Annotated in this window: 57 protein-coding genes and 1 tRNA gene (2 of these 58 running past the window's edge); 22 read left to right on the top strand and 36 right to left on the bottom strand. The window is 67.6% G+C overall.

The genetic code is table 11. From position 1 onward, the window contains the following. Positions 1 to 570, top strand: the 3' portion of a protein-coding gene (locus KBY97_RS05070; RefSeq protein WP_255145591.1) for a riboflavin synthase. 99 nt of this gene lie to the left of the window's left edge; only the last 570 of its 669 coding nucleotides appear in the window; its start codon lies off the left edge, out of view; it ends in the stop codon at positions 568 to 570. A 229-nt stretch (positions 571 to 799) separates the two neighbouring features. Continuing rightward, complete coding sequence (locus KBY97_RS05065; RefSeq protein ID WP_255145729.1) at positions 800 to 1,324, top strand: DUF308 domain-containing protein; 525 nt, start codon at positions 800 to 802, stop codon at positions 1,322 to 1,324. A gap of 15 nt (positions 1,325 to 1,339) precedes the next feature. On the opposite strand, the gene KBY97_RS05060 is transcribed toward KBY97_RS05065, so the two are convergent. From KBY97_RS05060 to KBY97_RS05045, 4 genes are all read right to left on the bottom strand, one after another. Further along, entirely contained in the window at positions 1,340 to 1,699 is a 360-nt protein-coding gene (locus KBY97_RS05060; protein WP_255145590.1) for an AbrB family transcriptional regulator, read from the bottom strand. Positions 1,700 to 1,808: 109 nt separating this feature from the next. Beyond that, entirely contained in the window at positions 1,809 to 2,423 is a 615-nt protein-coding gene (locus KBY97_RS05055) for a heme-copper oxidase subunit III (RefSeq protein ID WP_399217314.1), read from the bottom strand. Between the two features lie 114 nt (positions 2,424 to 2,537). After that, a complete protein-coding gene (gene ctaD, locus KBY97_RS05050; RefSeq protein ID WP_255145589.1) occupies positions 2,538 to 4,208 on the bottom strand; it encodes a cytochrome c oxidase subunit I in 1,671 nt (556 codons plus the stop codon). Positions 4,209 to 4,263: 55 nt separating this feature from the next. After that, entirely contained in the window at positions 4,264 to 5,181 is a 918-nt protein-coding gene (locus KBY97_RS05045; protein WP_255145588.1) for a cytochrome c oxidase subunit II, read from the bottom strand. 172 nt (positions 5,182 to 5,353) lie between these two features. On the opposite strand from KBY97_RS05045, the gene KBY97_RS05040 reads away from it, so the two are divergent. The 6 genes from KBY97_RS05040 (at position 5,354) to KBY97_RS05015 (ending at position 11,850) form a co-directional block, all read left to right on the top strand. Next, a complete protein-coding gene (locus tag KBY97_RS05040; RefSeq protein WP_255145587.1) occupies positions 5,354 to 6,313 on the top strand; it encodes a heme A synthase in 960 nt (319 codons plus the stop codon). Then, positions 6,306 to 7,394 carry a heme o synthase gene (locus KBY97_RS05035; RefSeq protein ID WP_255145586.1) on the top strand — a complete coding sequence of 363 codons (1,089 nt, stop codon included), beginning with the start codon at positions 6,306 to 6,308 and terminating at the stop codon, positions 7,392 to 7,394. Before KBY97_RS05040 ends, KBY97_RS05035 begins: the two co-directional genes overlap by 8 nt. 75 nt (positions 7,395 to 7,469) lie before the next feature. Next, positions 7,470 to 8,489, top strand: a complete 1,020-nt coding sequence (locus KBY97_RS05030) for an ABC transporter ATP-binding protein (protein ID WP_255145585.1) — start codon at positions 7,470 to 7,472, stop codon at positions 8,487 to 8,489. 40 nt (positions 8,490 to 8,529) lie between these two features. Then, positions 8,530 to 9,402 (top strand): ABC transporter permease, encoded by an 873-nt coding sequence (locus tag KBY97_RS05025; protein WP_255145584.1) that lies wholly within the window; start codon positions 8,530 to 8,532, stop codon positions 9,400 to 9,402. 83 nt (positions 9,403 to 9,485) lie between these two features. Then, complete coding sequence (locus KBY97_RS05020) at positions 9,486 to 11,036, top strand: hypothetical protein (protein WP_255145583.1); 1,551 nt, start codon at positions 9,486 to 9,488, stop codon at positions 11,034 to 11,036. 64 nt (positions 11,037 to 11,100) lie between these two features. Beyond that, positions 11,101 to 11,850, top strand: coding sequence for an N-acetylmannosamine-6-phosphate 2-epimerase (locus KBY97_RS05015; protein ID WP_255145582.1), 750 nt, complete (start codon positions 11,101 to 11,103; stop codon positions 11,848 to 11,850). Positions 11,851 to 11,892: 42 nt separating this feature from the next. On the opposite strand, the gene groL is transcribed toward KBY97_RS05015, so the two are convergent. Continuing rightward, positions 11,893 to 13,557 carry a chaperonin GroEL gene (gene groL, locus KBY97_RS05010; protein ID WP_255145581.1) on the bottom strand — a complete coding sequence of 555 codons (1,665 nt, stop codon included), beginning with the start codon at positions 13,555 to 13,557 and terminating at the stop codon, positions 11,893 to 11,895. Positions 13,558 to 13,716: 159 nt separating this feature from the next. Here groL and KBY97_RS05005 point away from each other — a divergent pair, with 159 nt between their 5' ends. Then, positions 13,717 to 13,956: a hypothetical protein gene (locus KBY97_RS05005; RefSeq protein WP_255145580.1), complete on the top strand. Its 240-nt coding sequence runs from the start codon at positions 13,717 to 13,719 to the stop codon at positions 13,954 to 13,956. A gap of 15 nt (positions 13,957 to 13,971) precedes the next feature. Here the strand turns inward: KBY97_RS05005 and fabG are convergent, their stop codons facing one another. From fabG to KBY97_RS04990, 3 genes are read right to left on the bottom strand one after another with little or no spacing between them, the layout of a single operon-like run. Continuing rightward, complete coding sequence (fabG, locus tag KBY97_RS05000) at positions 13,972 to 14,730, bottom strand: 3-oxoacyl-[acyl-carrier-protein] reductase (protein WP_255145579.1); 759 nt, start codon at positions 14,728 to 14,730, stop codon at positions 13,972 to 13,974. 46 nt (positions 14,731 to 14,776) lie between these two features. Continuing rightward, on the bottom strand, positions 14,777 to 15,910 hold the full coding sequence (locus tag KBY97_RS04995; protein ID WP_255145578.1) for a TrkA family potassium uptake protein: 1,134 nt from the start codon (positions 15,908 to 15,910) through the stop codon (positions 14,777 to 14,779). 39 nt (positions 15,911 to 15,949) lie between these two features. Further along, positions 15,950 to 16,840, bottom strand: coding sequence for a glycosyltransferase family 9 protein (locus KBY97_RS04990; RefSeq protein WP_255145577.1), 891 nt, complete (start codon positions 16,838 to 16,840; stop codon positions 15,950 to 15,952). Positions 16,841 to 16,916: 76 nt separating this feature from the next. Between KBY97_RS04990 and ispD the strand changes: the two genes are divergently transcribed. Continuing rightward, a complete protein-coding gene (ispD, locus tag KBY97_RS04985) occupies positions 16,917 to 17,603 on the top strand; it encodes a 2-C-methyl-D-erythritol 4-phosphate cytidylyltransferase (protein ID WP_255145576.1) in 687 nt (228 codons plus the stop codon). Here ispD and KBY97_RS04980 read toward each other — a convergent pair. Both KBY97_RS04980 and KBY97_RS04975 read right to left on the bottom strand, forming a co-directional pair. Next, positions 17,587 to 18,600 carry an LD-carboxypeptidase gene (locus tag KBY97_RS04980; protein WP_255145727.1) on the bottom strand — a complete coding sequence of 338 codons (1,014 nt, stop codon included), beginning with the start codon at positions 18,598 to 18,600 and terminating at the stop codon, positions 17,587 to 17,589. The genes ispD and KBY97_RS04980 overlap by 17 nt on opposite strands. A 2-nt stretch (positions 18,601 to 18,602) precedes the next feature. Beyond that, the gene (locus KBY97_RS04975) at positions 18,603 to 19,484 is read right to left on the bottom strand and encodes a 4-hydroxybenzoate polyprenyltransferase (RefSeq protein ID WP_255145575.1); all 882 of its coding nucleotides are present in this window, start codon (positions 19,482 to 19,484) and stop codon (positions 18,603 to 18,605) included. 75 nt (positions 19,485 to 19,559) lie between these two features. On the opposite strand from KBY97_RS04975, the gene KBY97_RS04970 reads away from it, so the two are divergent. Next, positions 19,560 to 21,260: a Ppx/GppA phosphatase family protein gene (locus tag KBY97_RS04970; RefSeq protein ID WP_399217307.1), complete on the top strand. Its 1,701-nt coding sequence runs from the start codon at positions 19,560 to 19,562 to the stop codon at positions 21,258 to 21,260. Between the two features lie 182 nt (positions 21,261 to 21,442). Further along, a complete protein-coding gene (locus KBY97_RS04965) occupies positions 21,443 to 21,862 on the top strand; it encodes a tellurite resistance TerB family protein (RefSeq protein WP_255145574.1) in 420 nt (139 codons plus the stop codon). A gap of 4 nt (positions 21,863 to 21,866) precedes the next feature. Here KBY97_RS04965 and KBY97_RS04960 read toward each other — a convergent pair whose 3' ends face one another. From KBY97_RS04960 to KBY97_RS04945, 4 genes are all read right to left on the bottom strand, one after another. Beyond that, a complete protein-coding gene (locus tag KBY97_RS04960; protein WP_255145573.1) occupies positions 21,867 to 22,802 on the bottom strand; it encodes an HlyD family efflux transporter periplasmic adaptor subunit in 936 nt (311 codons plus the stop codon). Positions 22,803 to 23,045: 243 nt separating this feature from the next. Further along, entirely contained in the window at positions 23,046 to 25,997 is a 2,952-nt protein-coding gene (locus KBY97_RS04955; protein ID WP_255145572.1) for a peptidase domain-containing ABC transporter, read from the bottom strand. Further along, on the bottom strand, positions 25,994 to 26,689 hold the full coding sequence (locus KBY97_RS04950) for a peptidylprolyl isomerase (RefSeq protein ID WP_255145571.1): 696 nt from the start codon (positions 26,687 to 26,689) through the stop codon (positions 25,994 to 25,996). The genes KBY97_RS04955 and KBY97_RS04950 overlap by 4 nt, the downstream gene beginning before the upstream one ends. A gap of 519 nt (positions 26,690 to 27,208) precedes the next feature. Next, positions 27,209 to 27,280 (bottom strand) — tRNA-Val (locus KBY97_RS04945). A 74-nt stretch (positions 27,281 to 27,354) separates the two neighbouring features. Here KBY97_RS04945 and KBY97_RS04940 point away from each other — a divergent pair. Together KBY97_RS04940 and KBY97_RS04935 are read left to right on the top strand one after the other, a co-directional pair. Beyond that, complete coding sequence (locus KBY97_RS04940; protein ID WP_255145570.1) at positions 27,355 to 28,242, top strand: DMT family transporter; 888 nt, start codon at positions 27,355 to 27,357, stop codon at positions 28,240 to 28,242. Positions 28,243 to 28,321: 79 nt separating this feature from the next. Further along, entirely contained in the window at positions 28,322 to 29,770 is a 1,449-nt protein-coding gene (locus KBY97_RS04935; protein WP_255145569.1) for an FAD-dependent oxidoreductase, read from the top strand. On the opposite strand, the gene cobM is transcribed toward KBY97_RS04935, so the two are convergent. The 4 genes from cobM to petC form a co-directional block, all read right to left on the bottom strand. Next, positions 29,713 to 30,612, bottom strand: a complete 900-nt coding sequence (gene cobM, locus KBY97_RS04930; RefSeq protein ID WP_399217348.1) for a precorrin-4 C(11)-methyltransferase — start codon at positions 30,610 to 30,612, stop codon at positions 29,713 to 29,715. The genes KBY97_RS04935 and cobM overlap by 58 nt on opposite strands. After that, positions 30,612 to 31,475, bottom strand: a complete 864-nt coding sequence (lgt, locus tag KBY97_RS04925) for a prolipoprotein diacylglyceryl transferase (RefSeq protein ID WP_255145724.1) — start codon at positions 31,473 to 31,475, stop codon at positions 30,612 to 30,614. The genes cobM and lgt overlap by 1 nt, the downstream gene beginning before the upstream one ends. 85 nt (positions 31,476 to 31,560) lie before the next feature. Further along, positions 31,561 to 32,493 carry a cytochrome f gene (petA, locus tag KBY97_RS04920; protein ID WP_255145568.1) on the bottom strand — a complete coding sequence of 311 codons (933 nt, stop codon included), beginning with the start codon at positions 32,491 to 32,493 and terminating at the stop codon, positions 31,561 to 31,563. 44 nt (positions 32,494 to 32,537) lie between these two features. Further along, positions 32,538 to 33,074 carry a cytochrome b6-f complex iron-sulfur subunit gene (gene petC / locus KBY97_RS04915; protein ID WP_255145567.1) on the bottom strand — a complete coding sequence of 179 codons (537 nt, stop codon included), beginning with the start codon at positions 33,072 to 33,074 and terminating at the stop codon, positions 32,538 to 32,540. A gap of 131 nt (positions 33,075 to 33,205) precedes the next feature. Here petC and KBY97_RS04910 point away from each other — a divergent pair, with 131 nt between their 5' ends. Next, a complete protein-coding gene (locus KBY97_RS04910) occupies positions 33,206 to 33,574 on the top strand; it encodes a DUF3067 family protein (RefSeq protein WP_399217303.1) in 369 nt (122 codons plus the stop codon). Between the two features lie 8 nt (positions 33,575 to 33,582). Here KBY97_RS04910 and tatC read toward each other — a convergent pair whose 3' ends face one another. Together tatC and KBY97_RS04900 are read right to left on the bottom strand one after the other, a co-directional pair. Continuing rightward, positions 33,583 to 34,371 (bottom strand): twin-arginine translocase subunit TatC, encoded by a 789-nt coding sequence (tatC, locus tag KBY97_RS04905; RefSeq protein ID WP_255145566.1) that lies wholly within the window; start codon positions 34,369 to 34,371, stop codon positions 33,583 to 33,585. Further along, entirely contained in the window at positions 34,368 to 36,080 is a 1,713-nt protein-coding gene (locus tag KBY97_RS04900; RefSeq protein WP_255145565.1) for an NFACT family protein, read from the bottom strand. The genes tatC and KBY97_RS04900 overlap by 4 nt, the downstream gene beginning before the upstream one ends. 140 nt (positions 36,081 to 36,220) lie before the next feature. On the opposite strand from KBY97_RS04900, the gene gmk reads away from it, so the two are divergent. Further along, positions 36,221 to 36,793 (top strand): guanylate kinase, encoded by a 573-nt coding sequence (gene gmk / locus KBY97_RS04895; protein ID WP_255145722.1) that lies wholly within the window; start codon positions 36,221 to 36,223, stop codon positions 36,791 to 36,793. 76 nt (positions 36,794 to 36,869) lie between these two features. Here gmk and psaJ read toward each other — a convergent pair whose 3' ends face one another. Next, positions 36,870 to 36,986 (bottom strand): photosystem I reaction center subunit IX, encoded by a 117-nt coding sequence (psaJ, locus tag KBY97_RS04890; protein ID WP_011935127.1) that lies wholly within the window; start codon positions 36,984 to 36,986, stop codon positions 36,870 to 36,872. Between the two features lie 49 nt (positions 36,987 to 37,035). Further along, positions 37,036 to 37,515 (bottom strand): Photosystem I reaction center subunit III, encoded by a 480-nt coding sequence (locus tag KBY97_RS04885; protein ID WP_094510284.1) that lies wholly within the window; start codon positions 37,513 to 37,515, stop codon positions 37,036 to 37,038. A 76-nt stretch (positions 37,516 to 37,591) separates the two neighbouring features. Between KBY97_RS04885 and tsaD the strand changes: the two genes are divergently transcribed. Further along, positions 37,592 to 38,689: a tRNA (adenosine(37)-N6)-threonylcarbamoyltransferase complex transferase subunit TsaD gene (gene tsaD, locus KBY97_RS04880; RefSeq protein WP_255145564.1), complete on the top strand. Its 1,098-nt coding sequence runs from the start codon at positions 37,592 to 37,594 to the stop codon at positions 38,687 to 38,689. An 86-nt stretch (positions 38,690 to 38,775) separates the two neighbouring features. Then, positions 38,776 to 38,967, top strand: coding sequence for a high light inducible protein (locus tag KBY97_RS04875; protein ID WP_399217346.1), 192 nt, complete (start codon positions 38,776 to 38,778; stop codon positions 38,965 to 38,967). A 21-nt stretch (positions 38,968 to 38,988) separates the two neighbouring features. Here the strand turns inward: KBY97_RS04875 and KBY97_RS04870 are convergent, their stop codons facing one another. After that, positions 38,989 to 40,158: a type IV pilus twitching motility protein PilT gene (locus KBY97_RS04870; protein ID WP_315857142.1), complete on the bottom strand. Its 1,170-nt coding sequence runs from the start codon at positions 40,156 to 40,158 to the stop codon at positions 38,989 to 38,991. Between the two features lie 139 nt (positions 40,159 to 40,297). On the opposite strand from KBY97_RS04870, the gene wecB reads away from it, so the two are divergent. Beyond that, complete coding sequence (gene wecB / locus KBY97_RS04865) at positions 40,298 to 41,419, top strand: non-hydrolyzing UDP-N-acetylglucosamine 2-epimerase (RefSeq protein ID WP_261356305.1); 1,122 nt, start codon at positions 40,298 to 40,300, stop codon at positions 41,417 to 41,419. 110 nt (positions 41,420 to 41,529) lie between these two features. Here the strand turns inward: wecB and KBY97_RS04860 are convergent, their stop codons facing one another. Further along, entirely contained in the window at positions 41,530 to 42,693 is a 1,164-nt protein-coding gene (locus KBY97_RS04860; protein ID WP_399217300.1) for an efflux RND transporter periplasmic adaptor subunit, read from the bottom strand. A gap of 121 nt (positions 42,694 to 42,814) precedes the next feature. Here KBY97_RS04860 and ychF point away from each other — a divergent pair, with 121 nt between their 5' ends. After that, positions 42,815 to 43,906 carry a redox-regulated ATPase YchF gene (gene ychF, locus KBY97_RS04855; RefSeq protein WP_255145562.1) on the top strand — a complete coding sequence of 364 codons (1,092 nt, stop codon included), beginning with the start codon at positions 42,815 to 42,817 and terminating at the stop codon, positions 43,904 to 43,906. A 119-nt stretch (positions 43,907 to 44,025) separates the two neighbouring features. Next, the gene (locus KBY97_RS04850; protein ID WP_255145561.1) at positions 44,026 to 44,343 is read left to right on the top strand and encodes a hypothetical protein; all 318 of its coding nucleotides are present in this window, start codon (positions 44,026 to 44,028) and stop codon (positions 44,341 to 44,343) included. Here the strand turns inward: KBY97_RS04850 and KBY97_RS04845 are convergent. After that, complete coding sequence (locus KBY97_RS04845; protein ID WP_255145560.1) at positions 44,299 to 45,462, bottom strand: MFS transporter; 1,164 nt, start codon at positions 45,460 to 45,462, stop codon at positions 44,299 to 44,301. The genes KBY97_RS04850 and KBY97_RS04845 overlap by 45 nt on opposite strands. A 98-nt stretch (positions 45,463 to 45,560) precedes the next feature. Between KBY97_RS04845 and KBY97_RS04840 the strand changes: the two genes are divergently transcribed. Then, positions 45,561 to 47,111, top strand: a complete 1,551-nt coding sequence (locus KBY97_RS04840; protein ID WP_255145559.1) for an alpha/beta hydrolase — start codon at positions 45,561 to 45,563, stop codon at positions 47,109 to 47,111. Between the two features lie 47 nt (positions 47,112 to 47,158). Here KBY97_RS04840 and KBY97_RS04835 read toward each other — a convergent pair whose 3' ends face one another. From KBY97_RS04835 to KBY97_RS04785, 11 genes are all read right to left on the bottom strand, one after another. Then, complete coding sequence (locus KBY97_RS04835; RefSeq protein WP_255145558.1) at positions 47,159 to 48,178, bottom strand: ABC transporter permease; 1,020 nt, start codon at positions 48,176 to 48,178, stop codon at positions 47,159 to 47,161. Further along, the gene (locus KBY97_RS04830) at positions 48,175 to 49,815 is read right to left on the bottom strand and encodes an ABC transporter substrate-binding protein (protein ID WP_255145557.1); all 1,641 of its coding nucleotides are present in this window, start codon (positions 49,813 to 49,815) and stop codon (positions 48,175 to 48,177) included. The genes KBY97_RS04835 and KBY97_RS04830 overlap by 4 nt, the downstream gene beginning before the upstream one ends. Next, the gene (locus tag KBY97_RS04825) at positions 49,796 to 50,107 is read right to left on the bottom strand and encodes a hypothetical protein (protein ID WP_399217296.1); all 312 of its coding nucleotides are present in this window, start codon (positions 50,105 to 50,107) and stop codon (positions 49,796 to 49,798) included. Before KBY97_RS04825 ends, KBY97_RS04830 begins: the two co-directional genes overlap by 20 nt. A 146-nt stretch (positions 50,108 to 50,253) precedes the next feature. Beyond that, on the bottom strand, positions 50,254 to 51,558 hold the full coding sequence (locus KBY97_RS04820; RefSeq protein WP_255145556.1) for a homoserine dehydrogenase: 1,305 nt from the start codon (positions 51,556 to 51,558) through the stop codon (positions 50,254 to 50,256). 85 nt (positions 51,559 to 51,643) lie between these two features. Then, positions 51,644 to 52,099, bottom strand: coding sequence for a SufE family protein (locus KBY97_RS04815; RefSeq protein ID WP_255145555.1), 456 nt, complete (start codon positions 52,097 to 52,099; stop codon positions 51,644 to 51,646). Next, a complete protein-coding gene (locus tag KBY97_RS04810; protein WP_255145554.1) occupies positions 52,096 to 52,602 on the bottom strand; it encodes a hypothetical protein in 507 nt (168 codons plus the stop codon). Before KBY97_RS04810 ends, KBY97_RS04815 begins: the two co-directional genes overlap by 4 nt. Positions 52,603 to 52,673: 71 nt before the next feature. Then, positions 52,674 to 52,958, bottom strand: a complete 285-nt coding sequence (locus KBY97_RS04805; protein ID WP_255145553.1) for a hypothetical protein — start codon at positions 52,956 to 52,958, stop codon at positions 52,674 to 52,676. 63 nt (positions 52,959 to 53,021) lie between these two features. Then, positions 53,022 to 53,684, bottom strand: coding sequence for a 5-formyltetrahydrofolate cyclo-ligase (locus tag KBY97_RS04800; protein ID WP_255145552.1), 663 nt, complete (start codon positions 53,682 to 53,684; stop codon positions 53,022 to 53,024). Then, complete coding sequence (gene ruvC / locus KBY97_RS04795) at positions 53,681 to 54,142, bottom strand: crossover junction endodeoxyribonuclease RuvC (RefSeq protein WP_255145551.1); 462 nt, start codon at positions 54,140 to 54,142, stop codon at positions 53,681 to 53,683. Before ruvC ends, KBY97_RS04800 begins: the two co-directional genes overlap by 4 nt. A gap of 45 nt (positions 54,143 to 54,187) precedes the next feature. Beyond that, positions 54,188 to 55,276: a magnesium chelatase ATPase subunit I gene (bchI, locus tag KBY97_RS04790; RefSeq protein WP_255145550.1), complete on the bottom strand. Its 1,089-nt coding sequence runs from the start codon at positions 55,274 to 55,276 to the stop codon at positions 54,188 to 54,190. Continuing rightward, positions 55,273 to 55,856 carry the 3' portion of a DUF3370 domain-containing protein gene (locus KBY97_RS04785; protein WP_255145549.1) on the bottom strand. Its footprint extends 973 nt past the window's final position, so only the last 584 of its 1,557 coding nucleotides appear in the window; the start codon falls outside the window, past its right edge — the gene reads right to left on this strand; its stop codon occupies positions 55,273 to 55,275. Before KBY97_RS04785 ends, bchI begins: the two co-directional genes overlap by 4 nt.

The following is a 55,856-nucleotide window of genomic DNA, read 5'->3' as shown; positions in this document are numbered from 1 at the left end:
GACAGCATCGCCGTCGATGGGGTGTGCCTGACGATCTCCGGGCTGCACCCCGATGGCCGCAGCTTCCGCGCCGACGTCAGCGACGAGACCCTGAGCCGCAGCACCCTGGCGGCGAAGGCGGCAGTGGGCGCAGCCGTGAATCTGGAGCCGGCCCTGCGGTTGAGCGACCGGCTCGGCGGTCACCTGGTGAGCGGCCATGTGGACGGCCTGGGAGAGGTGGTGGGCGTGGCCCGGCAGGGGGAGTCCTGGCGGCTGGAGCTGCGCTGGCTCGACCCCAGCTACGGGCGCTATGTCTGCGACAAGGCGAGTGTGGGCATCGATGGCATCAGCCTCACCGTCGCGGGCTGCAGCCCCCAGGGGGACCGCTTCTGGATGGCGGTGATTCCCCATACCTGGGAGGTCACCACCTTGAAACTGCGCCGGGTGGGGGATCAGGTCAACCTTGAGGCCGATCTGCTTGCCAAGTACACCGAGCGGCTGCTGGCGGCCGGTGGAACGCCGCCTGCCGCTGCGCCCGGCCGGGCGCAGCGGCTGGAGCGCGACTGGCTGGCGCAGCACGGCTGGGGCTGACCCCAGCACGAGCCGTCCGGGTGAGCCGGCCACGGCCTGAGCGGGTCAGCCGGCCTAGGGTTCAAGAGATCGCGCCGAGGGCGGCGGCGTGGTTCTCCCCCGCACGCCCTTCCATGCCATGGCGCCCCAAGACACGCAACCCGCCGAAGCGCCTGTGGGCCTGACGCCCCGGCTCGATCCTCGCCGCATCGCCGCACTGCGCAGCTTCACGCTGGCGGAAGGCGTGCTGATGATCGTGCTGGGGGCGCTGGCGCTGATCTTTCCGGTGGTGGCCTCGTTGTGGGTCACCGCGATCGTGGCGGTGGCCTTCCTGGTGGGGGGAATCGTGAGCTTGATCGATAATCTGGCCCGGGCGCCACACCTGAGCCGCTGGCACACCTTCTGGCGGCTGGTGGTGTCCACGCTGTTCATGGTGACGGGCGCCTGGATGATCCAGCAGTTCCGTGCCGGTTTTCCCAGTGCCGCCGCCCAGGTGGCGGCCTTTGCGCTGGCGATCGGGGTGGTGTTCGTGGTTGAGGGCGTGGTGGCGATCCTGGTGGCGTTGGCCCACCGGGCCGCCCGCGGCTGGGGCTGGGGCCTCGCCAATGGGGTGGTGACGCTGCTCCTCGGTGTGCTGATCCTGACCATGAAGTTCTGGAATCAGCTCTCGGTGATCGGCCTGCTGGTGGGGGTGAGCTTCCTGTTCAGCGGCATCGATCTGATCGGCTTCAGCGCCAGCTTTCATGCCCACCCCGAAGACGGGGCGGAATCCTGAAGTGCCGCGCGCGCCTCAGGCGGGCTCCTCCTCCTGGAGGGGCAGCAGCCAGATCGAGCGCGTTTCCTGATGGATCTGAATCCTGAATTCCTGCCCGGGGGTGAGCCCCATTCGGCGTGTGTAGGCGTTGCCGATCAGCAGGTTGCCGTTGCCGTGTACGCGGGTGCGGAACTCGGCCTGACGGCCTCTGCTAGCCGCTTGGGCAGCGGAATCACCGGAGATCCTGTAGCCCTTCGCATCCACCAGCGCCTTGTAGAAGCTCTTCTTCAGCAACCGGCCGGCAGGGGAGACATAGCCGCAGCCACGGGCGATCTCGTCTTCGGAGCGGCTGCTGAGCGAACGGGCCTTTTCGAGCAGGGCATCGCCAACAAGCATGGGGGGTCTGCCGTTGGAGGTGAGGCTCGGCGTGACTTGATAGTTCAAGATGAACGGGCCTGACAGACAACAATTCTGCCGATCAGATTGGTGATCCGGCAAGGGCTGATCACAGCAGATAGAGAATTCCGAAGAGAATCAACCAGATCACGTCGACAAAGTGCCAGTAGAGCTCGGCGGCCGCCAGGCCGAAGTGCTCGCTTGGGGTGAAGCGGCCGGGCTGACGCGCCTGCCACCACACGATCATGATCATCAGGGCCCCCAGGCACACGTGCAGGCCATGGAAACCGGTGAGCGCATAGAAGGTGCTGGCGTAGAGGTTGTCGGTGAGCCCGAAGGGCAGAGAGAAATACTCCACCATCTGCCCGCCGAGGAAAGCGAAGCCGAGGCTCGCCGTGACCAGCAGCCACCAGCGGCAACGGCCCATACGCTCCTGCTTGAGCTCGGAAGCGGCACGGTGGAACGTGAAACTGCTCAGCACAAGCAGGGCCGTGTTGATGGTGGGGAGGATCAGCTCCAACTCGTAGATCGCACCGGCCGGCAGCGGGTTAACGGCGCGGAAGGTGAGGTAGGCGGCGAAGAAGCCGGCGAAGGTCATGCCATCGGCCAGCAGGAAGGTGGCCAACCCGAACATGCGGTAATCGCCGTGACCCTCTTCAAGAACCGGTGCGGCATCGCCAGCAACGGCCGGCAGCGAATCGGTGCTGGGGGAGAGGGTGGTCATCGGGGGAAAGGCGTGGGGGCGGCGGCTGGAACGGGTGGCAAGGGGAGAACCGGGAATCAGTGGGCGGGGAATCAGTGACTGGGGATTCAGTTGCTGGGCATCATTGGCTGGACATCAGCTGCCGGAGGTCCAGAGCTCCTTGCCGGAAGCTCCCTTCAGATCGATCTGCCCTTCAGGAACTCCATAGCCGTAGGGGTGGGTGACCAGGGGGGCAGGGCCCTTCCAGTTCTCCACCGGCGGCGGCGAGCTGGTGAGCCACTCCGGGGTGAGCGCATTCCAGGGATTGTCCCCGGCCATGGGTCCACGAAAAGCACTCCAGATCACGTTGATCAACAGGGGCAAGGTACTGATCGCCATCAGCAATGCCCCCACACTGCTGATCTGATTCACAAGGGTGAACTGGGGGTCGTACTCCGCAACGCGGCGGGGCATGCCATTGAGGCCCAGCCAGTGCTGCGGCGCGAAGCAGAGGTTGAAGCCGATGAAGGTCAGCGTGAAGTGCAGGCGGCCCATGTCTTCATTGAGCATGCGCCCGGTGAACTTCGGATACCAGTGATAGAGAGAGGCGAACACCACAAACACGGTGCCGCCATAGACGATGTAGTGGAAGTGGGCCACCACGAAATAAGTGTCGTGGACGTGGATATCGAAGGGAACTTGGGCCAATGCCACGCCGGTGATGCCACCGAACACGAAGTGAACGATGAAGGCACAGGAGAAAAGCATCGCGCTGTTGAGAGCGATCTTGCCTCCCCACAGCGTGGCCAGCCAGTTGAAAAATTTGATACCGGTTGGAACGGCGATGAAGGCCGTGGCGATCGTGAAGAACAGCCGCATCCACGGCGGTGTTGCACTGGTGAACATGTGGTGGGCCCACACGATCAGGCCCAGAAACACGATGCCGAGAATCGAATACACCATGGTGGTGTAGCCGAACAGGGGCTTGCGGGCATGGACAGGCAGGATCTCACTGACCAGGCCGAAGGCCGGCAGCACCATGATGTAAACGGCTGGATGGGAATAGAACCAGAACAAGTGCTGGTACACCACAGCATTGCCGCCCAGCGCTGGGTTGAAGAAGCCGGTATGGGCCAGGATGTCGAAGCTGAGCAGCACCAAGGTTCCGGCCAGCACCGGCGTGGCCAGCACCACCAGGAAGCTGGTGCCCAGCATGGCCCAGCAGTACATCGGCAGCTGCATCATTTTCAGGCCAGGCCGGCGCATCTTCAGCACGGTGGCAATGAAGTTGATGCCACCGAAGATCGAACTGCCCCCCAGCAACAGCACGCTCAGGATCCACACCACCTGGCCAGCCGCAGGGGTTGTCAGGCTCAAGGGTGGGTAGGCGGTCCAGCCTGATTGGGAAGCGCCGGCAATGAAGTAACTGGCAATCAGCAGGATGCCGGCGGGGGGAATCAACCAGAAGGCCACGGCGTTCAGCCGAGGAAAGGCCATGTCTCTGGCGCCCACGTAAAAGGGGATCAGGTAATTGCCGAACGCCCCATTCACCACTGGCACGATCCAGAGGAAGATCATCACCGTGCCGTGGAGGGTGAGCACCTCGTTGTAGGTGTCCCGCTGGAGAAAGTCCGACATCGGACTGACCAGCTCAATGCGGATCATGCCGGCCAGGGCACCACCAATGAAATAAAAGATGAATCCGGTCACCAGGTACTGGAGCCCGATCACCTTGTGATCCAGGCTGAAACTCAGGTACCGCAACCAACCCTCAGGCTGGAGGCTCGGCGGCGCTGAGCTGGCGGTGGGCGGCAGGGCCAGAGTCATCGGACGGGGAAGCGTGTGGAGGGGGAAAGTGAGACGGGGAAGCCGGCGGTGGAAATCAGCCGGTCGCCGATAGCCCCGACGCGGCACTGGCCACGGTGGCGGGCCGGTTCTGATCCAGCCAGGCGTCAAAGGCGTCGGGCTCATGCACCACCACGGTGGAGCGCATGCCGCCGTGATACGGACCACACAGCTCGGCGCACACGATCGGGTAGCTGCCGGCGCGGGTGGGCGTGAAGGTGAGGATGGTGGGCTGGCCGGGGATCACGTCCTGCTTGAGGCGAAACTCAGGCACCCAGAAGGCATGGATCACATCGCGGGCCTCCATGCGCAGCTCCACCTGCTGGCCGGCTTTCACATGCAGCTCACCGCTGATGAAGTCGCCCTCGGGGTAGTGGAACAGAAAGGCGAACTGAAGCGCCGTGACATCCACCGGCAAGGCACCGCTGCTGCTGCCGGGAGAACCGCCGATGCCGCCCCAGGTGCGGACCTCGGCACCCTCAACCGCCGAAGGCACATTGGCCGCCATCACCATGCCCGGTGGCATGGAATCGCTGGGGCCCGTTGCTGCTGATTCCATCGCCATGCCGCCGTGCATGGCGTGGGGGTCGCTGAGCGGAATCATGCCGCCCATGCGGTCGTAGATGTCGTAGCTGTAGATGCCCACAAACAGCACCACAACAGCTGGAACCGCCGTCCAGAAGATCTCCAGCTGGAGATTGCCTTCGACGGCAACGCCGTCGCCGAGATCGCCTTCCTTGCGGCGAAAACGAATCAAGCTATACAGAAGAAGCCCGAGAATACCGAGGAAAAGTATGGTTCCGATCACGAACAGCACGGTGAAGAGCTGGTCGTAGAGGGGGGCGTTCGAGCTGGCGGCAACCGGCAGCATGTTGACGTTCTGACCGACCCAGAGGCCAACAAGGACAAGCAGCATCCCCACCACCAAGGTGACGATGGTTGAAGGAATCGGCACGGAGGAAGCCAGGCTTTCACCACCCTATGGGGAGCCACCACGCTGGCGCTTGGCGAAGGTGGGAACAGCGAAACAAACGGAATGAGGGGTTAGGAATTCAACACAGAGCCACTGTTGCGACTCCACCACACCCGGTCTCGAAGCTCCAGAAGTGATCGCTAACTTGATCGCCATGAGGCGCGGATTGCTTTTTCTCACGTCCCACCTGGTGGTGGCACTGGTGGCCCTGGTGGCGATCGGGGGCGCCACACGGGTGATGGAAGCCGGTCTGGCCTGCCCCGACTGGCCGCTTTGTTACGGCAGCTTTCTGCCGGGCGGACGCATGAACCTTCAGGTCTTCCTGGAGTGGTTTCATCGGCTCGATGCCTTTCTGGTGGGAATCGCCCTGCTGGTGCTTTCCGGCTGGAGCGTGCTTCGGCGCCAGGTGCTGCCCTCTTGGCTCCCCTGGGCCAGCGGCGCCGCCCTGCTGCTGGTGGCCGTGCAGGGCCTGCTGGGTGCTCTCACCGTCACGCAATTGCTTCGTTTTGATGTGGTGACGGCCCATCTCGGCACCGCCCTTGTGCTGGTGGCCGTGCTCAGTGGCGTCCATCAGGGCCTCACCGCCCAGATCTCTTCCCCTGGCGCCACTTCTGCCGCTGGTGGGCCCGCTTCCCCCCACCCTTCACTCCTTTGGGTGCGTGCTGCTGCCCTGGCCACGGCAATGGCTGCCCTGGCTGTGTTTGCTCAGGCGATTTCCGGTGCGCTGATGGCCACCCAGTGGGCGTCAGGGCGTTGCCTGAGCAACGGCGAAGCCTGTGGCCTGCTGGCCACACACCGCCAACTGGCGGTGCCGGTGGCGCTGGTGGTGGTGCTTGCCTGTGGCTTCACCCTGCTCACGCCGGCCACCCGCCAGCGCTCCTGGCCCTTTGCTCTCGCTGGGGTGCTGCTGGTGGGGCTGCAGGTGGTGCTTGGGGTGCTCACCCTGCGCCTCTCGCTGGCCGTTCCCCTTGTCACCGTGGGGCACCAGATCACCGCCGCCCTGCTGGTGGGCCTGCTCACCGGCCTGGCGGTGCGCAGCTGGAACCTGGCACCAGCCCGGTTTTCAGCGGTCCACTCCCCCCGTACTTCCACCTTGGAGAGTTGTCATGGTTAGCGCCACCGCGGGGAGCGGCGCCTCCCCCACGCTCCCCCGCAGCGAGGCTGTTCCCTCCCGCGCCAAGGTCAAACTGCCGGCCTGGCTGGAGATCGCCAAACCGCGCCTGATTCCGCTGCTGCTGGCCACCACCCTCGGCGGCATGGCCCTGTCGGAAGGTTGGCCGCTGCCAGCCCCGCGCCTGGCCTGCACCCTGGGCGGCGGTGCCCTGGCCGCTGCCGCTGCCGGCGTGCTCAATTGCCTCTGGGAACAGGAGCTCGACGGTCGCATGGTCCGCACCAGCGGCCGGGCGCTGCCCTCCGGTCGGCTGTCACCCGCCACCGCCTTCTCGGTGGCTGTTTCGCTCACCTGCGTGGCGGCCGCCCTGCTGGTGAGCGGCGTGAACTGCCTGGCCGCGGGGCTCTCCCTGCTGGGCCTGTGCAGCTACGTGCTCCTTTACACCGCCCTGCTCAAGCCCCGCACCTCCCAGAACATCGTGATCGGCGGGGTGGCCGGTGCCATTCCCCCCTTGGTGGGCGCTGCAGCTGCCACCGGCCATCTGGGCCTGAGCAGCTGGTGGTTGTTCAGCCTGGTGATGCTGTGGACTCCTGCGCATTTCTGGGCGCTGGCCCTGTTGCTTCGCGAGGACTACCGCTCGGTGGGCATCCCGATGCTGCCGGTGGTCAAGGGCTCCCAGGTGACCGCCGAAGCGATCGTGCATTACGCCCGGGCCACGGTGCTGGTGAGCGGTTTCGGCATCCTGGCCCTGCCCAGTGGTGGGCTCCTCTACGGGCTCCTGCTGCTGCCGTTCAACGGCCGCCTGCTGCAGATGGGCCGATCGCTGGCGGCGTCGCCCGATGATCCGGTGCGGGCCAAGGGCTTGTTCCGCTGGTCGATCCTTTACCTGTTCGGGATCTGCCTGCTGCTGCTGGTCTGCCGCCTGCCCGCCGCCACCGCCTTCTCCCACCAGACCAGCGACCTGATCGGCTGGGCCACCGGTCTTGAGGGACTGCCGCTGTTCAACGGCCTGAACGGGTTTCCGTCGCTGGGATTCCCGCAGCTGAGCGGTTTCCCGCTGCTGAATGTTGTGGGCAGCCGCTGATCCTCGCCGGAGCCGCTTGATGGGGCTCCTTTCTAGATTGGTTCTCCTTTCCAACGGGCGTGAGCCTGACCAGCGGTGCCAGACGCGGTGATCGAGCTGCAGCAACTCACCAAACGCTATGGCCCGGTGGAGGCGCTCCAGTCGCTCGACCTGAGCGTGCCCCGGGGTTGCCTCTATGGCTTGCTCGGTCCGAACGGAGCCGGCAAGACCACCGCCTTGCGCATCATCACCACCCTGCTGGCCCCCGACAGCGGCCGGGTGATCGTGGCGGGCCACGATGCGCTGAAGCAACCGCGGCAGGTGCGGGAACTGCTGGGCTATGTGGCCCAGGAGGTGGCGATCGACAAGATCCTCACCGGCCGTGAGCTGCTCCAGCTGCAGGGCGCGCTTTACCACCAGCCCGCGCGCCTGCTGACCCCACGCATCGAGGAGCTGGTGGAGCGCATGGGCATGGGCGACTGGATCGACCGACGCTGCGGCTCCTATTCCGGCGGGATGCGCCGCCGCCTCGATCTGGCCTGCGGCCTACTGCACAGCCCTGAGCTGCTCGTGCTCGACGAACCCACGGTGGGCCTCGACATCGAAAGCCGCGCCGCCATCTGGCAGGTGCTGCGCGAGCTGCGCCAGGCCGGTACCACGGTGCTTCTCAGCAGCCACTACCTGGAGGAAGTGGATGCGCTCGCCGACCGTCTCGCCATCATTGACGGGGGCCGGGTGATCGCCGAAGGCAGCCCCAGCGCCCTCAAGGAGGCGCTCGGCGGCGACCGGGTCACGCTGCGGGTGCGTGAATTCAGCGATGAGCGGGAGGCCAGCCGCGTCAGCGAGGTGCTCCAGGCCTGCCCCGGCGTGCGGCAGGTGGTGGTGAACCGCGCCCAGGGCCATTCGCTCAACCTGGTGGTGGAACACGAGGGGGTGATCGAGCAGTTGCGTTGCCAGCTCGATGCCGCTGAACTGCCGGTCTTCTCGCTGGCCCAGAGCCAGGCCAGTCTTGATGATGTGTATCTGCAAGCCACCGGCCGCACCCTGATGGACGCGGAGCTGGCGGTCGCCGGCAGCAGGGATGCCAAAGCCGAGCGCAAACAGGCCATGCGTTGACCCGCCACCCCCTCTTTCCACCCTCCGCCTTCCTCCGGCCATGACCAGCGCACCCACCCTCACCGCCCAGCCGCCGCTGCCGGCCCTGCCGGCGGCCAACCGTTCCGCCCTGGCGGACGTGACCCAGGAAACCCTGGCGCTCACTCGCAGGTTGTTCCTCCAGCTGGCGCGCCGGCCCACCACCTTGGTGGCCGGCGTGCTGCAGCCGCTGATCTGGCTGGTGCTGTTCGGCGCCCTGTTCGCCAAGGCACCGGAAGGTCTGCTGCCCGATGGCATGAGCTACGGGCGCTTTCTCGGTGCGGGGGTGATCGTGTTCACGGCGTTCAGCGCCGCCCTCAATGCCGGCCTGCCGGTGATGTTCGACCGGGAATTCGGCTTTCTCAATCGGTTGCTGGTGGCACCGCTGCGCTCACGCAGCTCGATCGTGCTGGCTTCCGTGCTCTACATCACCAGCTTGAGCCTGGTCCAGAGCCTGGCGATCATGGGCACCGCCGCCTGGCTGGGCTATGGCTGGCCCGGCACCGCAGGGCTGGCGCTGGTGCTGGTCACCCTGCTGCTGCTGGTGTTCGCCGTCACGGCCATGAGCCTGGGGCTGGCCTTCGCGTTGCCCGGTCACATTGAGCTGATCGCGGTGATCTTCGTGGCCAACCTGCCCCTGCTGTTCGCCAGCACGGCCCTGGCCCCGATTTCCTTCATGCCCACCTGGCTGGGCTGGCTTGCGGCCCTGAATCCCCTTACCTTCGCGATTGAACCCATTCGTGCGGCCTACGCAGGCCACCTCTCCCTCGGCGACGTGGTGCTGATCGCTCCTTACGGGGAGATCACCGGCGCCACCTGCCTCGGCGTGTTGGCCCTGCTGGCCATCGGATTGTTCCTTCTGATCCGGCCGCTGCTGGATCGCAAACTCAGCTGAGCCCCGCTGTGCCCCCGTCCCCGTCCCTGCCTGCGCCAGTTCTGCCCAGGCCTCAGCAGAAGCGGCCCTCCGAGCGCCTGGTCTTGAAGGGTGCCCTGGACCGCAGGGATCAAGGAGCAGTGGCCTGGCTGTCGCTGCGCTGGGTGCACCGCCATGGCGTCGAAGCCCTTCCGCCGTTGATGCAGGAGCTCACCGCCGGCGATGCCTCCCTGAAGGGCTGGTGGCACGACCACCTGCACGCCACAGCGGCCCCAGGCACCGCTCCTGATACAACACCTGCGGCTGCCGGTGAAGCGGCTGTGGCGGCTGCCGAGCAGACGGCTGCTGCACCGGAGCTGGTGGCGCAGGGGTTTTCCTTTGCGGCAATCACCCTGGACGGGGTGCAGCTGGAGATTGAGGGATCTTCACCAGAGCTCACGCACAGCTTTGATCAGGCCACTGGCCCTGAGCACGAAATCTCCCCGGAAGAGAGCGCCGGCGCCGATGCTGCTGTCACCCTGGCAGCCACCGAAGACACCGGGCCGCCCATCGGCGTTGACGCTGCCGCCCCTGCAGATCCTGCTGCCGGGCCCAGCACGATTGGGGAGGCGCCCGTGGAGTTTTTGGGTGAACCGTTCGCGTTCGACCCCTGGCTGGAGGCTCCCGCTGCTGCAACCCTCACCGCTGAGGGGATTGCTGTGGATCTTCTCGCCGCGGACCCAGTGGGCGAGGAGGCTGCCTTGGAGGGCGTTGCTCCCAAAACCGGAAGGCCAGAGAGCGTTTCACCTGCAGTGGTGGCAGCCGAAGACCTGCCCGCAGAAGCGGCTTCTAGCGCCCCGCCAGAGCCAGGAGATGGGGCCCTTGATGGCTTCGTGCAGGCACCACTGCCCTTCTTGGAGCTCTCGCTCGATCCTGTACCGGCCGTTCCTCCCTTGATCCCGGCACGGCCCAGCGCGGGGAGGATGTTCAACTTCGGGGCCGAGCCTGCTGAACCGAGCCCGCAACCAGCGAAGCCCAGATCGGACGAGCCATCCGCTACTTCTCCATCCGGTGACCCTCAGGCGGCGGATGGAGAAGTTGAACTTGCTGCCACAGACCCGCAAGCGGACCTCACGGCCGCTTCCCCCGCAGAGCCCAACCCACACCCTGCAGAAGCCGCCGAGGTGGCACAGGCTCCGATCTGGCGGGGCCCCCTGGCCCGAGTGAAAAGCCTCGTGCGCGTTTGCCTGGAAGAGGTGGTGAGCACCTTCCACAACAGCGACGACGGCAGCGACGACGATGACAGTGGCACGGCTTCAACCAGTGACAGCGCTTCAGCCAGCGGCCCTGGTCAAGCCAGCAGCAGCTTCCGCCCCGGCGGCACCGCCCAAGCCCGTGGCACCGTTGGAGGCAGCGATTCTGCGTCAGGCAGCGACCCTGCAGCGGAGCAACTCTCTGCGCTGGAACCGGAACTCCCGGCCCGCCCACCGCGCCTCAGCGCCACGGAGATCGCCCCAGCACTCACCCCCCAGGGCCGCACGTTGCCCCTGCGCGAGCGGGCCGCGGGTGCCGTCGCCGGCGGCCGGCCGGCTCCCGCACCTGCCCATCCAGGCCTGGCCTCGCTGCGCTCTTGGCTGCCGGATGACACGTCCCCAGCGGACACCCACAGCAGCTGACACAGCGTTGCCGCTTGGCTTTGCCGCTTTCACCCGCCCCTTGCCCCCTTTTCGAGCGCCCGCCATGCCCCCTTTGTCTCCGCCCCTCGGGGGCCGTCCTGCCATCCCTGGCGGTACTCCTGCGGAGCGGCTGGAGCCGGCGGCTGTGCGGGGCGGGCTGATCGTGTCGGTGCAGGCGCCCGAAGGCTCGCCGCTGCGGGATCCACAGGTGATTGCCGCCATGGCGGAGGCAAGCCTGGCCAACGGGGCCATCGGCGTGCGCCTCGAAAGCCCCGAGCACATCGCTGCCGTGCGGCGGCGCTGCCCGCAGGCGCTGATCGTGGGCTTGTGGAAGCGCAGCTTCCCAGACAGCCCGGTGTACATCACGCCCGGCTGGGAAGAAATGCTGGCGGTGTGGGGAGCAGGGGCCGATGTGGTGGCGATCGATGCCACCGAACGGCAGCGCCCCGACGGATACGCACTGGCCGAGCTGATCAAGCGGGCCACCGAGGAGCTTGGCGCCCCGCTGATGGCCGATGTGGACAGCGTGGCGAACGGGGTACAAGCTGCGACCCTCGGCTGCCGCTGGGTGGGAACCACCCTCTACGGCTACACGGAGGGCACGGCAGCTCAGCGGCCGCCGGCCTGGGACCTGCTGGAGCCGCTGCGGGCCGCCCTGCCGGCAGACACCACGCTGATCTGCGAAGGCGGCATCGCCAGCCCGGATCAGGCGCAGCGTGCCCTGCAGCAGGGGGCGGACGCCGTGGTGGTGGGGACCGCCATCACCGGCGTGGATCTTCAGGTGGCCACTTATGTGCAGCAGCTCCGCCCCTGATCGGCTGAGCTGCTGCTGGGCTCCACTCCCAGATGGTTGGAATCACATCATGCCGGGCATGCCCATTCCACCCATTCCTCCCATGCCGCCCATTCCTCCCATGCCCTCCATACCGCCACCACCGGCGGGCGCGGCAGGTTCGGGCTTGTCGGCGATCACCACTTCAGTGGTGATCAGCAGCGCGGCGATCGACACCGCATCCTGAAGGGCGAGGCGCACCACCTTGGCGGCATCAAGAATGCCAGCGGTCATCAGATCTTCGTAGGCACCGTTTAGGGCGTTGTAGCCCTTGCCGAGGCGCAGCACATCAGCCACCACCACATCGCCATTGGCGCCGGCATTCTCGGCGATCTGGCGCAGAGGGGCAGAGAGGGCGCGGCGCAGGATTTCCGCCCCGGTGCGCTCGTCGCCGTCAAGCCCGGCAATGCAGCCGTCGAGTTCAGCGGCCAGCTCCATCAAGGTGCTGCCACCGCCGGGAACAATCCCCTCCTCCACCGCTGCCCGGGTGGCATTGAGGGCATCTTCGATGCGCAGCTTGCGGTGACGCAGCTCGGTTTCGGTGGGGGCCCCCACCTTGATCACCGCCACCCCGCCAGCCAGCTTGGCGATGCGCTCACTCAGCTTCTCGCGGTCATAGTCGGAGTCGGTCGCGGAGAGTTCGCGGCGGATCGAGGCCACCCTCTCGGCCACGGCGTCGCGGTGATCTTCGGTGCCCACGATCGTGGTGGTGTCCTTACTGATCGTGATCCGGCGCACCCGGCCCAGATCAGCGAGGGTCGCCTTCTCAAGCGACATGGAGCGGTCTTCGCTGATCAGCGTGGCGCCGGTGAGCACGGCGATGTCCTGCAGGGCCGCCTTGCGGCGATCGCCGAAGGAGGGAGCCCGCACCGCCGCCACCTGCAACACGCCGCGGGTCTTGTTGACCACGAGGGTGGCCAAGGCTTCGCCTTCCACCTCTTCCGAAAGGATCACCAGCGGGGCGCCGGCGCGGGAGACGGCCTCCAGCACCGGCACCAGGTCGGCGATCGCACTGATCTTGCGATCGGTGACCAGCAGCAGAGCGTTTTCGTATTCGCACACCTGGCGCTCGCCATCGGTGACGAAATAGGGGGAGGAGTAGCCGCGATCGAAGGCCATCCCTTCGGTGACCTCCAGCTCAGTGGCCAGCGAGCGCGATTCCTCCACCGTGATCACCCCATCGGTGGTGACCAACTCCATGGCTTCGGCCACCATGCGGCCCACTTCCTCATCACCACCGGAGCTGACCGTGGCCACCTGACGGATCGCTTCGCCAGCCACGGGGATGGCGCGGGCCTGGATGCCCATTACCACCTGGGCCAGGGCTTTCTCCATGCCGCGGCGCAGGCCCACCGGATTGGCGCCAGCCGCCACGTTCATCAGGCCGTCATGGACGAGCGCCTGGGCGAGAACGGTGGCAGTGGTGGTGCCGTCTCCGGCCTCGTCCTTGGTTTTGCTGGCCACCTGCTGGATCAGCTTGGCGCCGATGTTCTCGAAGGGATCCTCAAGCTCGATTTCCTTGGCGATCGTGACCCCGTCATTGACGATGTCGGGGGCGCCGAACTTCTTCTCGAGCACCACATTGCGCCCCCGGGGGCCAATGGTGACCTTCACCGCATTGGCCAGTGCGTTCACACCCCGTTCCAGGGAGGCGCGGGAGGCATCCGAAAAGCTGATCAGTTTGGCCATGGGCGTGGGAAGAGGCGCGCCGGCGGCAGGCCCTGAAAGTGCGTTCAGATTCCCATAGCGGCCTGTGGCCAGCGAGGTTGCTGTGGTGGGGAAAGCCGAATGCGGATGCACCTTTCGATGGCACAGGCAACGGCGGCTGACCCCCGATAGGGTCGGGGCATGGAGGAATCCCTCAGCACCAGCCTCGCCGGCGCGCTCAGCGACGCGGCCTCGGATCCCACCATGGCGGCCACCAGCGCCATGGCCTTCCTGCTGATCGCCGGGCTGGGGCTGCTGATGGCCCTGGTGTACGTGCCGATCCGCCTGTTTCTGACCATCACCGCCCGCAGCCGCCGCCTGCGCCTGCTGCAGCGCATCCGGCGGCTGCGCGATGAGCTCGTGCAACCGATCGAGACCTAGGGCCGCCCGGCCGGCTCAGGCCATCACCATGCCGCCGTCCACCTGCAGCACCTGGCCAGTGATATAAGCGGCGGCAGGATCGGCGGCCAGGAAGCGCACGGCCCCGGCCACCTCCTCAGGCTGGCCCATGCGTCCGAGCGGAATGGCGGCGAGGATCGGCTCCTCGTGGAGCTCGCGGGTCATGTCGGTGGCGATGAAGCCAGGGGCGACGGCATTGACGGTGATGCCCCGGCTGGCGAACTCCGCTGCGGTGCTGCGGGTGAAGCCGATCACGCCGGCCTTGGCGGCGCTGTAGTTGGCCTGGCCGGGGTTGCCCACCAAGCCCACCACCGAGGTGATGTTGATGATGCGGCCGCGGCGGGCCTTGAGCATGGAGCGGCTCACCGCCCGGGTGCAGAGAAATACGCCGGTGAGATTGAGATCGATCACGCTCTGCCAGTCGCTGGTCTTCATGCGCAGCAACAGGCCATCGCGGGTGATGCCGGCGTTGTTGACCAGCACATCCAGCCGGCCGCTGCGCTCCAGCACCGTTTTCACCAGTGCGTCCACCTGCTCTTCCACAGCCACATCAGCCGCCAGGGCATAGGCCCGGCCACCGGCGGCGGTGATCGCCTCCACCACCGCGTCGGCGGCAGCGGCTGAAGCGGCGTAGTTCACCACCACCTCGGCCCCGGCCGCAGCCAGCTCCAGGGCGATGGCCCGCCCGATGCCCCGGCTGGCACCGGTGACCAGGGCGACCTGATCGGCCAGGGGAGCGGCGGTGGTCACGGACATCGGAAGCTGGCGATGGCGGCGATCGTATGCGGCCGCCTTGCCAGACCTACCGCTCCATGGCGTCCATGCTCACCAGTGCCGGCCCCAGCAGCGCCCCGAAGCGGGCCAGCTGCTCCTTGCTGCCCAGCACCACCAGCAGCTGCCCTGGTGCCAGGCGCAGATCACTGCCCGGGTTGGCGATCAGCCGGGGCTGATCCTGCCGATACGCCACGCCGCGGTAGTAGCTGATCACTGGCTTGGCAGGGGCTGGCAGGCGAATCGCCAGCACCAGCACGCCGGTCTGACGGCCCAGCTGCAGTTCCGCGAGGCTGCGGCCGTTGATGGAGGTCATCCGCTGGGGATCCTCAGTGAGCTGGAACTCCTCCACTTCGCAGTCGGAGCCGGCCAGCAGCTCCATGAACCCCACCGCCAGCGGCCGCAGGGCGGTGGCGGCCATCGTGCGCCCGCCCGCCACATAGGGGCTCACCACCTGATCGGCACCGGCCAGCCTGAGCTTGCGGGCCGCTTCGTCGCTGTCGGAGCGGGCGATCAGGCGGCATCGGGGGGCGATGCCGCGGGCACTGAGCACCACATAGAGGTTCGCGGCATTGTTGGGCAGGGCGGCCACCAGGCTGCGGCAGTGATGGATGCCAGCCTCAACCAGGGTTTCATCGAGGGTGGCATCGGCCTGAAGCACCGTCAGCCCCCGCTCCTCGGCGGCCTCCTTCTGGCCGGCGTCCATTTCCACCACCACCAGGGGCACGCCTTCGGCGACGATCTGATCGGCAATCTCGCGGCCGATCCGGCCGTAGCCGCAGAGAATCACATGATTTTCCATCGTGCTCAGCCAGTTCTTGAAACGACGTTCGCGCAGGCGGCGGAAGTAGCCCGACTCACTCAGCCCCAGCAGGCTCTGGATGGTCACCTGCACCACCACCAGGCCGCCCACGATCGCCAGGGTGGTGACAATGCGGCCTGCCGATGAAAGCGGCTGGGTGGTCCCGTCGCTCCAGCCCATGGTGCTGAGCGTGACCACCACCATCCAGTAGCAATCGCCCCAGTCCCAACCTTCGGTAAGCCTGTAGCCGACGGCCGTGAGGTTGATCAGCAGCGACAGCGCCAGCACTGGCGTACGCCAGGGCCGCCGGGAGGCCGTGGAAGGGGCCGACCGGCGGCGGCGGCGGCGAAGGGTAGGGATCATGGTGCACCACAGCTAGCCAGCCGGCCGAGGGCCGCAGAATCAGGCCATCCCCAACGCCAACAACACCTCGGCAATGCTCAGCTGATCCAGGGATCCAGGGGTACCGATCCCTTTTACCCCCTGTCGCGGCGGGAGGCTGTCGCTGCTGCGACCCAGCGCCACCAGCGGCGTGGCGGTGAGCAGGGCCAGTTCGGTGATGATCGGATCGCTGCTGAGCACCACGTCCACGGCAGCCACCTGCGCTGCCAGCTCCTGCGGCGTGGCCCCAGCCGGTGCCGTCACCACGCGCAGGTTGGGGAGGCGGGCACGGATCGTCTCCGGCAGCGCCTGCCAGTGGGCGGCGGCCCAGTCGGTGGCCGCGGCGGCCTCCGGCCTGGGCGCCAGCAGCAGCAGCGGGCCATCTCCCGCCGGCAGGGCGGCAGCAGCGGCTTCCAGCGCCTTGGGCTTGAGCCGCAGACGGAAGGCCTCGGCATCGAGCGGGATCTCGAGCGGGCGCAGCCAGCTCTCGAACTGCTGGTTGGGCCAGCCGCTGGTGGACGGCGAGCTGCCGTTGACGGCCCCAGCCACAACCGTGCCGTTGGCAGGCACCCGCACGGTGGCGGAGAAGCCACCGGTGGCGATGCGGGTGGGGATGTGGGTGAGGGAAAGCAAAAGATCGATCGGCCAGCCCGAGGCGAGGTTGAGGCAGAGCTGGAAATCGGGCTCGCGCACGGAGCCGAGCAGGTTGGCCCAGTCCGCCAGGCTGGCGCCGGTGTCAAAGCTGTAGGGGATCACCTTCTCCACGGCCGGCAGCAGCTTCCAGATGGAAACCTGGGCCTGGGGACAGGCCACCTGCACGCTGGCCCCCAGCTGGCCGGCAGTGGCGGCAACCGCTGGCATGGCCTGAAGTTGGGTGGCGCCGCTGCCCGGGATCAAAAACAGAACTCGCATCAGGCGGCAGCGATCGGGTTTCGGGCGGGCTGATTGTATGAATCTGATCTGATTTCGATGTGTTCGGGAGCCGCTTGTGCATTTGCTGATCGCCGCAGCCGGCAGCGGCCGTCGCATGGGGTCGCAGCGCAACAAGCTGCTGCTGCCTGTGGCTGGCCGGGCGGTGCTGGCCTGGACCTTGGAGGCGGTGCTGGCCTGCGAGGCCATCCACTGGATCGGCGTGGTGGGCCAACCGGTGGATGAGGCGGATGTGGAGGCGATCATCGAGGCGGAGCAGCCCGACCGCCCCGTGCGCTGGATCGAAGGGGGCGCCACGCGTCAGGAATCGGTGAGCCGCGGACTGGCGGCCCTGCCTGCCGCTGCAGGCGCCGTGCTGATCCATGACGGTGCCCGCTGCCTGGTGGAACCGGAATTGATCCGCCGCTGCGCCGCCCGCGTGCACGCCGGCGAGGCCGTGATCGCCGCCACCCCTGTCACCGACACGATCAAGCGGGTGGACGGGCAGCAGCTGATCCTCTCCACCCCCGATCGGAGCGAGCTATGGGCCGCTCAGACCCCCCAGGGCTTTCCGCTTGAGCGGCTGCGGCAGGCCCATGCCCAGGCAGAGCAGGCGGGCTGGAGCGTCACCGACGACGCGGCCCTGTTTGAGCGGCTGGGCTGGCCGGTGGGGGTGATCGAAGCCCCCCCTTCGAACATCAAGCTCACCACCCCCTTCGATCTCACCATTGCCGCGGCAGTACTCGCCGCTAGGGCAGCAGGCTGAGCGCGCCGCCACCGAGCCGCGCGCGCACGCCCAGCGGCAGGGCCCCATTGCCGGGCGCATGCCCCAGCGGCAGTCCCGCCAGCACGGGAATGCCGAGGTCGGCCGTGCGTTCCCGCAGCACCTGCTCGAGGCTGAAGCGCTGGGACGCGGCCTGGGGCCTCTGAAGATCACTGCCCTCTGTCGGCGGTTTGTTCACAGGCAGTGTCTGGCCTTGTGGTGCCAGGGCTGGCGATTCCTGGGCTTGTTGATCCGTGTCTTGTGGTGCCTGGGCCTGCGCCACCCCCGCCGCCGGCGCCCCGCTTTCGGGGTCGTCACACGCTTCGAAACTGCCGAAACCGATGCCCGCCAGACGCTGCAAGGCGCCGCACAGGCGCCAGTGGGTGAGCATGCGCTCGATCCGGTAAGGCGCTTCGCCCACGTCCTCGAGCACGAGGATGGCGCCGTCGAGGGCCGGCAGGTGGGGCGTGCCGAGCAGGTGGGTGGCCACCGTGAGGTTGCCCACCAGCAACGGACCCTCCGCCACCCCCGCACACCAGGTGTCCCCGGTCAGGGGGGGGACGGGCGCGCCGAACAGCAGCCTCCGCAGGCGCTCGCGGCTCCAGTCGGGTTCAGCCGCCAGGGTGGTGACCAGCGGGCCATGCACCCCGCCCGCCTGGCCACGGGCCTGGCGGGCCCAGAGCAGGGAGGTCACATCGGAGAAACCCAGCAGCCAGCCGTCGGCCTCCGGCAGGGGCTGCTCCAGCAGGCGGGCGGCGCCCCAGCCGCCCCGCACGCAGGCCAGCAGCGGCGCCGGCTGCAGATCGGCGCGGCGCTGCAGGTCGTGGCCGGCCAGATACCCCCAGCGACGGGCGGGATCGAAGGGCATCTCCACCGTGAGGCCCCAGCTCTGCAGCACCGCCACTCCCTGCTGGAGGCGGCCCACGTCCGCCAGGGCGGAGCTGGCCGCCACCAGCCGCACGCGATCACCGCGCCGCAGGGCTGGCGGCAGGCCGGCCACGCTCACGCCAGCCTCCCCACCGCCAGGGCCAGCCAGAACACCCCGCCCAGCAGCACCTGGCGGCTGAAATGCTGCGCGAAGCGGGAGCGCGGCGGCGTGCCCCGCAGGCGCCAGGCCTCGCTCTGCATGCCCACGGCGGCGGCGGCCCATAGCAACCAGAAGGGCCAACTCACTGACTGGAGCAGGGCGGCGGCGGCCAGCAGCAGTGCCGTGAGCACGTAGCAGAGGGCGACGGCGCCGGGGGCGGCAGCACCGAGGGTGAGCGCACTGCTGCGGATGCCGAGCGCCGCGTCATCGCTGCGGTCCGACATGGCGTAGACGGTGTCGAAGCCGAACGTCCACAGCAGGGTGGCCAGCCAGACCAGCAGCAGCGGCCAGCCGCCGGCCAGGTTGCCGCTGGCGGCGGCCCAGGGGATCAGCACCGCGAAGCCCCAGCACAGGGCGAGCACCAGCTGGGGCAAGGGGAACCAACGCTTGGCGGAGGGATAGAGGAGCACCGGCGGCAGGGCCAGCAGGGCCAGCTGCAGCGACAGCTGCCGCCCGGGCAGTGGCAGCAGCAGCACCACCGCCAGGGCCACCAGCAGGCACAGCACCAGCAGCAGCACGGCACTGGCCACCCGCACCCGGCCGCTGGCAAGGGGCCGCTGCCGGGTGCGCTCCACCAGCGGATCGATGCGGCGGTCCCAGAGGTCGTTGGCGACACAGCCCGCCCCGCTCACCGCCAGGCCTCCGACCACGATCAATGCCAGCAGCGAGGGGGGAGGCGGGCCCTGCGGCAGCAGCCAGAGGGCCCAGCCGGCCGGAATGAGCAGGATCAGTCGGCCGCTGGGCTTGTGCCAGCGCAGCAACTCGATCCACCCCCGCAGGACTCCGTGGATGTGCATGAGAGGAGCGTAGAACCGTGGTTCAACGGCCCTGCAATGGCAAAGTGACGCCGACTGCGCCGGTTCCGACGGCTGATGGCCCGTTCCGATCCTTCCCCCGCAGCGGCGACGCTGAGCGCCTCAACGCCTGCCACCGCTGAGGCTTTGGCTCCAGCTCAGCCGGCCGGCCCTGGGCCCCTTGCAGAGGCAGCCACGCTGCGCCAGGAGGCGTCTGGCCTGCGCCACGTGGCGGCCATCGACATCGGCACCAATTCCATCCACCTGCTGATCGCCGCCGTCGATCCGGTGCTGCGCACCTTCCGCGTGGTGCAGGCGGAGAAATCCACCACACGCCTGGGCGAGCGTGATCCGGAATCGGGCGACCTCAGCACGGCGGCGATCGAGCGGGCGTTCCTGGCCCTGCGCCACTGCCGCGAGCTCGCCACCAGCCACGGGGTGGAGCAGATCCTCACCGCCGCCACCAGCGCCGTGCGGGAGGCCCCCAACGGGCGACAGTTCGTGCAGGCGGTGCAGGAGCAGCTCGGTCTTGATGTCGAGCTGGTGAGCGGCCCGGAGGAAGCCCGGCTGATCTACCTGGGCGTGCTCTCGGGCATGGCCTTCGGCGATGAACCCCACCTCATCCTCGACATCGGCGGGGGATCGACGGAGCTGATCCTGGCCGACGGCCGCGATGCCAGGGAGCTCACCAGCACGCGGCTGGGTGCGGTGCGGCTGCAACGGGATTTCGTCACCCAGGATCCGGTGTCACCGGAGCGGCTCAGCTTTCTGCGGGCCTTCATCCAGGGGTCGCTGGAGCCGGCGGTGGAGCGGGTGAAGCGGCGGCTGCGGCGGGGGGAGCAGCCGGTGATGGTGGCCACGAGCGGCACGGCCCTGGCGTTGGCGGCACTCTGTGCCGCCAACGAGGAACGGCCGCCGACGCGGCTGCAGGGCTACCGGGTGAGCCGCGAGCGCATCGACGCCCAGGTGAACCAGCTGGCAACCCTGACGCTGGAGCAACGCAAGGCGCTGCCGCCGATCAATGAACGCCGGGCAGAGATCATCGTGCCGGGGGCCCTGGTGCTGCAGCAGGCGATGGCGATGCTGCAGGTGCGGGAGCTGGTGATCAGCGAGCGGGCCCTGCGCGAAGGCCTGATCGTCGATTGGATGCTGCGCCACGACCTGATCGTGGATCGCTTCGCCTATCAGAGCGGCATCCGGCAGCGCACCGTGCTCGACCTGGCCCGGCGCTACCGGGTCGACCAGCGTCGCGCCGAGCATGTGGCCAAACAGGCCCTGCTGCTCTATGACAAAACACGCGGCGTCCTGCACAACGATGGTGGCGAAGGCCGGGCCCTGCTCTGGGCCGCCGCCCTGCTGCACAGCTGCGGCCAGCACATCAACATCAGCGCGTATCACAAGCACAGCTGGTACCTGATCCGCCACTGCGACCTGCTGGGCTATTCCGAAAGCGAGCAGCTGATGGTGGCGGCGATCGCTCGCTATCACCGCAAGAGCTTGCCGAAGAAGCGCCACGAGGCCTGGCTGCAGATTCCCGGCCGCGAGCAGAGGCGCACGGTCAACGCGATGGCGCTGCTGCTGCGGCTGGCCACATCGCTCGATCGGCGGCCGGTGCCGGCCGTGGAAGACCTGCGCATCCGCTGCCGCGGCGGCGAACTGCGCATCGGCTTGATCTCCGCCGATCCGGCGCAGGATCTCAGCCTGGAGCGCTGGAGCCTGGCGGCCTGCCGGGAGCCGCTGGCGGAAGCCGCCGGTCTGCGGCTTGTGGTGGAATCCTGAGCTTGGTCGCCCTTGGTAGCGAAGCTCACACCAAAGGCCCGCGCCGGACGCCATGACAGAGGCAGTCTTGCCTGAGTAGCGGCAATGGCGTTGGCTTCGGTCAACGCGATCGCTCCGCTGAAGGCAAAGGCACAGATCCCTGCAAGACCCCTGCCAAGGACGCAATGAACGCGATGGACACGATGGATTCACCCACCGCCTTTGTGGCCGTGGCGCTGGCGGCTGTGTCCTGGGATGGGGTGCTCACCAAGGCCGGCTCGCGCGCCCTGCGCCATGCCCTCGACTACCGCGAACCTTTCCGCCACATGTCGGACGGGGAGATGATCGAGCTGTTCGACCGCCTGCTCGCCCAGCTGCGCCAGGAAGGCTCTCGCCAGCTGATGGAGCACGCCTCGGCCGTGCTTGATCCGCAGCAACGGCTTACCGCCTTCACCGCGGCCGCCGAGATCATGCGCTCCGACGGGGAGCTGGTGGCTGAGGAGCAACGCATCCTGGCGGATCTGGCCAGCCAGCTCAGCATCTCCCCCGATCAGCACGACCAGATCCTTGCGGTGATGGACCTGCTGCACGCCAGCCTGGTGGGCAAACCGGTGCTGGCCTGAGGCCTCAGAGGCGCCGCAGAGCCGTGGCTTTGTCCTTGAAGTCTCCGAGCAGCAGCTGGAGGTAAGTCACTTTGCGCAACTTGATGTTGGTGGTTAACGACATGCCGACCTGCAGCGGCAGGCTTTGGCCGCTCTTGAGTTGCAGTTGCTGAGAGTTGAGGCTGATATCCACTGGGATTCGATAGAACTGCTTGAGCTGATCCGGTGGCAGGGCGTCGGAGCCGATGCGCCGAACTCGCCCTTGCAGCACGCCGAAGTCGGTGGCTGGAAAGGAGTCGATGCTGATGTCGGCGAGCTTGCCCACCGTCACAAAACCGATGTCGGTGCTGGGCACTTCCACCCGGGCTTCCAGTTTGTCAAAGGGAACAATCTTCATTACCGGTTCACTCGTTTGAGCCACGAACCCACGCGCTCGTGCCTTGAGCTCGAACACAATGCCGGCTTCAGGGGCACGGATCTCCTGGTAGCGGATGTTGACGTTCAACTCCGTGCTCTGACTGCGTAAATCGGCAAGTTCGCTCTGCAACTGGCGCACGCCCTGCTGCAAAATGGCCTTCTGGCGAAAACGATCCATGGATGTTTCTTCAAGCCTGCCTTCCACTTCCTGAACCTTGTTGCGCTGCTGAAGATATTGCAGCTCAGCGGTAGCGCCCTGTTCATTGAGAACAGACAGTCGCTTGAGCACCTCCTTCTCCAATGCAAGGCTCTGGCGCAACACCCGCTGGTTGGTGTCATTCACATCGAGGTAGCGATCCAGCTCGTCTTGCTTGAGTGCGAGCTGCTGCTGCTTGTAGACGATGGTTTTCTGCAGGCTCTGGCGCCGATCCAGGGTGGCTTCCGTGTCGAGGCGCAGCAACACCTGGCCTTTCTCCACCTGCTCACCATTTTTCACCAGCACCTCATCCACCACACCGCCCACGGGCATCTGGATGTCCTTCACCTCTCCCAGGGGCTCCAACTTGCCGGGAGCGGTCACGATTTCCTCCGTCTGCGCCAGGGCCAGCCAGCCGAAGGCAAACGCTGTGACACCGATCAAGGTCCAGGTGATGGCACGCGCCCAGACACGCGACTGCTGCAGCACCACGTCCTCACTGTCGGAGTGGAATGACTGATCGATGCGGTTCTGGGCCTGACGGAACAGATCGGAGGGAGAGGGAATCCTTGGCGGTGTGGGGGGTGCCATTCAATTGGCCTCCTGCTGGCGGTAGAGGGCGTAATAGCGGCCCTTCAATTGCATGAGCTCGTCGTGGGTGCCCGTTTCAACGATGGCCCCGTCGTGCATCATCACGATCATGTCGGCGCGGCGGATGGTGGTGAGGCGGTGGGTGATGAAGAACACGGTGCATTCCTGCATCGTCTCGCGCAAGTTGTCGCACACACGGCGCTCGGTGTCGTAATCGAGGGCACTGGTGGCTTCATCCATCACCAGCAGTTTTGGGTTGCTCAGCAAGGTGCGGGCGATGGCGATGCGCTGCCGCTGACCGCCGGAGAGGGAGGCGCCCCGTTCCCCCACCGCCGTGCTGTAGCCGGAAGGAAGCTCCATGATGAAATCGTGGGCCACGGCGATACGCGCGGCAGAGACAATCGAATCACTGGAAGCATCGGGATTGGTGAGGCTGATGTTTTCGCTGATCGTGCCGGAGAAGAGCAGTGGATCTTGAGGCACGATGCCAATCTGGCGGCGCAGGGAATACAACTCCACCTTGTCGATGTCATACCTGTCGACCAGAATTCGGCCCTGGCTGGGGGCGTAGAGCCGGGGCAGGAGCTTCATCAACGTGCTCTTGCCACTGCCGCTCTGGCCCACCACCCCAACAAAGGTGCCCGGTGGCACATGCAGATCGATATGGCTGAGCACCTCAGGGGTGCCGGGATTGAACTGGAAGGACACGTTCTCGAACACCACATCCCCTTCGATCGGAGGCAGGGGGATGTTGGCGCGATCGGCGCTGCTGGATTCCTCCGGGGTGTCCACCACATCGGCCAGCCGCTCGAACGACACCCGCAGCTCCTGGATGTTCTGCCAGATGCTGGAGAGCCGCAGCAGCGGCTGGGTGACGTAACCGCTGATGATGCGAAAGGCGATCAACTGGCCGAGCGTGAGCTCGCCCTGCAGCACCAGCGAGGCACCCACCCAGAGCACCAGCAACTGAGAGAGCTTCTGCAGCACCTGGCTGCTTTCATTGAGCGCCGTGCCGGTGATTGTTTTCTCGAAGGTACGCGAGATGTACCTGGCGTAGAGGTCCTGCCATTTCCAACGGCTCACCATCTCCACGTTCTGGGCCTTCACCGTCTGAATGCCAGTGAGCACCTCCACAAGGTGGCTCTGGGTGCGGGCATTCTCTTCGGCCGATTGGCGGTATTGGCGGCGGAACAGCGGTGCGCCCAGCAGGGTGATGGCGATCTGAATCGGCAGCACCGCCAGGGCGATGATCGTGAGCAGCCAGCTATAAAATGCCATCACGATGATGTAAATCACCGAGAAGGCTGCATCGAGGAGGGTGATCAACGCCTGGCCGGTGAGGAAGTTGCGGATCTTCTCCAGCTCGGCAATCCGGGTGCCGAGTTCCCCCACCGGCCGCTTGTCGAAATAGCCCAGCGGCAGGCGCAACAGGTGGTCGATCACCTCAGCGCCAAGCCGGAGATCGATGCGATTGGTGGTATCGGTGAACAGAAAGGTGCGCAGGCTGCCGATCACCCCTTCCATCAGGGTGACCACCACCAGGGCCATGCCCAGGATCTGCAGCGTGTCGAGGCTGCGCTGGGCAATCACCTTGTCGATGATCACCTGGATCAGCAGGGGATTGGCCAGGCTGAACAGCTGGACCACAAACGAGGCCAGCAGCACCTGCATCAACATGCCGCGGTAGCGGCGCAGGGCCGGCCAGAACCAGCCCGGCCCGAACGTCTGATCCGGCGTGCTGGTGCTGCGCTCCAGCAACAGCAGCTCCAGCCCTTCGGGATAGATCTCCGTGAGCTCGGCGGGGGTGAGGCTCACCCAGCCCTCGGCGGGAGACGCCAGCTGCAGGCCGCTGGCGTTGCTGGAGGTCACGATCGCAAAGCTGTCCTTCCATGCCACGAGGCACGGGGTGATCAGCCGGGTGGCAGAGGCCGTCTGGACCCGGGCGCCGGTGACGAGCAGGCCAAGCATCGAGGCGATCTGGCCGACCAGCTGCAGGTCGGGGGCCTGGCCACGCCGCAAGCGATCCCGCAGCACCTTCTCGATCGCATCCCGCCGGTAGGGCAGTTCCAGCAGCTTGGCCAGCATCTGGAAGCAGGCCAGGGTTTCCTCCATCTGGCCGCGGGCCCGTACCAGCGCCATGCCGCGCGACGGCATGACCTGGCCGAGGTCGAGGCTGGTGGGCAGGGGGGATTGGCCCGCTGCCGTTGCCACCTCGCTGCCGCTGGCCTCGCCGGTGCCGGACGCTTCCGCAGCCGCATGCCCATCGGCCGCGTGATCCAGGGCGATCAGCCGCAGCGGCAGGGGCGGCCGGGGCTGGGGCAGCGGTCCATCGCGCAGGGGATCGCCCAGTTCAAAGCCAGCCACATTGGCGCTGCCCACGACCAGCCGTTCGCCCGACTCCAGCCGGGCCCTGGGATCGCCGACGCCAGGGGACATGCCGCGGGACAGGGACCGCAACCGTTCGAGCCGCTGCCGCCAGAGCGCGGGATCGAAGGCACCGGCGGAAGGATCGCTCGCATCGCTGTGCTGCAGCAGGGCGTGCAGTTCAGCCGTCCAGAGGTGCTCTGCGCACCAGCGGCGAAAGGGCTCTTCCTGCAGCACCAGCTCAAGCATGACGGCATCAGGAATCGCCGCCACCACCATTGGGGTGGCCGCACTGACCTGCTCACAGCCCTGGGCGCGGAGCAGGGACGCCAGCCCGATCAGCTGGCCGCTGCCCAACCGCTCCAGCGTGAACGGTCGGCCATCATGCTCGCCGAGCAGGCGGGCTTCGCCTTCGACCACCAGCAACACCCATTGGCCAATCGCATCGGCGCTGCTGAGGGTCTGGCCGAGTTCGAAGCGCTGCAGGCTGGCCGCCTCCAGCAGGCGCGCCCGTGCCGCCGGCGACAGGAGCTGGAAGGGAGCCGCCTTTAGCAGCACCGCCAGCGATGTGGGGATGGCCTGGGTCATGGGGTGGCGCGGCCGGAGAGCTGTTGAGCGACGTCTTCTTCAACCCAGGCATCGAAGAGCTCCCGGGCCATGCGCTGACGCATGGCGTCGTCGAAGCTGGCGGGGTGCAGCTGCTCCAGACGCACCACCAGCCACCACTGCTCGATGTTCAGTGGTGGCAGCAACTGCCCCGGGCGGGAGGTGCGCAGGGCCTGGGCCAGGCGTGGGTGGGCCTGCAGCAGCGGCAGGGGGCCCACCACACCCCGGGTGGAGCGCTCCGGGCCCAAGGCAAAAATGGCCGCCAAAGCGGCGAAATCGGTTTCACCCTCCGCGATGCGCAGATAGAGCTCCCGGGCCAGGGCGGGATCCTCCACCCGCAACAGGCTGTAAACCACCTGATCCAGCTCCCCTTTGCGAGCCAGAAAACGCTGCTCCGCCCGATGGCTGAAGTGGATCTCGCAGTGCTTCTCGATGCGGAGGGGCAATTCGGCCTGCCAGGCGGCATCAGCTTCACTGAGGGCATGGATCGCCAGGTGGGCCTGCAGCGCTTCTGCGGAGCGCAGCCCATGACGCCCACACCACTCGCGGAGAGCTTGTTGCTGCTCTTCACTGCTGAGCTCAATGCTCTCCACCGCTGCAGCGATCACGGTCTGGCGCAGCAGCGGCAGCAGCAGACCATGGCGCGCCAGGCTTGAACGGAGGGAGGGCGTCAACGGCTCCAGAATCGACCCTGTGGTGATCACAGGTAAGCCATTAGAAGCTCCGGAGAAGCCCGTGGTCACTCCGGACAACTCAGGTGAGGGACTTCGGGCTGCAGCGAGATCACTGGCACTGGAGAGCATGAAAGGTGATCTTGCCTTGGGCTCCTGCGCAGAAGGTAGCAGAGGGTGGATTTTTTGAAGTAAACCGAGTCACCAGGACACCGCGTTTAACTGTTCTTAAGCATTGGAGCTGAGATTCAGCGGCCTGTGCTGCTGACGACAACTCAAACCAGGCCGCCCCCGCTGAGGACAACATCTTTCTGTCGATCAAAAAGGAACGGCACAATAAATGCACCCGCCATGACTAATATCTGCGCCAAATTGATAACACTGACGGGAGCACAAAGCAAACTTTTACTGGCCCATTGGACAGGCAGATCAAGCAGGCAGATCGAGACCAACGGCGCGAGTTTTACTCGCTTTGACATCAAACCTTGGCACGCAAGGTGAGGCCAAGGAGCAAAAAGTTGATGGGCGATACTGGACTCGAACCAGTGACCCCTTCCGTGTGAAGGAAGTGCGCTACCGCTGTGCTAATCGCCCGCACCCCTGGATCTTAAAACACGGGCGGCACCACCCAACCCACCCGGCCACCTCCTTCCACCACCAAGCTCCCTTTGCTGCTCCCCTGGCCCGCCCTGGCCCTGCTCACGGCCTGCTGCGAAAGCGGCCGCGACCTGGCCATCCGCCGCCTGCTGCAACGCAGCGGCTGGACAGCGGCGCGGGTGATGGGCCTCAGCTGCCTGGTCAGTGCCGCACTGACCCTGCCGTGGCTGCTGCTGGCCGGCGCCGGCGCACCCAGCGATGGCAGCCGCCTCCTGCTGGCCCTGGCCGCCGGGGGACTGGTGAACGCCCTGGCCTTCTGGGCCTACGGGCGCGCCCTCGCCCGCGGCGACCTCAGCCTGGTGCTGCCGCTGATCAACCTCTCACCGCTGGTGCTGCTGTTCAGTGGCTGGTGGCTGCTGGGGGAGCGGCCAGCGCCGGCGGCGTTTACGGGCGTGGCGCTGCTGGTGCTGGGGGCGCTGCTGCTGGGCCGCGGCACCGGCGGCGGCCTTCCCCTGCTGAGCAGTCCGGGGGCACGCTCGATGCTCGTGGTGGCGGTGCTGTGGGGCCTTGGCGCCGCCTTCGACAAAGTGGGGGTGAGCGCCGGCGGCTCGCTCACCTGGGTGGTGCTGTTCAACCTGGTGGTGGCCATGCCGCTGCTAGCCCCAGAACTCACCAGTCAAGGCGGAAGCACCGCCCTACCGGCCCCGGGGGCGACGCCTCAGGGGGTACTGCTGCTGGTGCTGCTCTGCGGCCTGGCCGGCGCCGTGGGCATGGTCTGCCAGATGGAGGCGCTGCGCCAGACCGCCGTGGTGCATGTGATCGCCATCAAGCGCCTGAGCACATTGATGAGTGCCACGGCAGGCGTCACGCTGCTGGGTGAACCGCGGGGCGCGCTGCGGCTGCCCGCCGCCGCGGTGATGCTCGCCGGTGCCATCGTCGTGCTCTTTGCGGCCCGATGAAGCGGTCTGCCAGCGGCCTCACTGACCGGCACCGGATCAGCGAACATGGCCTGTGCACCCTCTGTTTCGCCGCTGCCGCGTGACCCCTGACTCCCCCCTGCGCGCGTCGCCACCTGCCTCGGCTTCACAGGAGGTGGATGTGCTGGTGGTGGGGGGCGGTGTCTGCGGCACTGCGCTGCTGTTTGAGCTCGCCCGCTACACCGACCTGCCGCGGCTGGCGCTGATTGAGCGCTACGGACAGCTGGCCCAGGTGAACTCAAAGGCCACCAGCAACAGCCAGACGATCCACTGCGGCGACATCGAGACCAACTACACCCTGGAGAAGGCGCTGCGGGTGAAGCGCACCGCCGAGATGGTCGTGCGCTTCGGCGACCTGCTGGAGGACGAGGATCGGGATCGCTGCCTGTTCCGCACCCCGAAGATGGTGTTGGGAGTGGGCGAACGGGAGTGCGCCAGCCTGCGCAAGCGCTTCGAGATTTTCTCGCCTCACTTTCCAGCGATGCAGCTGCTGGAGAAAGAGGACATCGCCGCCTGGGAGCCAGCCGTGGCTCTGGTGAATGGCCTGCCACGCAGTGAGGAACTGGTGGCGATCGGCATCCGCGAGGCCACCACCGCCGTCGACTACGAAGCCCTCTCCGCCGCGTTTGTGCGCCAGGCCCAGGCTGCTGTGGCGGGAAGCAAGCGCAGCATTGATCTGGCCCTCGGCACCCGCGTGGAAACGATCACCCCGGCGGGCGACACGTTTCTGGTGGAGACGCAGAGCAATGCCGCAGGTCGCCAGCTCTGGCGGGCGCGACATGTGGTGGTGAACGCAGGCGCCCACAGCCTGCTGATGGCCCAGCGCATGGGCCATGGGCTGCGCTATTCCTGTCTGCCGGTGGCCGGCAGCTTCTACTTCACGCCTGAGCGATTGAACGGCAAGGTGTACACGGTGCAGAACGACAAGCTGCCCTTCGCGGCGCTGCATGGCGATCCCGATGTGGGGGCTCCAGGCCAGACGCGCTTTGGCCCCACCGCCCTGCTGCTGCCCATGCTTGAGCGCTACCGGCTCAGCTCATTCTTTGAATTCCTCGAAGTGCTCAGGCTCGATCTGGCCGTGCTGGCGGTGCTGTGGCAGCTGCTCGGCAACAGCGATATCCGCGCCTACATCGTGCGCAACCTGCTGTTTGAGGTGCCCTGGCTGCGGCGGCAGCTGTTTCTGCGCGATGTCCGCAAGATCGTTCCCGGCATGAGCCTCAACGATCTGAGCTTCGCCGAAGGCTATGGAGGGGTGCGCCCCCAGCTGATCGATAAGCAGGCCCGCAAACTGATGCTCGGGGAGGTGAGGATCGAAGCCGGGCCTGGGCTCGTGTTCAACGTGACGCCCTCACCGGGAGGCACGTGCTGCCTGGGGGTGGCAGCGTTGGACCTCGAGGCGATCGTGGCGCGCAGTGGCTGCCGTTTCGAGCGTGACCGTTTCGAGGCCGAGCTTTACGGCAAGGACACGGGGGAGGCTTCAGCCAGCTGCCCGCAGTCGCTGGCGGCCTGATCGACAGGCAGCCCCTTCGCAGCGGCGAGTGTCCCCGTCCCACCGGGGCGGAACAGGTGGCTGTGGGCGGAGGAATACAGGTGGGAGCGGGCCTGCTGGGGGGCGTTGAGGGCAGGGCTGATCACATAAAGGGTGGTGCGGATCAGCTGGCGCTGGCGGCTCGTTTCCGCCATCTGGCTCAGGGGCACCACGGTGATCCATTGGTCGGGCCAGCTGACCCGGTAGCCGATCGCCACCGGGGTATCGGCGGGGTAATGCTGCAGCAGCACCTGTTGCACCTCCTCCACATGGCGGGCGCTGAGATACAGACAGAGGGAAGCCCCCAGGGCCGCCAGGCGCTCCAGGGATTCCTTCTCCGGCACGCCGGTGCGTCCGGAGGCCCGGCTGAGCACAATTGTCTGCACCAGGCCAGGGATGGTGAGCTCAGCCTGCAGCGCTGCCGCGGTGGCCTGATAGGCGCTGAGGCCTGGCACCACCTCCACCTCCAAGCCCGCTTCGGAGAGCCGGCTCACCTGCTCCGCCAGCGCCCCGTAGAGGCAGGGGTCACCATCGTGCAGGCGCACCACCCGTTTGCCGGCGCGGGCCCGCTCGATCAGCACCTCCAGCACCTGCTCAAGGGTGAGGGTGCTGGTGCGGATCCGCTCGGCAGTTGCCGGAGCCAGGGCCGCGATCTGGGGCGACACCAGGGAATCGGTCCAAACGAGCACTTCGGCCGCTTCGATGGCGCGGGCCGCCCGCAGGGTGAGCAGATCGGGAGCACCGGGCCCCGCCCCCACGATCGTGACCACCGCCGGCTCAGGCGGAGGCGGTGGGGTGGTTTCAGGCTGATTGGAGGAGGCGATCAAGGGTTGGTTCCCGGGGAAGAATCGCGGGGCATGGGCTCGCTCTGAAGGCGGCGGGCAGCGCGATAAAAACAGATCAGACCGATCGATCCGGCCACGATCAGCAGCAGGCTCATCAGCTGGGCCATGCGCAGGCCGCCCTCGCAGAACGGGGGGACCGAGAACAGGCAGAGCGGATCGAGACGCAATCCTTCGATCCAGAAGCGGCCGAGGCTATAGCTGATCAGGTAGATGCAGCTGAGCGCCCCGGCAGGCAGCAGGATGCGGCCGCGCGAGCCCAGCTGGAACACAGTGAGGAGCAGCGCCACCACCGCGAGGTTCCAAAGCGATTCGTAGAGAAAGGTGGGGTGAAAGAACTGCTCATCGATGAAGCTGGCCGGCCGGTTCACCGCCGGAATGAACAGCCGCCAGGGGAGATCAGTGGGCAAGCCGAAGGCTTCGGAGTTAAAAAAGTTGCCCCAACGGCCAATCGCCTGGCCCAGAGCCACCGAGGGCACAAGCACATCAAGCAGATTCCAGAAGGAAATCTTGCGCCAGCGGCAATACACCACCACCGCCAACGAGCCAGCGATCAAGGCACCGTGAATGGCGATGCCCCCCTGCCAGATGGCCAGGGCATCCAACCAGTTGAGCTGATATTGGCGCCACTCCAGGGCCACGTAATAGAGGCGGGCGCCGAGCACGGCGGCCAGCACCAGGATCGGCAGCAGGTCGGCAATCATGGCCGGCTCAATGCCGCGCCGCCGGCCCAGCCGGGTGGAGAGCATCAGGCCGAGGAGCACCGCAATGGCGATCAGGAGGCCATACCACCGCAGGGAGAAAGGCCCCAGCTGAAACAGCAGGGGCCCCGGTGAGGTGAACATCGCCGCCGGCAGGGCTGGGGGAAAAAGCGCCAAAAGAAACGGCTCAGTAGTTGGGGCAGAGCCTCAGAGAGATGGGGGCAGAGCCTCAGACGCCTTCGACAGCCTGGACTTTCTCCACCTGCTTCTTCTTCAGCACCAGCATGATCTGGGCGAGAGCGACGGCGGCGAAGAAGGCAAGCATCCCGTAGATGCGCACGGGGTTCTGCAGCACGATCTCAGCATCCAACTGACCGAAACCGCCCACATTCGGATCAACCGAGAGGGGGCCGTTGAGCACCACGGCATCGCCGACAGCCACAGCCAGGGCAGGTCCAGCGGGAATGGTTTCACTCACGGTGCTGCCATCGGCGGCCAGGATCTCCACCACGCTGGCACCGTTCTCACCGGCGGTGATGGCACTCACGGTGCCAGCCGCAGGGGCAGTGAAGACACCATTGTTGCTCTTCTCACCGGTGGGGTAAACCTGGCCGCGTCCGCGGTTGCCGCCCACGTGCACCGAATACTTGCCGAAGTGGATGGCGCTGTCGGTGGCGGGATCGGGCGAGAGGATCGGGAAGACGATCTCCTGGTGCTGATCACCCGGCAGGGGACCCACCAACAGGATGTTGGGGTTGGCGTCGCTGTACTGGGTGACGTAGACCCCGGCGGTTTCCTCTTTCAGCTCGTCGCTGAGGCGATCGGCCGGAGCAAGGGTGAAGCCATTGGGGAGCATCAGCACCGCACCCACGTTGAGGCCCGTGCGGCTGCCATCGGCGGCCACCTGCTGAACGCTGGTGTCGTAGGGGATTTTCACCACCGCCTTGAACACGGTGTCAGGCATCACGGCCTGGGGCACTTCCACCTGGGTGGGCAGCTTGGCGAGGTGGCAGTTGGCGCAGACGAGCTTGCCGGTGGCTTCGCGGGGGCTCTCGTAGTTCTGCTGGGCCCAGAAGGGGTAAGCCCAGGAGGCAGCCGGCGCCATGAAGAGGGCGGCCGTGGCCAGGACGGTGGAGAGCAGCAGGGAAAGGGTGCGGCGCATGGGGTGGGCGGACGGGCGACAGGAGGAGATGGACGGTCGGACGATCAGGCCCACCAGGGCTTTTCACCGGTGCGGAAATCGGTGTCGGTCCATGTGCTCAGGAAAACGGTGTCGTTCTCAATGGAGACGTTGGCCAGGGCCAGCGACAACGGGGCAGGACCACGCACCACCTTGCCGGTGGGGTCGTACTGGCTGCCGTGGCAAGGGCAGACGAATTTGTTGGCACCACTGTTCCATGGCACCACGCAACCCAGGTGGGTGCAGATGGCGTTGATGCCGTAGCTGCCGATGGCGTCGGATCCTTCCACCAGCAGATAGGTGGGATCCCCTTTCAGACCTTGCACGAGGCTGCGATCACCCTCCTTGTGCGTGCTGAGCCAGCCCGTGGCGGTGACGGTGTTGCCCAGTTCATCCTTGGCGGTGGTGCCGCCGCCACCGCCTGCGGGCCGTGGGGGAATGAAATAGCGGGCAACGGGGTAGAGAGCACCCAGGGCGACACCAGTGACGGAGCCGAAAGTCAGCAGATTCATGAACTGACGACGGCCCATTCCGGGCACATCGCTCACTGGGATCTGGGTCATACGGAACGTTCCTGGGTGCCGAAGCAACGAGGCGCCCATTATGGACGTTGCCCTGGCCGTCACGTTTTGCCAGGCGCCGGCTTGCGCCTGCGGCGCAACATGCTGTTGTGGAGTTTCTCTCTTTCGCCGCCGTGTCCCTGCCTGATCCGGCTGCCGAGCCCGGCTTCAGCGGCCGCTGCGCCCCCCTTCAGCTCGATGAAGTGCTGCAGGTGCTGCGTCAGCGCTGGCATGCCTCCTACGACCTCCAGCTGGTGCAGCGGCGCGGCCGCCTCTATCTGCAGGTGATGTGGGCCTACCTGGAGCAGCAGTCGTTTCCACTCGATGCCGAGGGCTATGAGGCCAAGCTGCAGGAGCTGATCGAGCTGCTGAACGGCCTCGGGGTGGCCGATCAGGTGCGTCAGTGGCTCGCCACCACCCGCGACAAGCCCCGTCTCGGCCGGGCGATGAGCCTCACCCTGGAGCCGGCTGAAGGCGGGCGCAGCAGTGAATTCCTGCTCTGAGCCTGGCCTCAGGCGCCGCTGGCGGCAGGCCGGAACCGTTCGGTGAGGGCCACCAGGGCCACGCCCACCAGGAACAGGGCCGTGATCGAGCCGGTGAGCAGCAGCATCGTGACGGGGTCGGTGGAGGGGGTGAGCACAGCGCCGGCCAGGGCCGCCACCAGCACCACCCAGCGCCACGCCTTCAGCATGGCGGCGGAGCGGATCAGGCCGAAGGCACCCAGCAGCAGCTGCAGCACCGGCAGCTGAAAGGCCAGTCCGGTGGCCACCATCAGCAGCAGCACGAAATCGAGGTAGCGCTCGATCGACCAGATCGGCTCCACCACATCGGCGCCATAGCTCACCAGGAACCGCAGCGCCGCCGGCACCAGTGCCCACCAGGCGAAGGTGAGCCCAGCGGCGAACAACACGGCGGAGCCCGCCACGGCAGGAGCCACCAGACGCCGCTCCCGGCGCGTGAGCCCCGGCAACACAAAGCCCAGCCCCTCGTAGAGCACGTAGGGCAGAGCCAGCGTGAGGCCGGCGTAGCCGGCCACCTTGATGGACACGAACAGGAATTCGCCTGGGGCAAGCTGCAGGAAGCGCATGCCCACAGCAGGCATCTCCAGCAGGCGGACGAGCGGCTTGACCAGCAGCAGACACCCACCAGCCGCCACCACCACCGCCAGCAGACTGCGCAGCACCCGCCGCCGCAGCTCCTCGAGATGGTCCACGAGGCTCATCTCCACCTCAGCGGGGAACTCGTCCGCCTGTGGCACTCGGATGGGTGGGGGAGGTGCGGGGAGGGGAGGTTCGCTCATGGCCCGGGCGCTGGAGCTGAGCCTAAGGAGTGACCGCACAGGGTGGCGCCGCGGCCGGGGTCGCCCCACAGCACCTCGCCGCCCCGGTGGCGCACGGTGCCCGGTCCGGCCCCGGCAATGCGCTGCAAATGGTCGCTGGGCACCATCACCACCGGCACGCGGGCATTGCCGCGGGCGCGACTGAAGCGGGCGGCCAGATCGGCCGCCGCCTGCAGGTCCGCGTCAGTGGCGGGAGCCTCCGAGCTCTTGAGCATCACGTGGCTGCCTGGGCATTCCTGGGCATGGAACCAGAGATCGCCGCGGCGCGCCTGACGCAGGCTGATCCATTCGTTCTGGCGGTGGTTGCGGCCCACCTGCACACGCAGCCCTGTGGCAGTGAGGAACTCCAGTGGCTGGCAAGGCACGGCCTGCCGCCGCACGCGGGCCTTGCGCCGGCCCCCGTCCCGCTCACGGCCGCTGAGGGTGAGCAGTTCCTCCACATCATCTTCGAGGGCAGCGAGATCCTCCAGCGCCCCGCGCAGGGCGTTGGGGGTGGGCCGCTCGGGCCGGTGCAGCTCAAGGAAGGCCAGGCTGGCTTCGATGCGCTCCAGCTGCTGGTCGTGGCGCTCCAGCAGCGTGGTGATCACGGCGGAGGAACGCTGCAACCGGCGCGCCTTCTTGTAGAGCGCCTGCGCCTCAGCCACCTGGTCGCGGCTGGGATCGGCCAGGCAGAGCAGGGCATCCGCCTGTCTCCGCAACTGGTCGCAGCCGGCCGCCTGCTCCAACAACGCCTGCTGCTCGTCCCGCTGAGCGCTCTGGCGATCACGGGCGGCGATCAGGCGCCGCCGAAGTTGATCATGCCGCAGCTGGAACGACTGGGCCGTGAGCTGCTCGTCATAGAGCTGCGCCAGGGGGCGCCCCACCGCGCCGGCCAGCTCGGTGCCCCAGCAGCGGTAGGCGGTGGCTCCACCGGTGGCGAAGCCAAAACGGTCCTCCGCCAGGTCGCCGAGCCACTGCTGCCAGGCCGCCCAGAGGGCGCTCCATTGCGCGTCGCTCAGCTCTTCAACCGGCAGTTTCAGCAGCGCTGCGGATCTGTCGGGGTGATCGCCGGCCAACTGCAGGGCCAGGGCTGGGCTGATGCCCTGGTAGCTCCGCAGCAACGCCTTGCCGAGCGGCAGGGGCAGGAGCTGCAGGCGGCGGCGCCAGTGCGCCGGCGTTTCGCCGGCATCGGGGGGATCGGCCTGCAGGGGCGGCGGCGGGCTGTAGGTGTCACCGCTGGCAATCGGCCGCAGCCTGGATTCGTGCGGCTTCACCTGCCGGCCGAGGGCCACCACGCGCCGCTGGCCATCGAGCAGGAAGAGGTTGCTGTGGCGGCCCATCAGCTCCACCACCAGCGAGCGGCAGATCGCTTCACCGGGGCGGGGGGCAAAGCCCAGCTCCACCACCCGCTCCCAACCGTGCTGATCAATCGCTACCAGCGCCAGGCCGCCCAAACCGTGCTGCAGCTGCTGGGCCAGGGTGCTGCCCTCACCGCGCCTGGCCGGAGGGTCGATCGGCAGCAGGCGTGGCGCATCCGCCCACCAGCTCAGCTCCAGCCAATGGCGACCATCGAGGGCGCGAAACCCGAGCTGGAGGCTGTGGGCGCTGGGCTGCTGGGCCTTCTCGAAGCGGCTCGGCAGCAGCTGGGGCCGCAACTCGGCAAGCACCGCCCGCAAGGTGGTGACGTCCATGGGTTGGAGCGTCCGGGAGGTCAAGGGAGCGGCGCCGACAGACAAGCCCCTTACTCTGCTGGCTCACGTGCGATCGCCCGATGGCGGAGGTAACGGCAGTGGCAAGGGCAGCAGCAGCAGCAGCAGAACAGACGGCAGGAATGGCAGCGGCGGCCGGCCCGGGGCGGCTCACAGTGATCACCGGGCCCAGCGGAGTAGGCAAAGGCACGCTCGTGGCTGCGCTGCGCCAGCGCCATCCGCAGATCTGGCTGTCGGTGTCCGCCACCACGCGCGCGCCCCGCAGCGGGGAACAGGAAGGGGAGCACTACTTCTTTATGAGCCGGGAGCAGTTCGAGCAGCAGGTGGCCGCCGCCGGGCTGCTGGAGTGGGCCGAATTCGCCGGCAATCTCTACGGCACGCCACGGGCGCCCGTCAGCGAACATCTGGCCTTGGGACAGCCGGTGCTGCTGGAAATCGAACTGGAGGGTGCCCGCCAGGTGCGGCGCAGCTTCCCGCAGGGGTTCCAGGTGTTCATCGAACCCCCATCGCTGGAGGAGCTGGAACGGCGCATCCGCAGCCGCGGCACCGACGACGACAGCGCGATCGAACGGCGGCTGCGGCGGGCCCGGGAAGAACTGGCCGCCGCCGCTGAATTCGACGCCGTGGTGGTGAACGCCGACCTGGAGACCGCCATCGGCGAACTGGAAGCCCTGCTGCGGCTGGACGGCAGTTGAATCAGCCGCTGAAGCCAAAAAAAGCGGCCTGGTGGCCGCTTGAGACGTTCAGAGGCTCCGGATGGAAGCCTGCTGATCAAAGGGGATGGAACAGAAGATCAGGAAAGAAGCGGTTGAATTCGATCATGATTCCGGCAGTGACGGTGAACCAGATCGCGGCGAAAACAGGGGCGGTGGTAAGGAATTTTTTCATGAACGCACTCCAAGTGGAGAACAGGGGAATGGGGGCAGCTGAACGAAGGTCAGCGCGGTGAAACGGTGACCTTGGAATCGGATTCCAGCAGCTTGCCGCTGGTGAATTCGCTGAAGGCCGCCAGAGGCCAGGTGGCCGCGGCGATGGTGCTCTTCAGAGCCAGGGGCACATCGATCTGGATCTCGCGCATGGTGGCGTCCTTGCTGCCACGGATGGCCTGCAGGTAGACGCGACCAGCCCAGCCGATGCAACCGGCGATGTAGAGGAAAGCGATGCCCGGAATCATGAAGTCACCGGCATGGCTCCAGCGACCATCAACGATCAGGTGGGGCAGACCATCGGTGCCGCACACGGCCTGGCTGTACATCTCGAAGCGGGCTTTCGCCTGCGGAGTGGCAGCGGCGGCGGCGCGCTGCTGAAAGCGGGGGCTTTCGGAGCAGGGGGTGAGCCCGGCCACATCGGCATGGGCCACAGGGGCGAAGCCGAAGATCAGCAGGGCGGAAATCAGAACGGCGAAAAGGCGGCGCATCGTATCCGGATCCGGGGAAAGGCCTGCCAGCGGGCAGGATGTCACTTGCGGAGAGTAAGGGAGGCCATGGAGGCACTTGAACACCGTTCTGGCCGTCGAAACAAGTTGTGACGAGTCAGCGGCGGCCGTGGTGCGCGGCGAGCAGGTACTCGCCAGTGCCGTGGCTTCGCAGATCGCCGAACACGCCCGCTGGGGAGGTGTGGTGCCCGAAATCGCCTCGCGGCGCCACGTGGAGGCTCTGCCCCAGCTGATCGCCAGCGTGATGGCCGAATCCGGCCTTGGCTTCGCAGACCTCGACGGCATCGCCGCCACCGTGGCGCCGGGCCTGGTGGGAGCCCTGCTGGTGGGTTCGGTCACCGCCCGAACGCTGGCAAGGCTGCACGATCGCCCCTTCGTGGCGGTGCACCACCTCGAAGGCCATCTCTGTTCGGTGCACCTGGGAGAGCCCCTACCGGCGGGTCCGTTCCTGGTGCTGCTGGTGAGCGGCGGCCACACCGAGCTGGTCCGGGTCGATGGCGCCGGCCACTACCGGCGGCTGGGCCGCAGCCACGACGACGCGGCCGGCGAGGCCTTCGACAAGGTGGCGCGACTGCTGGGGCTGGGGTATCCCGGCGGCCCAGCGATCCAGGCGGCCGGAGCGCTGGGGAATCCCCTGCGCTTCCCGCTGCCGAAGGGCCGCGTGTCGAGGCCGGAAGGGGGCTATCACCCCTACGACTTCAGCTTCAGCGGCCTGAAGACGGCCGTGCTGCGCCTGGTGCAATCGCTGCGCGCCGGCACCGGTGCCGCGGGGCCGGCGGATCCAGCTTCCACCGCTGAATTGGCGGCGCAGGATCTGGCCGATGTGGCCGCCAGCTTCGAGCAGGCTGTGGTCGATGTGCTGGTGGAGCGCAGTTGCCGCTGCGCCCGCGACGAGGGGCTCGGCACGCTGGTGCTGGTGGGTGGAGTGGCAGCCAATCAACGACTGCGGCAGCGGCTGGAGGAGCGTTGCGGCGCGCTGGGGCTGCACTGGCGCCGCGCGCCGCTTGCCTACTGCACTGACAACGCCGCCATGATCGGCGTGGCTGCGGCCCAGCGGCTTGCCGCGGGATCAAGCAGCAGCACGGCCCTGGGGGTGGCGGCACGCCTGCCGCTGCAGCAGAGCGAAACGCTCTACGAGCAGCAGCCCTCCTTTTGATGCCTTTATGGTGGCCAGACCCGTCGTGAAGGGGGTGGATGGCTTCAGCTGACACCACAGAGAATGCAGTGCTGCAGAACGACGCCCTGGCGCCCGCACCTTCCGATGCGGAGGGCCTGGCTGCCGGCCAGCCCGTAGAAGTGGCGCCGGAAGAGCTGAACGCCTGGCGCCGCGGCTTCACCCCTCAAGCCGAGATCTGGAACGGCCGCCTTGCCATGCTGGGGCTCTCCCTGGGCATCGCCACCCTGTTGCTGCTCCGTCTGGCCAGGGCCCACTGATGTTTCGCCGGCGGCTCCGGCCTATTCGCGGCCTCGCAGCGCCTGGGAAAGCTCACCACGCTTGAGGCTCACGGCCATCGCATCTTCTGGGCTCACCTTGCCTGCAACCACCAGTTCGACCAGTGACTGGTTGAGGGTTTTCATGCCTTCAAACGAACTGCGTTTCATGATTTCCTCCACTTCGTCGAATTCACCCCGCAAGAGATAGTCACGGCAGGCATCGGTGTTGATGAAGATGTCGTGGTAGGCGATGCGGCCACCATCGGTGGATTTGAGCAGCCCCTGCGAGATCACAGCCAGCAAGGATTCGGCCACGTTGGTGCGGATGGACTTCTGCTCTTCGGACGGAAACATCCCCAGCATCCGCTCCACTGTTTTGACTGCGGAGTTGGTGTGCAACGTGCCGAAGACCAAGTGGCCGGTCTGGGCAGCCTCCAAGGCCGTGGAGAGGGTTTCCTGGTCGCGGATTTCACCGATCAGCAGCACATCAGGATCCTCTCGCAACGCTGCCCGCAGAGCCGTGGAGAACATCTTGGTGTGATGGCCGATCTCCCGCTGGCGCACAAGACAGGATTTACTGGTGTGCACGAACTCAACCGGATCCTCGATGGCGAGGATATGCTTCGACTGGGTTGAATTCATCCAGTTGATCATTGCGGCCAAGGTGGTGGATTTGCCGCAGCCTGTGGGCCCTGTCATCAAGATCAGGCCCTTGGTGTACTTGAGAAGTTTCTTGAACACCTCAGGGAAGTCGAGGGATTCCAGCGTTGGGACCTCATAGGGGATGAGCCGCAGCACCATCGCTGGCCCCAGCAGCGATTCGAACAGGTTGATGCGCACCCTTACAAAGCTGAAGGCATGGGAGCCGTCGTATTCCTTATCTTTCGCAAACCTCTGGCGATCCTCCGGGGATAGGATTTCATCGAGCCAGCCTGAGAACTGTTGGTTCGTGATGATCGGCCAACCGGTCATCTGCATGTCGCCCCGAAAGCGCAGCCGCGGCTCCTCGCCCACACCGAGGTGCACGTCCGAACACTTGGCCTCAAAGGCCACACGTACCACCTCCGCCAGCGAGCGGGGCGTGGCCCCTGATGGCTGCGGGGGCGCCGGGGCCGGATCGACCCCACCTAAGGCAGCGGGCAGGGGATTGGGTGCAGGTGCCGGGCTGGGGGGAAACAGGGAGCTGGTCATGGGGCTGGTCAACATTGCCGCCATTTTGGCGGGAAAGCGCTCTATTGATTCTCCCTCCGCGATCTGCTCGCGATGCAAACGGGTCCGAAGGGACTGCGTCGCGGGCCCTCCTTAGGATCGCCATCCCCGCATGGGCTCCTTGATCACCACTGCTCCGCTCGTCAGCATCGTGCTGGGCACCAGGCCTGAAGCGATCAAGCTGGCGCCGGTGATCCATGCCTTCCAACAGGCCGAAGGCTTCCGCACCCGGGTGGTGCTCACCGGCCAGCACCGGGAAATGGTGGCGCAGGTGATGGAGCTGTTCAGCCTCACCGCTGACCGTGACCTGGCCCTGATGACGCCCCGCCAGACCCTCACCCACGTGACCTGCGCCGCCCTGACGGGCCTGGAGCAGGACTTCACCGAACACCGGCCGGATCTGGTGCTCGTCCAGGGCGACACCACCACCGCCTTCGCTTCCGCCCTGGCGGCCTTCTACCAGCAGATCCCAGTGGGCCACGTGGAAGCCGGTCTGCGCACCGACAACCTGCTCGATCCCTTCCCTGAGGAAGCCAACCGCCGGCTGATCTCCCAGATCGGCCAGTTGCATTTCGCCCCCACCTCGGTGTCAGAGGCGAATCTGCGCGGCGCCGGCGTGGTGGGCCAGGTGCTGGTCACGGGCAACACCGTGATCGACGCGCTGCTGTTGATGGCAGAGCGGGCGCCCCTGCTGCAACGGCCTGGCCTCGACTGGAACCAGCAGCGGGTGATCCTGGCCACCGTGCACCGGCGGGAGAACTGGGGAGAGCGCCTGCGCGCGATCGGCGACGGCTTTCTGCGGCTGCTGGAGCAGTATCCCGACACTGCTTTGCTGCTGCCACTGCACCGCAACCCCACCGTGCGGGAACCGCTGCAGCAGATGCTGGGCGATCACCCGCGGGCCTTTCTCACCGAACCGCTCGACTACAACGAGCTGGTGGGGGCGATCCGCGGCTGCACGCTCCTGCTCACCGACTCCGGCGGCCTGCAGGAAGAGGCCCCGGCCCTGGGCAAGCCGGTCCTGGTGCTGCGGCGCACCACGGAACGGCCTGAAGCGGTGTCTGCCGGCACGGCCCGCCTGATCGGCACCGATGCCGCAGCAATCGCCGCAGAAGCCGGTCGCCTGCTCAACGACCCCGCGGCCTATGCCGCCATGGCCCTGGCCCACAACCCCTTCGGGGACGGGCAGGCGAGCGGCAGGATCGTGGCGGCGTGCCGTGCCTTCCTGGCAGAACGACGCTGAGCTGACAGCTGAGCTGATCTGACCTGATCTGATCTGATCTGATCTGATCTGATCTGATCTGACAGCTGGTCTGATCTGACCTGAGCTGACCTGAGTGATCGGACAGGTGTTCAGCTGCCCGGCCGCTGCTTCGCCCAGGGGGGGAGATCGATAAACACCCGGGTACCCGGCTCAAGGCCGGAGAGGATCTGGGTGTTACGGCCGCTGCTGGAGCCAAGCGTCACCGGCTGAAAGGTGGGCTGGTTGTCCTTGCCCACCAGCAGCACCCCGGGCCGTCCTTCCTCGGTGACCACCGCCACGGTGGGCACCAGGGTCTGGGCCGGCAGGGTGCCGGCCTGGAAGTCGATGTCGGCGGTCATGCCGATGCGCAGGTCGCTGATGGGATCGGTGAACAGCAACTTCACGTCGAAGGACGTGACGTTGTTGGTCTTCACCGCCCGGGGAGCGATCTGGCGCACGCGGGCAGTGAAGCGGCGGTCCGGGAAGGCATCCACCCGCACGCTGGCGGCCTGGCCGAGGCGAATGCGGCCAATGTCGCTTTCCGGCACCTTCGCCACCGCCTCCAGGCCGTTGGCAAGCTCCACCACCGACGAGCTGGAGGCACCCGCACTGGCGGAGGCTGACGTGGTGGGGGTGACAAAAGCGCCGGGGTCGGCGAATCGCTGGGTGATCACGCCATCGAAGGGAGCGCGGATCGTGAGCTCGGCGCGTTCCACATCCCGCTGGGCGTTGCGTTGGCGCGCTGCATCAAGCGCCGCCTTGCTGGTGAGCATGCGGGTACGGAAGGTGACGATGTCGTCCTGGCTGATCGCCCCCTGCTGAAACAACTTCTGGCGGCGCTCAAACTCTGAGCGGCTGCGGGCGTACTCGGCAGCCGCCTGACGTTCCTGGGCCAGCAGTTCATTTTCCCGGTCGCGCAGGTCGCCGCTGTCCATCAGGGCGATCGGTTCACCGGCCCGCACGAGATCGCCCTCATCCACAAACAGATCGGCGAGCACCCCCCCCCGCTTCGGGCTCACGTTCACGCTGCGGGCCGCCTCCAGCTCGCCGCTGGCGGTGACGATGCCCGGTAGGCTGCCGCGCTCAGCCTTCACCACGAAAGTGGCCAGCGATTGCTGCCGCTGGGTGGAGGCGCGCTGACGCTGCCAGAAGGCCACACCACCGATCACGATCACCGCCACCGCCACCCCTGCCCAGAGGGGCCAGCGCCGCTTTTTGGGGCTGGGCCGGCGAGGGGTGGCTGGAACGGACTGTTCCTGGGGCGGTGTCAGCACCGGCGCGGGGCGAAGGGCGGAGCGGGGAATGACGGTCAGCAGTCGCTGTCACCAGTCTTGATGGTCGCGGCGGAAAACGTGGCCATGGGAGGCCCGGGGGGCGCCGTTTAGATTTCGCCCCATGCTCAAAGCCGGAATCGTGGGGCTGCCCAACGTGGGCAAATCCACCCTCTTCAACGCCCTGGTGGCCAACGCCCAGGCCCAGGCCGCCAATTTTCCGTTCTGCACGATTGAGCCGAACGTGGGCTCCGTGGCGGTGCCCGACGGACGGCTGAACATGCTCTCAGATGTGTCCAGCTCCCGCGAGATCGTGCCCACGCGTGTCGAGTTCGTCGACATCGCCGGCCTGGTGAAGGGCGCCAGCCAGGGTGAGGGGCTCGGCAACAAGTTCCTCGCCAACATCCGCGAAGTGGACGCGATCGTGCATGTGGTGCGCTGCTTCGAGGACGACGACGTGATCCACGTGGCTGGGCAGGTGGACCCCGCCCAGGACGCCGAGATCATCAACCTGGAGCTGGCTCTCGCTGATCTGGCCCAGGTGGAGAAGCGGCGCGAGCGCCTCAAGAAACAGGCCCGCACCAGCAAGGACGCCCAGGCAGAAGACGAGGTGCTGGGCCGGATCGCGGTGGCGCTGGAAGCCGGTGCGCCCGCCCGCGGGGTTGCCCTCAGCGACGACGAACGCGAGACCCTCCGCCCCCTCGGCCTGCTCACCCTCAAGCCGATCATCTACGCCACCAATGTGTCGGAAGACGACCTGGCCGCAGGCAATGGCCACAGCGAGGCCGTGGCGGCCCTCGCCCAGCGCGAAGGCGCGGAGGTTGTGCGGATTTCCGCGCAGGTGGAGGCGGAACTGGTGGAGCTCGGCGAGGCCGAACGGGCCGATTACCTCGATGGGCTCGGGGTCAGTGAGGGCGGGCTGCAGAGCCTGATCCGGGCCACGTATCAGCTGCTGGGCCTGCGCACTTACTTCACCACTGGCGAGAAGGAAACGCGGGCCTGGACGATCACCGCCGGCATGACCGCGCCCCAGGCCGCCGGTGTGATCCACACCGACTTCGAACGGGGTTTCATCCGTGCCCAGACCGTGGCCTACGAGCAGCTGATCGAAGCGGGCTCCCTCTCGGAAGCGCGCAACCGCGGCTGGCTGCGCAGCGAGGGCAAGGACTACGTGGTGGCCGAAGGCGACGTGATGGAATTCCTGTTCAACGTCTGAGGCGGCTGCAGGCGCTGAAGCGCTCGTAGAGCGTTGATCCTCTCCTTTCTGTTTGGTGCTGCGGTGCCAGAAGCGCCGCCGACCTTCGGCGAGAATGGGCCCCTACGAGGCAAACCCTGATGAACCCCTCCCAGGAGTCCTCTGCTGGCAGCGCGGCGGCGGCCAGCAACCAGCCTGCTGCCCAGCCGCCGGTGGCCAACGCCGCCAGTGGCACCACACCGGCCCCTGAGGGCAGTGATGGATCTGCCGCTGGCCCCCACAACTTCGAGATCCAGAAGGAACTGCACCAGCGCATCCGCAACGACCCCGACTACGACGATTGGGAGTACGGCACCGAGCCCCTGCCCCATGAGCAGCAGGGCTGGATTTCCAGGCCCGCCCCGGCCGAAGCGTCAGAGGCCGCCGGAAGCACTGGCGTGGGGGTGGACGCGGGCTAAGGGCCGCACCAGGGTGAGGCCCAGCAGGCAGAGCGCCGCCATCGCCAGCCACAGGCCTGCTCCGTGCCGCTGCTGGTCGAGGAACAGACCCGCCACCTGCGGTGCCACGAAGGCACTCACCGCAAAACATTGCGAGAACAGCGCCATGGCCATGCCCTGATGGGCGAGGGGCGTGATCTCCACCACGGCCTCAGTGGCGGTGGGCAGAAAGGCGGCCACGGCCGCGGCCAGCGGCAGCTGGGCCAGCAGCAGCACCGTGAGGCTGTGCCAGCCCAGGCTGGAGAAGGCCAGCAGGAAGCTGCCGAGCGCGAAGGCCAGCAGACTCAGGCCGAGCCCGAAGGCCACCGATCGCTCCGACAACCAGCGCCCCAGCGGCCACTGCAGGGCCAGCAGCAGCCCCAGCTGCAGCGCCAGCAGCAGGGCGCCGGTGCTCTCCGGCATAGGGGGGCGCGCCAGGCCGCCACGCACCAGATCCAGCGGCAGGGCGCTTTGCAGCAGCGCCACCATGCCGGTGCACAGCACCGTCATCGCCATCAGCGGCAGCAGGGGCCGTACCCACCCCTGCCAGGAATCGAGTCGCACGCCGGCACTGCGGGCCGGAGCCGGCGGCAGCGGCCGGCGCAGCAGCAGGCTCAGCAACACGACCATGCAGGCGATGTCGAGCAGAAAGATGCCCCGCAACTGGCCCCAGGCCGCCAGCCCAGAGCCCAGCAGCACGCCGGTGGCGATGCCGAGGGCGTCGGCGGTGCGCACGAGCGCGAAGGCGCGGCTGGAGGGCAGAGGCGCGCAGCTTTGGGTCACGGCCACTTCGATCGCAGGCCAGTAGAGCCCGAGGGCCAACCCGATCAGCATCTGGCCGCTCACGTAGGCCGGAAAGCTGGTGGCAGTGAACAGGCGCGCGTCGGCCAGCACCGAGATCAAGGCGGCCAGCACGATCGGCCCGTTGCAGGAGCGGCCTCGGTCGAGCCACCAGCCGCAGAGCCACCGGCCGGCGGTGCCGGCCAGGGCAGCTGCCGCCAGGCCCTGACCGACCGCAGTGGCGGAGAAACCGGCGTTGTGGAACACCACGGCTGTGAGATAAATCACACCGCCGCCGCCGAGACTGCTCAGCAGCCGCATCCAACACAATTGCCGCAAGGGCGCGGGAAACTGGAGGAACCAGCCGAGGCCGCTTGCCCCTGCGCGACGTCGTATCAAACCGGTTCCGATCGCTGTTCGTGCTTCTCACCAGTGTGCTGGTCGGGGCGGGCAGCCCGGCCAAGGCAGCTGATCAGCTGATCGTTCGACTCGATGGGTTCTCGCTGCCCATCGACATCGGCCAGCTGGAGGCCTGGAGCCGCGATCCTGGCTCGCGGAGCAACGACCTGGGCGTGTGGTTCGAGTTGCTCGACCCTCGCAGCCGCGACGATCTGCGGCGCTTGCTGCGCACGCCGATGCTGGAGGAGCGCGACCTGGCGCTGCAGTTGATCCAGAGCTGGGCGGGCCGCCAGGTGCTGGAGGAGATGGGGGCGTTGCTCAGCACCGATCAGAGCGGCAGCGGCGTCCTGCTGGTCAACACCCTGCGCGGCCTGCTGCAACGCCCGGAGCCGGTCACCCCCTTGAGCCTGCTGCGGGCCGTGCCCGCCCCCCGGCTCACCCTGGAGGTGGATGAGGTGCTGGAGCTGGCGCAGCAGTGGCGCCGGCAGGTGGAGCGTCAGGGCCAGGCCCTGCGGCAATTGCGCCAGCTGCCGCTGCCCCTGACCTTCCCCCCCGATGCGTGGCCGACACCGGCACACCTGCCCAGCGGCGCGGTTCCCAGGCTCCGCGCACTGGCACTGGCGGTGCCCCACCGCCCCGACCCCCTGCAGATCGAGCTGTGGGAGGCAGTGGCCCCCCGTCGGGACGCTTACGTGCTGGTGATGCCGGGGCTGGGCAGCAGCGGCGCCCAGCTGAGCTGGCTGGCCCGGGGGCTGGCGGAGCGCGGCTACCCGGTGCTGGTGATCAATGATCCCAGCAGTGACGATCGCGTCGTGCGGCAATTGCTCGATGGGCAGCGCCCGCCCCCCGGCGCCGAAACCCTCCCCGCCCGCCTGGCGGATGTGGAGGCGGTGCTGAAGGCCGAACAGGACGGCCAGCTGCCGCCGTTGGGCTCCTCTGCCGTGCTGCTTGGCCATTCGCTCGGGGGCCTGTCGGCGTTGATGGCCGGGGGCGCTCGGCCCGTGGCGGGCCTGGAGCAGCGCTGCAAGCGGGCAATGAAAGGCATCCCGCTCAACAACCTCTCGTGGTTGCTGCAGTGCCAGTTGCCGGAGGTGCCCTTGCCGGAGGTGGGCAGCGGCGATGGGCGCGATCCGGTGGCGGCGGTGGTGAGCTTCAACGGTTTCGGCAGCCTGCTCTGGCCAGGCCGCGGCCTGAATCGCCTCAACGGCACACCGCTGCTGATGGTGGGCGGCGGCCTTGACTTGGTGACACCACCTGTGGGCGAGCAGCTGGACCTGTTCCTGCAACACCACAACCCCCGCAGCCGGCTGGTGATGGTGGAGGGAGGCAGCCACTTCTCGGTGGTGCGCCTCGGCGATGACAACCCCGCCCTGCTGCAGTTGGGCCAGGAGCTGGTCGGGGTGGAGCCGCGCCAGGTACAGGAGCTGCTGCTCAACCTCACCGCCGATTTCCTCGCATCCCTCGATGGATCCGCCGCCCTGCCCAGCCAGCAGCGCCTGCAGGGCACCGTGAGGGCGTATGTGCTCGATCGGGCAGCCGCTCGCCGCTGGCACCGGCGTGTGGGCGGCTGAACCGCCGCCGCAGCGGCAGGGTTCCGAACCGGCTTCAGCAGCAGGGATCAGAACCGAATCCGGGGATCCAGCAGGGCCACCAGCAGGTCCACCACCACACTCACCACCACTACCAGCGCCGCCACCACCACCACGATCCCCTGCACCAGGGGGTAATCCCGCTGGGCGATCGCTTCCTGCAGCCGGAAGGCGATGCCCGGCCACGAATAGGTGACCTCAATCAGCAGGGCGCCGCCAATCAGCGACGCCACGGTGATCCCGGAAATCGTGAGCACCGGCAACAGGGCATTCGGCAGGGCATGGCGCAGCACCACCCGGGTTTCGCTCAGGCCGCGGCTGCGGGCCGCTTCCACGTAGTCGGAACGGAGCGCCCGGCGCAGGTTGAGCCGCAGCGCATTGTCGAAGATGCCGCTGAGCAGCACGCCAAGCGTGCTGGCGGGCAGCACCAGGTGCCGCACCGTGCCGCTGAACTGCTCCCAGTTGCCGGCCCGCAGGCTGTCAAACAGGTAGAAGCCCGAGCCGGTGGGCGGCAGCAGCGTGACGGGGAAACGCCCCCCCACAGGCAACCAGCCAAGCCAGACGGCGAACACCAGTTGCACCACCATCGCCGCCCAGAAGGGGGGCAGGGCGTAGGTGCCAATGCCGTAGAGGCGGCCGGCCAGATCGAGCTTGCCGTCGGGGCGGGCGATGCCGGAGAAGCCCACCGCCAGACCCAGCACGGCCGCGAGCAGCAGGGCGCACACGCCCAGCTCCAGGCTGGCCGGCAGGCTCTGGCTGATCACCTGGGCCACCGGTGTCTGGTTGGTGAGCGAGGCGCCCAGATCCCCGCGCAGCAAGCCCACAAGGAACTGGCCGTACTGGGTGAGCAGCGGCAGATCAAGCCCGAGTTGCTGGCGCAGGGCGGCGCGGGCCTCCTCAGGAGCGCGGATGCCGAGCAGGGCATCGATCGGATCACCCGGCGCCAGCCGCAGCAGCAGGAACACCAGCGTGGCGATCAGCCAGAGCATCACCGGGCCAAGCAGCAGGCGGCTGGCGCCGTAGCGCAGCAACTGGGAACGGCGGCTCATGGGTGGTGCTCCTTCTGCAGCCGGCTGAACACCACCCGGCCGGCCCCATCGAAGCGGGGCGTCTGCAGGTTGGGGCGGGCCCAGGCGCGTGGGGCCACCAGCCACACCGGGATATAAGGGGACGCCTGGGCCACCTGTTGCTGCAGGCGACGCAGCAGGGCGACGCGCTCCTCCCCTTCCAGACTTTCACTGCGCTTGAGATCCTGCTCAAGACCTGGCTGGGTCCAGAAGCTGCCGCTGGCGGCGCTGGCCCCCTTGAGGCAGCGGTTGCCCTCCGCCTGCTCACACCCCAACAGGGGAATCAGGTAGTTGTCGGCATCAGGGAAATCCCCCATCCACTCCAGCAGGATCGCCGTGAAGGCCCCCTTGCCGAGCTGCCGGTAGGCCGTGGTCGATTCCATGCCGCTGATCTCCAGTTGCACGCAGTCACCGAAGTCACGGGCCAGTTGCTCCTTCCAGGTGAGCGCAAAGAGACGGTCGGAGGGGATGTTGGAGCGGAAGGTGAGGGGCACGCTCAACCGCCGGCCATTGCAGTAGCCGGCCTGGCGGAACAGCTCGCGGGCCTGGGCCGGATCGAAGGCGGGCCAGGCCTGCGGATCGGAGCCGGGGATCGTGGGGGGGACCAGCTCCCGCAGGGAAGGGCGCAGCCCGTGGCTGACCCGCTGGCTGATCAGCTCCCGATCGAGACCGAACGCCAGAGCGCGGCGCAGGCGTGGATCCTTCAGGGGCGGCTGGTCGCTGAGCAGCGTGAGATAGCCGATCTCCAGAGCTGGCCCCCTCCCTTCGCGCAGGGAGCCGGCCGCGGCCAGGCGGTGCAGCGACAGCTGCTGATCGCCCTCCAGGCTGGTGGAGAGCAGCACATCCACCTCGCCGCTGCGCAGGGCGCCGTAAAGGGCGGTGGAGTTGCTCAGGTTCACCATGTCGATGCCGCTGTTGGCGGGCTTCGGGCCCCAGTAGTCGGCGAAGGGCTCCAGCCGCTGCTGCTGGTCGTTGAAGAAGGTGAGCCGGTAGGGCCCGGTGCCCACGAAGCGCTCGTTCAGAAAGCGGCGGCCGTGGGCGCGGTAGGCCGTGGGGGACAGCGGCGTGAGATTCACCGCCGTGAGCAGCTGGGGCAGGGCCGTGAACGGACGCCTCAGGCGCAGCTCCAGTTCGTAGGGCCCACTGGCCCGCACAGAGGCGATCCGATCGCCGAGCAGGTAGCTCAGCTTGCCGATCGCCAGGAAGCGCTCCAGCGTGAACACCATGGCGGCGGCATCGAAGCGGCTGCCGTCGTGGAAGCGCACGCCCTGACGCAGCGGCACCCAGGCGGTGAGGCGATCGGCGCTGAGCCGGGGCGGCGCCACGGCCAGGCGCGGCTGCAGTTCCCCGTCGGGGCTGATCGCGTAGAGGGGATCTCCCAGGGCGCTCAGCAGCTGCATCGCGCCGATGCTGAAGGTGGCGGCCGGATCCACCGAATCAATGCGGCTGCGGCCCGCCACCACCAGGCGGTCCACCGGGCGGACGGGCTGGCAGGCCGCCAGCAGGACCAGGCTCAGCGCTCCCACCAGGGGACGCGTGAGCCAGCGCTTCAGATCAGAAAAGGGGGCGATGGGGAGCGGTAACGCGCGCTGCGGCCATTCAAAGGCTCGGCTGGCCATGGAGGGCCAGGGAGGGCGGCGTGTTGTGAACCTGCTGCAGGGACACCTCGAACACCGGGGAGCCCTCCCGTGCCAGGGGCCAGCGGCGCACCCAGCAACGGTCGTGGGGGGGATCCACGGCGATCACCTGGTAGAGGTTCGAATCCGAGGCGAGGTGAATGCAATCACCCTGGTGGAGGCTCATCGGGCTGGTGCGAATGGAGGGGGTGTCCGTAGGAAGAGGGGTGGCGAGGGGGGATGGGGCCTGACGGCGCTGCGGGTCGCCCGTGGTGGGGGCGTGTGTCGACAGCATTTCGGGGCTGGAGAGGGGAAGGCGTTCGCCATGAACCTTAAGAAATCCCGGTGAGGGGATCGCGACGGAACGATTGGTGCTGCTGATCACACCCATCAGATGGGGCCGTTGATCACTTCCATCCGAAGGTTCGTGGATCCTTCCCATCAGAGGGTTCGCAGGCAGGCGGCCACCGCCTTCACATCCGGAAGGGCGGCAATCTCTGCCAGCGCCGCACGGAAACGGGCCTCCTGCACCCCGTGGGTGATCACCACGATCTCGGCCTCACCGCCGGAGGCCTGGAATTGCACGATCGACTGGATCGACACCTCCTCGTGGCCGAAGCAACTGCCGATCCGCCCGATCACCCCCGCCTGGTCGGTGGTCTGCAGACGCAGGTAGTTGCGGTGGCGGGTGACAGCGGGATCCACCAGGCGGCAACGGCGCCAGCTGCCAGCCGCCAGCAACGGATCGAGCCCGGCCGACGGGCCGCCCACCTGGCGGATGCCGGCAATGTTGAGGATGTCGGCCACCACGGCCGAAGCGGTGGGTCCGGCGCCGGCGCCAGGCCCGTAGAACATCACCCGCCCCACCGGATCCCCCTCCACGAGGATGGCGTTGTTGACGCCGTTCACCCCCGCCAGCGGGTGATCCTTCGGCACCAGGGTGGGATGCACCCGCACATCAAGCTGCTCGGTGCCATCGGGGTCGGTGCCCTCGCTCTGGGCCACCGCCAGCAGCTTGACGCGGAAGCCCAGCTGGTCGGCGTAGCTCACATCCCTGGCCTGCAGGCCGCTGATGCCCTCGGTGGGGATGGCGGAGCGTTCAACACCACCGCCGTAGGCCAACCCCGCCAGGATGGCGATCTTGTCGGCGGCATCGCCGCCTTCCACATCGGCGGCCGGGTCGGCTTCGGCGTAGCCGAGGGCCTGGGCATCGGCCAGCACCGTGCCGTAGAGGGCCCCCTCATCCGCCATGCGGGTGAGGATGTAGTTGGTGGTGCCGTTGATGATGCCGCTCACCCGCTGGATGCGGTTGGCACCCAGCGACTGCTTCAGTGGCTCGATGATCGGAATGCCGCCACCGACGGCGGCTTCAATCAGCACGTACACGCCACGCGCCGCCGCTGCCGCGGCAATTTCCTGGCCGTGGCGGGCGATCACCGCCTTGTTGGCCGTCACCACCGACTTCCCTGCGGCGATGGCACTGAGGATCAGGCTGCGGGCGGGCTCGAGGCCCCCCATCACCTCCACCACGATGTCGACGGACGGGTCCTGCACCACCGCTTCGGGGTCGGTGGTGAGCAGGGCCGGATCCAGCTCCAGCGGGCGCGGGCGGCTGAGATCTCTGACGGCCACCCGTTGCAGCCGCAGCTGGTCCACCAGCGGATGGCGACCCGCCGGGGCGGACAGGATGGCGGCGACGCCCGCTCCCACCGTGCCCAGACCCAGCAAGCCGATGCCGATGGTCATGCCTGTCTTGCCTGGAAAGGTCTGAGCCTAGAAACCTGCCTGCGGTGCGGCTGCTCATGCGGGCTGCCGCCAATGGCGCTGGCCATCAGGCCGGGGCGCCGGACGCTGCACCGGCGGTGGACTCGCCGCTGGCGAGACTGCGGGCCTGGGCCTGCATCATCTTGAAGATGTTGAGGAAGCCGTTGGCCCGCGATGGGGTGAGGCTGGCCTGCAGGCCCGTGTCCGCCAGGAAGGCAGGATCCACGGCAGCAGCCTGCTCGGGCGTCAGGCCTTCGAGCGCTTCGATCAGCAGGGCCAGCAGCCCCTTGGTGATCTGGGCATCGGAATCCCCACGCCAGTGCAGCCGCCCCTGCTGAAGCTCACCCACCACGTACACCTGCGACACGCAGCCCTTCACCTTGAAGAGATCGACGCGGAACTCATCCGGCAGCGGCTCCAGCTTCTGGGCCAGCCAGAGCACGTAGGCGTAGCGGCGCTTGGGGTCGGTGGTGCCGCGCAGGCGGCCAACGATCCGGTCCAGTGCTTCAGTGCCGCCGCTCATCGAAGGCGACGGCGGGCAGCGGACCAGCCACTCACGCCGGCGATCACCCCGCCGATGCTGCCGAGCCCACCCAGCACCACGGTGCCGATCAGCCAGGGGGAGGCCCAGGCCGCCGTTGGTTCGGAGGGACGGCTGCTGAGGGTGTCGAGCTGAGGGCGGCCACTTCTCACGTTCAGGTCGAGGAAGTCGCGGTGGCCGGGGCCGTCGTCGACCTGGAGCTCCCAGGTGCCATCGGCACCGCTCGGCAGCACGAAGGACAGCTTGCCATCGGCATCGAGCTGGCCCACCGTCACCGCGGTTCCACCACCTGGTGGCACTACGCGCACCTGGGCTCCGGCCGCCGGTTCGCCGGAGGAGAAGCGGCTCTCCAACAGCAGGGCGTCGTTGAGGGAACGGAGCTGATCGAGGCTGCTCTCGATGGCATGGGCCCGGGCCGCCACAGGCAGCAGGGCAAAGGTCGCCGCTCCCAGGCATGGCACAACCAGGCGGTGGAAGGAGGTCACGGGCGATTCAGCAAACAGAAGAGAGCCGGTTCCACTTCAGGGGTGGCATCCCGCTCCAGCGTAAGAGGGCTTCAGGAGGCCGACCAGCGGTTGCCGGCGGCATGGGCCTTGCCCGCCTGCACCATCCGCACCATCGAGCTCACCATCATCGACAGGGCCTCGCTGGGCTCGGAGCGGTGGCCGAGCTCGGCGGCCATCACGCGATCAGCCACGGTGCGACCTGCTGCTGCAGCGGTTCCGGCGCGCAGCGCCGGGGAAAGGCGCCGGCCGTTGCTGCCATCGGCATCCACCCTGGCGATCACCGGCTGCATCAGGCCCATCGGCGGTTGAGCGGACGAATCCGGGGAGATCACCACAGGAGCGGTTCAGCTGCGGGGATCCTGGCAAATGCAGCCCCACAAGGCGGGCCGTGGTGGTCATCACTCAACAGGTTGCAACCATTCCAGGCCCCGTTCGCTCAGCCAACCGTCGAAAGGGATGTCCCAGGGGTCAGCAGGCAGGGCCTCCACCAGGCAGCCATAGGGCGCCACGATCACGGCCGGCACGGCGCGCCAGGCCTGGTGCTGCCGCAAGCGGTCGTACCAACCACCGCCGGAACCCAGCCGGTAGCCGCAGCGGTCGAAGGCCAGCGCCGGCACCAGCAGCAGGCCCAGCGCGCTGGGCCTGAGGCTCGGGCCCTGCGGGGCCGGGATGCCGCAGTGATCGGGGAGCAGCGGCGCGCCCGGGTTCCAGGCGACGTAATGGAGCTCGGCATCGCCTCCGCCTGCCGTGCCTGCTTCTGAACGCACCGTCGGACCAGCCTCTGGCCCGGCCTCCGGCCATACCGCCGGCAGGGCGAGCGAGGCCGGCCCCAGCGCCTGGAGCGGCCTCAGATCGGCTTCGCCGCGCAGGGGCCAGTAGAGCCCCAGCCGCTGCGGGCGATCCAGCCAAGGGGCCAGGGCTGCCGCGGCCTGCTGTTGCAAGGGAGCATGCGCTTCCAGCAGCAAGGCCGCGCGCCGTTGCCGCCAGTGGCGGCGCAGGGCTGCCTTGGCGGGGCCGTTTCCACCGGCAGCAGCAGCACCAGCAGCAGCGGGCCGTTTCACCGCTGAAACCAGCCGGTGAGCGCCACAGCCAGGGCATCGGCGGCGTCGTCGGGGCGTGGGGGGTGATCCAGCGACAGTTCGCGCATCACGGCGTCGAGCACCTCCTCCTTGCCGGCATGGCCCGAGCCGGTGAGCGCCAGCTTCACCTGCATCGGCGGAAACTCCACCACCGGCACCCGCAGCCGCGCCAGGGTCATGATCACCACCCCCCGGGCCTGCACCACCGAGATCGTGGTGCTGGAGCGGTAGAAGAAGAACTTCTCCACCGAGGCCAGATCAGGGCGCCAGCGCCGCACGAGCCAGCGCAGATCGCGGGCGATCTCCACCATCCGCGCCCCATCGGAGCGGCCGGGAAGGGTCTGGATCATGCCGCAATCGAGCATCTGCTGAGGCGGGCCGGTCTCGATCACGCCGTAGCCGACACGGGCGAGGCCGGGATCAATGCCGAGGATGCGCATGGGGCGAATGATCCGTGCCCTGCGAAATTTGCAGAGCCGGCAGGCTCAGGCTGCCAGGGCCAGCTCGAAAGCGCTGCGGTCGCTTGGCTCGGGCCGCTCGAACACTTTGCAGAACATCTTGATCACCCGGTCACCGGTGTCGATCTGCTCCAGCGGATCCTTGCGCAGGCGGTGGCGCAGGCAGCAGGCCACCACACGGGCCACGTCGTCGTCGGTGACTTCGTTGCGGTGCTCAAAAGCGGCCAGGGCCCGCGCCGCCCGGTTGGTGACGATGTCGCCGCGCAGACCGTCCACATCCAGTTCGCCGCACACCGCCGAGATGCGCACCCGCAGGTCGTCGTCGATCAGCACTGAGGGCAAGCGGTTCTGGGCCTCCACCACCCGCGCCTGCAGGGCCTCCTGGACCTCCTGCACCTGCACGCTGAAGGCCTCGGGGTCGGCGTCGAAGCCGGTGCGCTGGTCGACCACCTGCACGCGCAACTCGGGATCACGCACGGTGCGCACCTCCACGCTCATGCCGAAGCGGTCGAGCAGCTGGGGCCGCAGTTCGCCTTCCTCCGGGTTGCCGGAGCCGATCAGCACGAAACGGGCCGGATGGCGCACACTCACCCCCTCCCGCTCCACTGTGTTCCAGCCCGAGGCGGCCGAATCCAGCAGCACGTCCACCAAGTGGTCGTCGAGCAGGTTCACCTCATCGACGTAGAGCAGACCGCGGTTGGCCTTGGCCAGCAAGCCCGGCTCAAACGCCCGGATGCCCTCGCTGAGGGCTTTCTCGATGTCGATCGTGCCGCACAGACGGTCTTCGGTGGCGCCCAGCGGCAGGTCCACCATCGGCACCTGGCGGGGTTCCACTGGCAGGGTCTCGCCGGCTTCGGCCCGCGCGCGCACCTCGCTGCTCTGCAGATCGGGGTCGGTGGGGGAGCTGTTGTAGGGGTCGCCAGCCACCACCGGGATTTCCGGCAGCAAGTCAGCCAGGGCGCGGATGGTGGTCGACTTGCCCGTGCCCCGGTCGCCCATGATCATCACGCCGCCGATGCGGGGGTCGATCACGTTCAGCAGCAGGGCGAGCTTCATCTCCTCCTGGCCGACGATGGCGGTGAAGGGGAACACCCTGCGCTTGCGGGTCTGACTCACGGACGACAGCTCGGCACGGGTTCGGATTGTTTCACAGCTGATGTTGCCGCCGGGGCGGCGGGCACCGGCAGCAGGGTGAGCACCTGGGGTGGGGTGGCATCGGCGGGATAGATCAATCGGACGCGCAACTCCCGTTGCTCTCCTGGCTGGAGCCGCACGCGGCCCAGCTCTGGCCCCTGCTGCCCCTGGCGCTGCACCAGATGGAACCAGCGGCGGCCCATCCGCCGCCCCTGGGGATCGTCGAGGCCACTCACCTCCACGGTGCCGCGGAACATCACTGGCCGGGCCTCGGTGGCGTTGAAGCTGAGCCCCCCCAACGGTGTGTCGGACTTGCGGGGCGACTCCAGCGCCAGGGCCAGGACGCTCGTTTCGGTGCCGTCATTGCGCAGTGGCAGGCGCAGGTCGTACTCAACGCCGTAGTTGCCGTGGGCGGCCCAGGCGGTGCCGGGATAGAAGCCATCCAGCTCGGCGGTCTGCACCTGGCCGGTGCCCAGGGTGCCCAGCTCCAGCCCCGCGATCGGCCACGACACCGGGGCGCTGCGCACCGACAGCACCGGACTGCCGGGATCGGTGAGCGTGC

It is taken from the genome of Synechococcus sp. ATX 2A4 (assembly GCF_024346375.1).
In the GTDB taxonomy this organism is placed as follows: Bacteria; Cyanobacteriota; Cyanobacteriia; order PCC-6307; family Cyanobiaceae; genus MW101C3.
This window is presented reverse-complemented; position numbering and strand designations above follow the sequence as displayed.

Coding starts and splice junctions, on each gene's coding strand:
- KBY97_RS05065 (WP_255145729.1), top strand. CDS start 800: ATGATCGTGCTGGGGGCGCTGGCGCTGATCTTTCCGGTGGTGGCCTCG.
- KBY97_RS05060 (WP_255145590.1), bottom strand. CDS start 1,699: ATGCTTGTTGGCGATGCCCTGCTCGAAAAGGCCCGTTCGCTCAGCAGC.
- KBY97_RS05055 (WP_399217314.1), bottom strand. CDS start 2,423: ATGACCACCCTCTCCCCCAGCACCGATTCGCTGCCGGCCGTTGCTGGC.
- ctaD (WP_255145589.1), bottom strand. CDS start 4,208: ATGACTCTGGCCCTGCCGCCCACCGCCAGCTCAGCGCCGCCGAGCCTC.
- KBY97_RS05040 (WP_255145587.1), top strand. CDS start 5,354: ATGAGGCGCGGATTGCTTTTTCTCACGTCCCACCTGGTGGTGGCACTG.
- KBY97_RS05035 (WP_255145586.1), top strand. CDS start 6,306: ATGGTTAGCGCCACCGCGGGGAGCGGCGCCTCCCCCACGCTCCCCCGC.
- KBY97_RS05025 (WP_255145584.1), top strand. CDS start 8,530: ATGACCAGCGCACCCACCCTCACCGCCCAGCCGCCGCTGCCGGCCCTG.
- KBY97_RS05015 (WP_255145582.1), top strand. CDS start 11,101: ATGCCCCCTTTGTCTCCGCCCCTCGGGGGCCGTCCTGCCATCCCTGGC.
- groL (WP_255145581.1), bottom strand. CDS start 13,557: ATGGCCAAACTGATCAGCTTTTCGGATGCCTCCCGCGCCTCCCTGGAA.
- KBY97_RS05005 (WP_255145580.1), top strand. CDS start 13,717: ATGGAGGAATCCCTCAGCACCAGCCTCGCCGGCGCGCTCAGCGACGCG.
- fabG (WP_255145579.1), bottom strand. CDS start 14,730: ATGTCCGTGACCACCGCCGCTCCCCTGGCCGATCAGGTCGCCCTGGTC.
- KBY97_RS04995 (WP_255145578.1), bottom strand. CDS start 15,910: ATGATCCCTACCCTTCGCCGCCGCCGCCGCCGGTCGGCCCCTTCCACG.
- KBY97_RS04990 (WP_255145577.1), bottom strand. CDS start 16,840: ATGCGAGTTCTGTTTTTGATCCCGGGCAGCGGCGCCACCCAACTTCAG.
- KBY97_RS04975 (WP_255145575.1), bottom strand. CDS start 19,484: ATGCACATCCACGGAGTCCTGCGGGGGTGGATCGAGTTGCTGCGCTGG.
- KBY97_RS04970 (WP_399217307.1), top strand. CDS start 19,560: ATGGCCCGTTCCGATCCTTCCCCCGCAGCGGCGACGCTGAGCGCCTCA.
- KBY97_RS04965 (WP_255145574.1), top strand. CDS start 21,443: ATGGATTCACCCACCGCCTTTGTGGCCGTGGCGCTGGCGGCTGTGTCC.
- KBY97_RS04955 (WP_255145572.1), bottom strand. CDS start 25,997: ATGACCCAGGCCATCCCCACATCGCTGGCGGTGCTGCTAAAGGCGGCT.
- lgt (WP_255145724.1), bottom strand. CDS start 31,475: ATGTTCACCTCACCGGGGCCCCTGCTGTTTCAGCTGGGGCCTTTCTCC.
- petA (WP_255145568.1), bottom strand. CDS start 32,493: ATGCGCCGCACCCTTTCCCTGCTGCTCTCCACCGTCCTGGCCACGGCC.
- petC (WP_255145567.1), bottom strand. CDS start 33,074: ATGACCCAGATCCCAGTGAGCGATGTGCCCGGAATGGGCCGTCGTCAG.
- tatC (WP_255145566.1), bottom strand. CDS start 34,371: ATGAGCGAACCTCCCCTCCCCGCACCTCCCCCACCCATCCGAGTGCCA.
- KBY97_RS04900 (WP_255145565.1), bottom strand. CDS start 36,080: ATGGACGTCACCACCTTGCGGGCGGTGCTTGCCGAGTTGCGGCCCCAG.
- gmk (WP_255145722.1), top strand. CDS start 36,221: ATGGCAGCGGCGGCCGGCCCGGGGCGGCTCACAGTGATCACCGGGCCC.
- psaJ (WP_011935127.1), bottom strand. CDS start 36,986: ATGAAAAAATTCCTTACCACCGCCCCTGTTTTCGCCGCGATCTGGTTC.
- KBY97_RS04885 (WP_094510284.1), bottom strand. CDS start 37,515: ATGCGCCGCCTTTTCGCCGTTCTGATTTCCGCCCTGCTGATCTTCGGC.
- KBY97_RS04870 (WP_315857142.1), bottom strand. CDS start 40,158: ATGACCAGCTCCCTGTTTCCCCCCAGCCCGGCACCTGCACCCAATCCC.
- ychF (WP_255145562.1), top strand. CDS start 42,815: ATGCTCAAAGCCGGAATCGTGGGGCTGCCCAACGTGGGCAAATCCACC.
- KBY97_RS04850 (WP_255145561.1), top strand. CDS start 44,026: ATGAACCCCTCCCAGGAGTCCTCTGCTGGCAGCGCGGCGGCGGCCAGC.
- KBY97_RS04845 (WP_255145560.1), bottom strand. CDS start 45,462: ATGCGGCTGCTGAGCAGTCTCGGCGGCGGCGGTGTGATTTATCTCACA.
- KBY97_RS04835 (WP_255145558.1), bottom strand. CDS start 48,178: ATGAGCCGCCGTTCCCAGTTGCTGCGCTACGGCGCCAGCCGCCTGCTG.
- KBY97_RS04830 (WP_255145557.1), bottom strand. CDS start 49,815: ATGGCCAGCCGAGCCTTTGAATGGCCGCAGCGCGCGTTACCGCTCCCC.
- KBY97_RS04825 (WP_399217296.1), bottom strand. CDS start 50,107: ATGCTGTCGACACACGCCCCCACCACGGGCGACCCGCAGCGCCGTCAG.
- KBY97_RS04820 (WP_255145556.1), bottom strand. CDS start 51,558: ATGACCATCGGCATCGGCTTGCTGGGTCTGGGCACGGTGGGAGCGGGC.
- KBY97_RS04815 (WP_255145555.1), bottom strand. CDS start 52,099: ATGAGCGGCGGCACTGAAGCACTGGACCGGATCGTTGGCCGCCTGCGC.
- ruvC (WP_255145551.1), bottom strand. CDS start 54,142: ATGCGCATCCTCGGCATTGATCCCGGCCTCGCCCGTGTCGGCTACGGC.